Annotated in this window: 51 protein-coding genes (2 of these 51 cut by a window edge); 27 read left to right on the forward strand and 24 right to left on the reverse strand. The window is 48.5% G+C overall.

Translation table 11 applies throughout. The features are described from left to right. From E2I14_RS02910 to prpR, 5 genes are all read right to left on the reverse strand, one after another. A protein-coding gene (locus E2I14_RS02910) for an ABC transporter transmembrane domain-containing protein (protein ID WP_133325227.1) crosses the window boundary here: on the reverse strand, positions 1–1,563 show its 5' portion. 198 nt of this gene lie to the left of the window's left edge; only the first 1,563 of its 1,761 coding nucleotides appear in the window; its start codon is at positions 1,561–1,563; its stop codon lies off the left edge, out of view. A 192-nt stretch (positions 1,564–1,755) separates the two neighbouring features. Next, complete coding sequence (locus E2I14_RS02915; RefSeq protein WP_133325229.1) at positions 1,756–2,712, reverse strand: sensor domain-containing diguanylate cyclase; 957 nt, start codon at positions 2,710–2,712, stop codon at positions 1,756–1,758. After that, positions 2,709–3,320, reverse strand: a complete 612-nt coding sequence (locus E2I14_RS02920; RefSeq protein ID WP_133325231.1) for a chemotaxis protein CheC — start codon at positions 3,318–3,320, stop codon at positions 2,709–2,711. The genes E2I14_RS02915 and E2I14_RS02920 overlap by 4 nt, the downstream gene beginning before the upstream one ends. Beyond that, complete coding sequence (locus E2I14_RS02925) at positions 3,313–3,702, reverse strand: response regulator transcription factor (RefSeq protein WP_133325233.1); 390 nt, start codon at positions 3,700–3,702, stop codon at positions 3,313–3,315. The genes E2I14_RS02920 and E2I14_RS02925 overlap by 8 nt, the downstream gene beginning before the upstream one ends. Positions 3,703–3,927: 225 nt before the next feature. Next, positions 3,928–5,550, reverse strand: a complete 1,623-nt coding sequence (gene prpR / locus E2I14_RS02930) for a propionate catabolism operon regulatory protein PrpR (RefSeq protein WP_133325235.1) — start codon at positions 5,548–5,550, stop codon at positions 3,928–3,930. Between the two features lie 26 nt (positions 5,551–5,576). Between prpR and E2I14_RS02935 the strand changes: the two genes are divergently transcribed. Beyond that, positions 5,577–5,786 (forward strand): hypothetical protein, encoded by a 210-nt coding sequence (locus E2I14_RS02935; RefSeq protein ID WP_133325237.1) that lies wholly within the window; start codon positions 5,577–5,579, stop codon positions 5,784–5,786. On the opposite strand, the gene E2I14_RS02940 is transcribed toward E2I14_RS02935, so the two are convergent. From E2I14_RS02940 to E2I14_RS02955, 4 genes are all read right to left on the reverse strand, one after another. Continuing rightward, positions 5,779–7,053, reverse strand: a complete 1,275-nt coding sequence (locus tag E2I14_RS02940) for an alkaline phosphatase family protein (protein WP_133325239.1) — start codon at positions 7,051–7,053, stop codon at positions 5,779–5,781. The genes E2I14_RS02935 and E2I14_RS02940 overlap by 8 nt on opposite strands. A gap of 113 nt (positions 7,054–7,166) precedes the next feature. Next, entirely contained in the window at positions 7,167–8,861 is a 1,695-nt protein-coding gene (locus tag E2I14_RS02945) for a bifunctional protein-serine/threonine kinase/phosphatase (RefSeq protein ID WP_133325241.1), read from the reverse strand. A 302-nt stretch (positions 8,862–9,163) separates the two neighbouring features. Continuing rightward, the gene (locus E2I14_RS02950; protein WP_227544565.1) at positions 9,164–9,724 is read right to left on the reverse strand and encodes a GNAT family N-acetyltransferase; all 561 of its coding nucleotides are present in this window, start codon (positions 9,722–9,724) and stop codon (positions 9,164–9,166) included. A gap of 43 nt (positions 9,725–9,767) precedes the next feature. Continuing rightward, positions 9,768–10,565 (reverse strand): DODA-type extradiol aromatic ring-opening family dioxygenase, encoded by a 798-nt coding sequence (locus E2I14_RS02955; protein WP_133325243.1) that lies wholly within the window; start codon positions 10,563–10,565, stop codon positions 9,768–9,770. 98 nt (positions 10,566–10,663) lie between these two features. Between E2I14_RS02955 and E2I14_RS02960 the strand changes: the two genes are divergently transcribed. After that, positions 10,664–12,337 (forward strand): sulfatase-like hydrolase/transferase, encoded by a 1,674-nt coding sequence (locus E2I14_RS02960; RefSeq protein ID WP_165967731.1) that lies wholly within the window; start codon positions 10,664–10,666, stop codon positions 12,335–12,337. A gap of 11 nt (positions 12,338–12,348) precedes the next feature. Here the strand turns inward: E2I14_RS02960 and E2I14_RS02965 are convergent, their stop codons facing one another. Then, on the reverse strand, positions 12,349–13,872 hold the full coding sequence (locus E2I14_RS02965; protein WP_133325247.1) for a tetratricopeptide repeat protein: 1,524 nt from the start codon (positions 13,870–13,872) through the stop codon (positions 12,349–12,351). 142 nt (positions 13,873–14,014) lie between these two features. On the opposite strand from E2I14_RS02965, the gene clpB reads away from it, so the two are divergent. Both clpB and E2I14_RS02975 read left to right on the forward strand, forming a co-directional pair. Beyond that, complete coding sequence (clpB, locus tag E2I14_RS02970; RefSeq protein WP_133325249.1) at positions 14,015–16,597, forward strand: ATP-dependent chaperone ClpB; 2,583 nt, start codon at positions 14,015–14,017, stop codon at positions 16,595–16,597. A gap of 212 nt (positions 16,598–16,809) precedes the next feature. Further along, positions 16,810–17,943, forward strand: coding sequence for an NAD(P)H-dependent flavin oxidoreductase (locus E2I14_RS02975; RefSeq protein ID WP_133325744.1), 1,134 nt, complete (start codon positions 16,810–16,812; stop codon positions 17,941–17,943). Positions 17,944–18,045: 102 nt separating this feature from the next. On the opposite strand, the gene smpB is transcribed toward E2I14_RS02975, so the two are convergent. Further along, positions 18,046–18,495: an SsrA-binding protein SmpB gene (gene smpB, locus E2I14_RS02980; protein WP_133325251.1), complete on the reverse strand. Its 450-nt coding sequence runs from the start codon at positions 18,493–18,495 to the stop codon at positions 18,046–18,048. Between the two features lie 158 nt (positions 18,496–18,653). On the opposite strand from smpB, the gene E2I14_RS02985 reads away from it, so the two are divergent. Further along, entirely contained in the window at positions 18,654–19,088 is a 435-nt protein-coding gene (locus tag E2I14_RS02985) for a type II toxin-antitoxin system RatA family toxin (RefSeq protein WP_133325253.1), read from the forward strand. Further along, a complete protein-coding gene (locus E2I14_RS02990) occupies positions 19,078–19,383 on the forward strand; it encodes an RnfH family protein (protein ID WP_133325255.1) in 306 nt (101 codons plus the stop codon). Before E2I14_RS02985 ends, E2I14_RS02990 begins: the two co-directional genes overlap by 11 nt. Here E2I14_RS02990 and E2I14_RS02995 read toward each other — a convergent pair. Next, positions 19,380–19,826, reverse strand: a complete 447-nt coding sequence (locus tag E2I14_RS02995; protein WP_165967732.1) for a DUF4124 domain-containing protein — start codon at positions 19,824–19,826, stop codon at positions 19,380–19,382. The genes E2I14_RS02990 and E2I14_RS02995 overlap by 4 nt on opposite strands. A gap of 319 nt (positions 19,827–20,145) precedes the next feature. Between E2I14_RS02995 and guaB the strand changes: the two genes are divergently transcribed. The 4 genes from guaB to E2I14_RS03015 all read left to right on the forward strand — a co-directional run bounded on the left by guaB (position 20,146) and on the right by E2I14_RS03015 (position 25,807). After that, a complete protein-coding gene (gene guaB, locus E2I14_RS03000; protein WP_133325259.1) occupies positions 20,146–21,606 on the forward strand; it encodes an IMP dehydrogenase in 1,461 nt (486 codons plus the stop codon). A gap of 55 nt (positions 21,607–21,661) precedes the next feature. Continuing rightward, a complete protein-coding gene (locus tag E2I14_RS03005) occupies positions 21,662–22,687 on the forward strand; it encodes a sensor domain-containing diguanylate cyclase (protein ID WP_133325261.1) in 1,026 nt (341 codons plus the stop codon). Positions 22,688–22,771: 84 nt separating this feature from the next. Further along, positions 22,772–24,352: a glutamine-hydrolyzing GMP synthase gene (gene guaA / locus E2I14_RS03010; RefSeq protein WP_133325263.1), complete on the forward strand. Its 1,581-nt coding sequence runs from the start codon at positions 22,772–22,774 to the stop codon at positions 24,350–24,352. Positions 24,353–24,514: 162 nt separating this feature from the next. Further along, positions 24,515–25,807, forward strand: a complete 1,293-nt coding sequence (locus E2I14_RS03015; protein ID WP_133325265.1) for a tyrosine-type recombinase/integrase — start codon at positions 24,515–24,517, stop codon at positions 25,805–25,807. Positions 25,808–25,904: 97 nt separating this feature from the next. Here E2I14_RS03015 and E2I14_RS03020 read toward each other — a convergent pair whose 3' ends face one another. Continuing rightward, the gene (locus E2I14_RS03020; RefSeq protein WP_133325267.1) at positions 25,905–26,342 is read right to left on the reverse strand and encodes a DUF6641 family protein; all 438 of its coding nucleotides are present in this window, start codon (positions 26,340–26,342) and stop codon (positions 25,905–25,907) included. A 79-nt stretch (positions 26,343–26,421) separates the two neighbouring features. Continuing rightward, the gene (locus tag E2I14_RS03025; protein ID WP_165967733.1) at positions 26,422–26,718 is read right to left on the reverse strand and encodes a DUF6626 family protein; all 297 of its coding nucleotides are present in this window, start codon (positions 26,716–26,718) and stop codon (positions 26,422–26,424) included. Positions 26,719–26,821: 103 nt separating this feature from the next. Here E2I14_RS03025 and E2I14_RS03030 point away from each other — a divergent pair, with 103 nt between their 5' ends. Together E2I14_RS03030 and E2I14_RS03035 are read left to right on the forward strand one after the other, a co-directional pair. After that, positions 26,822–27,502 carry a hypothetical protein gene (locus E2I14_RS03030; protein ID WP_133325269.1) on the forward strand — a complete coding sequence of 227 codons (681 nt, stop codon included), beginning with the start codon at positions 26,822–26,824 and terminating at the stop codon, positions 27,500–27,502. A gap of 274 nt (positions 27,503–27,776) precedes the next feature. Next, positions 27,777–28,679 carry a hypothetical protein gene (locus tag E2I14_RS03035; RefSeq protein WP_133325270.1) on the forward strand — a complete coding sequence of 301 codons (903 nt, stop codon included), beginning with the start codon at positions 27,777–27,779 and terminating at the stop codon, positions 28,677–28,679. An 11-nt stretch (positions 28,680–28,690) separates the two neighbouring features. Here E2I14_RS03035 and E2I14_RS03040 read toward each other — a convergent pair whose 3' ends face one another. The 3 genes from E2I14_RS03040 to E2I14_RS03050 are packed head-to-tail and all read right to left on the reverse strand — an operon-like array spanning position 28,691 to position 34,624. Then, a complete protein-coding gene (locus tag E2I14_RS03040) occupies positions 28,691–31,771 on the reverse strand; it encodes a type I restriction endonuclease subunit R (RefSeq protein WP_133325745.1) in 3,081 nt (1,026 codons plus the stop codon). A 2-nt stretch (positions 31,772–31,773) separates the two neighbouring features. Continuing rightward, a complete protein-coding gene (locus E2I14_RS03045; RefSeq protein ID WP_133325271.1) occupies positions 31,774–33,084 on the reverse strand; it encodes a restriction endonuclease subunit S in 1,311 nt (436 codons plus the stop codon). Continuing rightward, positions 33,074–34,624: a class I SAM-dependent DNA methyltransferase gene (locus E2I14_RS03050; RefSeq protein ID WP_133325272.1), complete on the reverse strand. Its 1,551-nt coding sequence runs from the start codon at positions 34,622–34,624 to the stop codon at positions 33,074–33,076. Before E2I14_RS03050 ends, E2I14_RS03045 begins: the two co-directional genes overlap by 11 nt. A gap of 295 nt (positions 34,625–34,919) precedes the next feature. Here E2I14_RS03050 and E2I14_RS03055 point away from each other — a divergent pair, with 295 nt between their 5' ends. Continuing rightward, a complete protein-coding gene (locus E2I14_RS03055) occupies positions 34,920–35,267 on the forward strand; it encodes a hypothetical protein (protein ID WP_133325273.1) in 348 nt (115 codons plus the stop codon). A gap of 7 nt (positions 35,268–35,274) precedes the next feature. On the opposite strand, the gene E2I14_RS03060 is transcribed toward E2I14_RS03055, so the two are convergent. Beyond that, positions 35,275–35,844, reverse strand: a complete 570-nt coding sequence (locus E2I14_RS03060) for a recombinase family protein (RefSeq protein ID WP_133325274.1) — start codon at positions 35,842–35,844, stop codon at positions 35,275–35,277. Between the two features lie 307 nt (positions 35,845–36,151). Here E2I14_RS03060 and E2I14_RS03065 point away from each other — a divergent pair, with 307 nt between their 5' ends. Further along, on the forward strand, positions 36,152–37,510 hold the full coding sequence (locus E2I14_RS03065) for a serine/threonine-protein kinase (RefSeq protein WP_133325275.1): 1,359 nt from the start codon (positions 36,152–36,154) through the stop codon (positions 37,508–37,510). Beyond that, positions 37,503–38,216: a PP2C family protein-serine/threonine phosphatase gene (locus E2I14_RS03070; protein ID WP_165967734.1), complete on the forward strand. Its 714-nt coding sequence runs from the start codon at positions 37,503–37,505 to the stop codon at positions 38,214–38,216. The genes E2I14_RS03065 and E2I14_RS03070 overlap by 8 nt, the downstream gene beginning before the upstream one ends. Before the next feature lie 3 nt (positions 38,217–38,219). Here the strand turns inward: E2I14_RS03070 and E2I14_RS03075 are convergent, their stop codons facing one another. The 5 genes from E2I14_RS03075 to E2I14_RS03095 form a co-directional block, all read right to left on the reverse strand. Beyond that, entirely contained in the window at positions 38,220–38,429 is a 210-nt protein-coding gene (locus tag E2I14_RS03075; RefSeq protein ID WP_133325277.1) for a hypothetical protein, read from the reverse strand. Positions 38,430–38,863: 434 nt separating this feature from the next. Beyond that, positions 38,864–39,814: an aldo/keto reductase gene (locus tag E2I14_RS03080; protein ID WP_133325279.1), complete on the reverse strand. Its 951-nt coding sequence runs from the start codon at positions 39,812–39,814 to the stop codon at positions 38,864–38,866. 32 nt (positions 39,815–39,846) lie between these two features. Beyond that, on the reverse strand, positions 39,847–40,863 hold the full coding sequence (locus E2I14_RS03085) for an alpha/beta hydrolase (RefSeq protein WP_206105565.1): 1,017 nt from the start codon (positions 40,861–40,863) through the stop codon (positions 39,847–39,849). A gap of 167 nt (positions 40,864–41,030) precedes the next feature. Continuing rightward, entirely contained in the window at positions 41,031–41,324 is a 294-nt protein-coding gene (locus tag E2I14_RS03090) for a superoxide dismutase (RefSeq protein ID WP_133325281.1), read from the reverse strand. 56 nt (positions 41,325–41,380) lie between these two features. Beyond that, positions 41,381–41,929 (reverse strand): NAD(P)H-dependent oxidoreductase, encoded by a 549-nt coding sequence (locus E2I14_RS03095; protein ID WP_133325283.1) that lies wholly within the window; start codon positions 41,927–41,929, stop codon positions 41,381–41,383. A gap of 172 nt (positions 41,930–42,101) precedes the next feature. On the opposite strand from E2I14_RS03095, the gene E2I14_RS03100 reads away from it, so the two are divergent. The 7 genes from E2I14_RS03100 (at position 42,102) to E2I14_RS03130 (ending at position 49,504) form a co-directional block, all read left to right on the forward strand. Beyond that, positions 42,102–43,055 carry a LysR family transcriptional regulator gene (locus E2I14_RS03100; protein WP_133325285.1) on the forward strand — a complete coding sequence of 318 codons (954 nt, stop codon included), beginning with the start codon at positions 42,102–42,104 and terminating at the stop codon, positions 43,053–43,055. A gap of 317 nt (positions 43,056–43,372) precedes the next feature. Further along, the gene (locus E2I14_RS03105) at positions 43,373–44,524 is read left to right on the forward strand and encodes a radical SAM protein (protein WP_133325287.1); all 1,152 of its coding nucleotides are present in this window, start codon (positions 43,373–43,375) and stop codon (positions 44,522–44,524) included. 575 nt (positions 44,525–45,099) lie between these two features. Then, a complete protein-coding gene (gene queE / locus E2I14_RS03110; protein ID WP_133325289.1) occupies positions 45,100–45,735 on the forward strand; it encodes a 7-carboxy-7-deazaguanine synthase in 636 nt (211 codons plus the stop codon). A 117-nt stretch (positions 45,736–45,852) separates the two neighbouring features. Then, positions 45,853–46,311, forward strand: a complete 459-nt coding sequence (gene queD / locus E2I14_RS03115; protein WP_133325291.1) for a 6-carboxytetrahydropterin synthase QueD — start codon at positions 45,853–45,855, stop codon at positions 46,309–46,311. Continuing rightward, a complete protein-coding gene (gene tadA / locus E2I14_RS03120; RefSeq protein ID WP_133325293.1) occupies positions 46,292–46,807 on the forward strand; it encodes a tRNA adenosine(34) deaminase TadA in 516 nt (171 codons plus the stop codon). Before queD ends, tadA begins: the two co-directional genes overlap by 20 nt. Next, positions 46,738–47,772, forward strand: coding sequence for a muramoyltetrapeptide carboxypeptidase (gene ldcA, locus E2I14_RS03125; RefSeq protein ID WP_227544566.1), 1,035 nt, complete (start codon positions 46,738–46,740; stop codon positions 47,770–47,772). The genes tadA and ldcA overlap by 70 nt, the downstream gene beginning before the upstream one ends. A 133-nt stretch (positions 47,773–47,905) precedes the next feature. Beyond that, a complete protein-coding gene (locus tag E2I14_RS03130) occupies positions 47,906–49,504 on the forward strand; it encodes an ABC-F family ATPase (protein WP_133325297.1) in 1,599 nt (532 codons plus the stop codon). A gap of 94 nt (positions 49,505–49,598) precedes the next feature. On the opposite strand, the gene E2I14_RS03135 is transcribed toward E2I14_RS03130, so the two are convergent. Further along, positions 49,599–50,345, reverse strand: coding sequence for an SAM-dependent methyltransferase (locus E2I14_RS03135; RefSeq protein ID WP_133325299.1), 747 nt, complete (start codon positions 50,343–50,345; stop codon positions 49,599–49,601). A gap of 268 nt (positions 50,346–50,613) precedes the next feature. Here E2I14_RS03135 and E2I14_RS03140 point away from each other — a divergent pair, with 268 nt between their 5' ends. The 5 genes from E2I14_RS03140 to E2I14_RS03160 form a co-directional block, all read left to right on the forward strand. After that, positions 50,614–52,002 (forward strand): aldehyde dehydrogenase family protein, encoded by a 1,389-nt coding sequence (locus E2I14_RS03140; protein ID WP_133325301.1) that lies wholly within the window; start codon positions 50,614–50,616, stop codon positions 52,000–52,002. Positions 52,003–52,059: 57 nt separating this feature from the next. Next, entirely contained in the window at positions 52,060–53,643 is a 1,584-nt protein-coding gene (locus E2I14_RS03145; protein WP_165967735.1) for a methyl-accepting chemotaxis protein, read from the forward strand. 464 nt (positions 53,644–54,107) lie between these two features. Continuing rightward, complete coding sequence (locus tag E2I14_RS03150) at positions 54,108–55,850, forward strand: ABC transporter permease (protein WP_133325305.1); 1,743 nt, start codon at positions 54,108–54,110, stop codon at positions 55,848–55,850. Between the two features lie 12 nt (positions 55,851–55,862). Continuing rightward, positions 55,863–57,155 (forward strand): ABC transporter ATP-binding protein, encoded by a 1,293-nt coding sequence (locus tag E2I14_RS03155; protein WP_133325307.1) that lies wholly within the window; start codon positions 55,863–55,865, stop codon positions 57,153–57,155. 16 nt (positions 57,156–57,171) lie between these two features. Next, positions 57,172–57,671: the 5' portion of a glycoside hydrolase family 18 protein gene (locus tag E2I14_RS03160; RefSeq protein ID WP_133325309.1), read on the forward strand. The gene runs 832 nt beyond the window's last position; only the first 500 of its 1,332 coding nucleotides appear in the window; it begins with the start codon at positions 57,172–57,174; its stop codon lies beyond the right edge, outside the window.

Below are 57,671 nucleotides of genomic sequence, written 5' to 3' on the forward strand. Positions count from 1 at the left end.
CAAGCGCTCGGACTCTGCATCCAGGGCGCTGGTCGCTTCATCTAGCAGCAGTAAGGCAGGATTTTTCAACAGGGCGCGGGCGATCGAGATGCGCTGACGTTGTCCGCCGGATAGACGCACACCGCGCTCGCCTAAAAAGGATTGATAGCCTTCGGGTAGTTTCTCGATGAACTCATGTGCGGCAGCCATTTTAGCTGCTTGAATCACTTCTTCATCGGTGGCATTTTTTCTTCCATAGCGAATATTTTCCATCGCATTAGCGGAAAAAATAACCGTATCTTGCGGAACAATCCCAATCGTGTCGCGCAGGGTGTGCAGTGTTAGGTCACGAATATTGACACCGTCTAATAAAATTTGTCCTTGTTGTGGGTCGTAAAAACGCAAGAGCAATTGGAATAGGGTAGTTTTGCCAGCGCCGGATGAACCGACCACCGCTACGGTTTCTCCCGCTGCGACCTTAGTCGTTAAATGCGATAGCGCCTCGGTATCTGGTCGGGAAGGGTAGTGAAAGGTAACATCGTTCAAGGACAAGGTCGCGCCGTTACCGGAACGCGGTGGCAACGATTTTGGTGTAACGGGCTCAGCGATACTGCTTTTGGCCGCCAATAATTCCATCAAGCGCTCGGTCGCGCCAGCCGCGCGTTGCACGTCGCCCATGACTTCGGATAACGCGCCAATCGCGCCAGCAACGACGGTGGCGTACAAAATAAATTGGCTCAATTCTCCGCCCGTCATGCGCTGATCCATCACGGCGTGCGCGCCTAACCAGAGCACAAAAACAATAGCGCCAAATACCAATAAAATCGCGATCACAGTTAATAAGGAACGAGCGCGAACGCGACGCATGGCGGTGCTAAATGCGTTTTCTACCGACAATTTAAAGCGCGCTGCTTCGTGCTGTTCTTGGGTGTAGGCTTGCACGATAGGCATGGCGTTTAAAATCTCGCCAGCCAGTGCTGATGCGTCGGCAATTCGATCTTGTGAATCCCGCGATAAGCTGCGCACGCGGCGTCCGAATAACACGATAGGAACGACCACTAATATCAAGGCCAAAATGATGATGGACGATAATTTGGGGCTCGTAATAAAGAGCATCACCAAGCCGCCAAAAAATAACAAGGTATTGCGCAGCGCCATCGAGATACTGGTGCCGACCAGAGTTTGAATTAAGGTGGTGTCAGTCGTTAAGCGCGACAGCACTTCACCGGTTTGCGTCGTCTCAAAAAATTCTGGACTTTGTTCGATTACATGTTCATACACCGCACTGCGAATGTCGGCGGTGACGCGCTCACCGAGTAATGAGACTGTATAAAACCGTGCTGCCGTTGCCACCGCCAATACGCAAGCCACTGCAAACAAACCAATAAAAGCGGCATCCACATGCGCGATGCTGCCTTGCCCGCTAAAGCCCATATCGATCATTTGGCGAAACGCATACGGAATCGCTAAGGTCGCGCCAGCCGCGACCAATAGGGCGATACCGGCAAAGTAAAACTGTTTTAGATAGGGGCGTAAGAAAGGCAATAACCCTTTTAAAGTCGTAATGCTGCTAGGTGAATTCATGGAGGATTTTCGATGGAAGTTCGGATTGGGAGTTTAAAAAACGCAGGCGACTAGTAGTGCAAGGGAATCAATATCGCGCACCGCATCGCAAAGGACGCAATAACATGCATAAAAACCTTACAGATTGTAAGGTAGATTGCATGAAATTGCTTGGCGTTAATGTATTTGGCGCGTTGGGAGCGCACTCAGAATTTACAACGGCAAGAATTGCACCTGATTGCGGCCTTTTTGCTTGGCGGCATATAAGGCTAGATCGGTGTTTTTTAAGAACGTCGTGGCATCAACAACCATGCCCGGCAAGAAGCTTGACACACCGATGCTGACCGTCATGTGCTTTGCGATGAGCGAGTTGAGATGCGGGATTTTGAGATCTTCCACGGCGCTGCGGATGTTTTCGGCCAGCATTTGCGCAGCGGCTGGGGTGGAATTGGGCAGCAATACAATAAATTCTTCACCACCATAACGCGCCACCATATCGGAGCTTCTTTTCATGGTCGTTCTGATGCAAGTCGCTACTGCAATAATGGCGGCGTCGCCTGCGGGGTGGCCGTAGTGATCGTTGTAGTTTTTAAAAAAGTCGATATCCAGCATGAGCAAGGACAAAGTGGTTTTTTGCCGCATCGCTTGGTTCATCTCGATTTTGTAATGCGAGTCGAAAAAGCGACGGTTATAAATCCCCGTCAATGGATCGGTGGTGGCGTCTTTTTTGTGGGTTTCCGAATGGTCGCGCAACATTTTCTCGCGCTTGATCGACGCGCTGGAGTCGGTGACTTGAATCAAGCAATTCCAGTTGCCTTGGTTGTCTTTAATAGGATTGAGGATGACCGATTGCGATAATTTCTCATCGCTTTTTTGCGGGCTATACAGCGGTAATGGATATTTATGCAGGGCGTTAGAGAGCACCACCGGCAATTTGGTGTTGATGCAGCGCTTAATGGCGGCCACAAAAGGAGCGGGCAGTTTTTCGGGGAAAACCAATTCCAACGGCTGATTAATGGCCGACAAATAATTGATACCGCTATGCTTACTAATCCATTCATTCCACAGCAAAATCTCGCCATTGCTGTCCACTAATATCAAACCAATATTGAGTGCGTTAAATAGCTGTGACCAATCAATTTCTGTCGGTGTCACGGTGGATATATTCATATGTTCTGCAAAAAGCTATCGATCTTGGTACGCAAACTGCTGAGTGAACCTGAGCTAAATAAGAAAATGAGGCGGCCATTGACTTGGCGGCGTTCAATTTCAAGGTTGATGTGTAAAATCAAAATGTATACCTGGTCTTCCAAATCGACGATGTTTTGAATGACTTCATCGGCGCTATAAACGGTATAGGTTGGGAGCGAGCTTTCAAGCTGGATAACCAACATATCGGCCATCGCGGATAGGCAAGCATTGAGAATGATATTGCCCAATTCGCACATCGCTTCTTGCTCAAATTCGGCGAGCTCTTCGACACTCATTTGCGAGCCCATCATGTCGCGCATGATTTCGAGCGCGCTTTCTTCGGAAAATAATAACGACGCTTCTGCGCTAAACGTGCCGCTGAATTGCTGCTTGACGATGCCGAAGTGGGATTGTTCGAGTTGCAGCGCCTGGACGTTGAGTTCTTCGCTTCTGCGGATTTCGACCGAAGGGACAGAGAGTTTGACTTCTTCACCAACGATTTCACTCAGTGAAGCCGCGGCGCGACCCGCTCCAATATTAAAAACTTCGGAGAGTGCATCGAGATGAAGGTCGGTCAGATTAAACACGGCCTGCCTTGAAAAAAGAGATCGCAATGTTGACCGATTTTTCGGTAACTGGCTTCGCCACAAATTGTGCGCCTAAGTCGGCAGCGCGAGTGCGCAGGACTTCTTGGATATTGGCCGAGAAAATCGCGATGCGCAAATGCGGATGTTTGACCAAGATCTGCTCGGCGGCATCGGTGCCTAAAATACCGGGCATGTTGATGTCCATTGTGCAATAGTCAAAATGCTTTTGATCGACCACGGTTAAGGCTTCGTTACCGGAGGATGCTTCGGTAATGACCCAGTTGGGATGTTTATCTAACACAAAGGCACGAATCATCATGCGCGAGACGCGGCTGTCATCAACAATTAACAAGGAACAGACATCACTGGTTTCAGTCGACATAAAACACCTAAAAATATACTAATGAATAACGAAAGTGACCACGAGCAAATCGTTATGAGCTCCTACCCAGTATTGTTTATTTTTTCCGGTTTTTCTAGGTCTATTTGACATTATTTCTCTGTTAAGGCGCGTGCCGAAAGCCTTAACTAGCTTGGCCTAGCTTGGAATCGCTTGCGTGAACCTAAATAAATGCCTTTGTAATAAGGAAATGCGCGACAGCGTTGTTTACAGCTCTTTCATTTTGCGCCACAGCGTGGTGCGGCTAATGCCAAAGTACTGCGCTGTTTTAGCCTTATTTCCCTTAAATCGCCGCAAAATCGGGGCGATTTGTTCAGCGGTGATCAAGTAAGAATCTTCTGGCTCGTCTTGATTGGATGGCGCGTCTGATTGCATTGCTTGGCCCGCTTCTGAAGCTGGTGCTGCAAGCGACTGCAATTCCGGCATGGCTTGCAACAAGAGTTTGGGCGTTAAGGCTTGCAGTGGCTCGGCCAACAAAAATAAGGCCAAACGCTCGCAAATATTACGTAACTCACGCACATTGCCAGGCCAAGAATAATGTTCTAACAAGGATTGGCAGCCTACAATTTCAGCATGCAGGTTGGCGTGCGGTTTCACACCTAGGTTAGCGAGCGCATTTTTTAAGCACCATTCGGTTAAGGCCAAAATGTCGGAACGACGCTCGCGCAAGGACGGCAGCTTTAACTGCAGCACTGCTAGGCGGTAATACAAGTCGCGTCGGAATTGGCCAGTTTCAATCCGCTGCAACAGGTCGGTGTGGGTCGCGCTGATAATGCGGATATCGACTGGAATCGGTCGGGTCGCTCCGACGCGCACGACTTGCCGTTCTTCTAGGACGCGCAACAAGCGTGTTTGTAATGCAAAAGGCATTTCACCAATTTCATCCAAAAACAAGGTGCCGCGCTGGGCTGTCTCAATTAAACCTGCGTGACCGCCGCGTCTGGCTCCAGTGAAAGCGCTGTCTTGGTAGCCGAATAATTCAGCTTCTAATAACGATTCGGCAATCGCTCCACAATTGACTGCTACAAAAGGCGCGCGCGCTCGGTTACTGGCTTGGTGTGTGGCTTGCGCGGCTAACTCTTTGCCGCTGCCGGTTTCGCCCTGAATCAAGACGCTGGCGTTGGAGCGGGCGAACAAGGTGATATTGCTACGTGCTTGTTGCATCACTTCCGAATCGCCCTTGAGCGCATCAATGCCGTGCTTGGCGCGTAAGGTGTCGCGGCTGGCCAGGCTTGGCCCAGCTTCGCTGCGCGAGAATTTGGCAATTTCCAGCGCATCGCTAAAGGCTTGTCGTATCGAATTGGAAGAATACAAAAAGATGCCAGCTAAGCCAGCTTCATCGGCTAAATCAGAAATCAAACCAGCACCAACGATTGCTTTAATGCCACGCGCTTTAAGTTCGCTGATCTGGGCGCGTGCGTCCTCTTCGGTGGTGTAAGTGCGTTGCACGATATCAAAGCCAAAGGTGGATTTAAATTCGGTCAATTCGGGCATGGTTTGTTGATACGTTACGATCCCAATCGCGGAACTGATTTTGCGGGCGCGCGCCAAGGCCTGCATCACATCGAAGCCGCTGGCTTTGGCAATAATGACCGGAACCGGAAGGCGGCTTTTGAGGTAGGCCGCGTTGGAACCAGCGGCAATAATGGCGTCGCACCTCTCGGTTTGCATCCGCTCTCGCAGCACTTTGACCGCATCTTCGAAACCCAAGTGAATCGGCTCGATGTGCGCGTCGTCGGCATATTCGAGCATGATGTCGCGGAATAAATCAAACAACCGCGAGATGGACACCGTCCAGATGATGGGCTTGTCGTTGGAATGAGGAGTCATGCTTAATCGGTATGAAGGAGGACGATGTGACTACCACGTTACAGGGACGTGGTAATCAACGAAATAGCGTTTCAAGCTGTTTCACTGCTGCGAATTATGCGACAGGATTGAAACGTCCGCCAGCTTTTCAACAAAATCCAGCTTTAGATCAAAAGCCAAAGCTGGATGGGCAGGATTACACACAAAAAAGTGAATCAATTGCTATTGGTTTTGAGCTTCCTCGTGGACTTATTTGAGCGCAGGTCGAATCGAGTCGAGATTGCCATCGGACGGCAGGGCAGGCACGTTGATGAGCCACATTAATAAGGAATACACATCGACGTTATCAAAAGCCGGTAGTTGGACATGCTCTTTAAATGACGGGCCAGAGGCGATAAAAATCGCTTGCATGGCTGCGCTTTGATTGTCGTAGCCGTGGGCGCCACCGGAAGTAGTTTTGACGTTGGCTTGATCAGCAAGAATCACCCAGCCGACTTCTGGCATGCACACAATGCTTGGGACGCGCGCATTTTGACCGAAATGCAATCGGGCAGGAATAGTCGCCTTAGCCCAGCACTGCATGTGTTGATGCGGCTTGAGCAAAGCGTCGTTGATGATCTGTTCTTGACCCGTTTGCGGCTCAATTCCAGCATACGCACCCGCCGTAATCAAACGATAGCTATTGCGTGGCGCAAGTTGATCGAGAACGATAGTGCGACTGGAATCAATGGCGGCCATGCCATGATCGGACACAATCACGATATTGGCGTTGATTTGACGTTGATTTAGGCCGCTCAATAACAGCCCAATCACTTGGTCAACATGCGCTGCGGCTTGGGTTGTTAACTCAGAATCTGGGCCATTCATATGCCCCGAATGATCGACTTCATCAAAGTACAAGGTGATAAAACGTGGGCGCGTTGCGAGCGGTTTGTCCATCCATTCCAACACCGTTGCCACACGCTGTTCGGCGCTGATTTTGCCATTGAATACGCGCCACTCGGATGGTCGCACGCCGTGAATATCCGCCTCGGAACCAGGCCAAAACATGGTCGCGCTAGGCACACCATTTTTTTGCGCTGTGACCCAAACAGGTTCAGCTTGATCCCACCAACGCCGGTCAATAACAGCCTCGCGATTGCCCAAACTAAAGCGTTGGTTGGGAATAGTTGCATCTTCCATCGTATTGCCGACGACGCCGTGATGATCGGGCGTGAGTCCGGTGACTAAGGTGTAGTGATTGGGAAAAGTGATCGAAGGAAAAGCAGGACGCATGGCGTCGGCGACTGCGCCTTGCTTAGCGAGTGCGTTTAAATTTGGCGTGACACCACGGGTTAGATAATCGGGCTTGAAGCCGTCGATGGAAATTAAGATCACCGGCGCGGCGTCAGGCTTGGTCTGGATAGCGCTGTTAGATGGCGCCGCAATAACCTTATCGGCTTGATTGGGATGCGCGCACGCCGTTGCTAGGATGGCGAATAAAAGTACACTTGAATAACTTACACTGCGTTTTAGCCAAGACATCGCTTCACCCCATCCAAAGAAAAAAGTTAGGGGTGAATTTTAATAACTAAATATGACGGGCGTATAAATTTTATTAACGTGATCGCTCAACGATGTCATCTTGTGTACAGCGCTTAGCTCACCACAACCCAATACAGTAAGAACAAATTCAATACGAACGATGCAAGCGCGACGCTGCGCCATAACAACACCGGATCGCGCTTGATTAATGGAATAGGGCGCGCTTTATCCAAGGGTCGACTGGCGCCGCGTTCTAGCGCCAGTAAGAATTCATCGGTGGTTTCAAAGCGGTCAAGGGGGTCTTTTGCGACCGCCTTGAGCAAAATGGTTTCCAGCCACATCGGCAATTCGGGGCGATAACGACTTGGATTGACCGGTTCACCAAAGCGCGGGCGGTGAAACGGTTCGATTTCGCCGTAAGGATAGTGGCGCGTTAGCAAGTAATACAAACTAATCCCAATGGCGTAAATATCGGTGCGAACACTGGCCGCGCCGTTCTCAAATTGTTCCGGAGCTAAATACGAAGGCGTACCGGCCAGTGTATTAATGGTAGGGTTATACCAGCCAGACTGGGCTGTGCCTAAATCCAATAAACGGATTTCGCTGTCATCGCCTAAGTGAATATTGGACGGTTTAATATCGCGATGGATGATGCTGCGGCGATGCAAGGCGCCGACCGCCCGCACCAGCTTACAACCGTAACTAACGATCTCGGGCACCGAGAAATAGCGTCCGTTGTCGATTTTTTGTTGCAGCGATGCGCCAGGATGATAGCTGGTTAAAAAGTATAAATAATTGTGCGGCGTGTGCTGCACCACTTGCGGGAAGAAGCGCGCCACAACGCGCTTTGCCAACCATGCTTCATGCGCGAAGGCGCTGCGTTCGTGATGATCGCGACCCCGGTCGGGATGCAATGTTTTTAGTACCAACTGGCGATTTTGTTGGTCATCAAAAACTCGGTACAAGATGGTGGTAGCCGAAGTGTGCATGACCTCTTGCACGAGCAAACCATCAATTTTTTGCCCAACGGTGAGAATGTTAGGCACCGTTAAGTTAATCATCTCTGTTAAGGTATCGCGCAAATCTCCTTCGGGCAGTGCAATGACTTTAATAATGATGGCGCTAATATTGTCTTGCGAGCCGCTTGATAGGGCGTATTGGCACAGCAAATCGGCGGCATCGTCGGGCAAATCGCCTTCGGGCAGATTGCCTAAAAAGTAGTTGATGGTGGAATCGTTTAACGCACTCCACAAGCCATCGCTGACCAGCAAGAAAATATCGCCTTGGTGTAATTCACCCATGCCATGATCAATTGCGATCCGCGTGTCTAGCCCAATGGCGCGAGTCAACACATGCTGCATTTCCGGTCTATCCCAGACATGATCTTGGGTGAGGCACTGAATTTTTTTATCACGGAATAAGTAGGCCCGGCTGTCACCCACGTGCGCGGTGTAATACATGCGTCCGCGCATGACCAAGCTAGTCAAGGTCGTGGCCATGCCGGTCATTTCACCGTGTGTACTGCCCTGATGTTGCACCCAGCTATTAATGGCGACGATGACTTTTTCCAGAGCAGAGGTGATTTCCCACGTGTCGGGCGTGGCGTAATAATCGGATAAAAGTCCGCGCACGCTGTATTCTGCAGCATCCCGTCCCGCTTGGTTGCCAGAGACTCCGTCGGCAATCGCGGCAATCATGCCCTTGCTGGATAGTTCTGGCTCCAAGGGAGTGACCATGCCAACAAAATCCTCGTTCTTAGCGCGATGACCCGCAATCGACGCGTGTTTGATTGAAATGGTTAGTGGCATAGTTATCCGATTCGATTCTTACGCTGCGTTTGTGCCCTAAATGTGTAATCTGGTCTTGGCTTGGCCGACCTTATCGAATGTCGATTCAGGCAACCGTCTGGCACACGCTATCAGCAGCAAGGGCTGTGCCAGCTAAGGCATGATTGTTCGTGGTGCAGAACTAGGTGAATTGCTAACGTTGACTGTCTATTTGAGTGCATCAAACTGGTTTATTTGGGGCATTGCACAATTTGAGTGCGTTTTAGGTGTGGGCCGAATAAGATTAGAGAAAAGCAAGCTCGCGGATGCATGGTTATTGCGATTTAGCGGATTTTCTTCGACATATTAATTTCAGAAAACTCGTGCCCGTCGAGTTGGAAGACATCAGATTTTTCCTCGGTGATGACGAAATTGCTGGATTGATAAAGTCTAATTGCCGGCAAATTACCCGATAAGACTTGCAAATCAATCCAGTTAATTGACGTGGTTTTTAGCAACCAACTTTCAGCGTGCGCCAGCAAAACTTTTCCTAGCCCGATATGGCGCAAGTCGCGCTGCACGCCCATGCCCAGCAGGCACCGTTTGGCTGATGTAGGTTCGGAATGAGCGCGTAAATCGATGTGACCGATGATTTGCCCAGCATCTCCATGACAGAGCCACATTTTGCGCCAGCCAGCTTGGTTGTAAGGCGTGCTTAATCCGCGATAAAACGTAGCAGCCTTTTGTTCAGTCACGACAGAATTCGCGCGCGCCAGCGGCATGAAATACGGTAAGTCGCCTTTACCGTTGTCACTCAATTGGTCGTTTAAATAAGCAATAAATTGGTTGAAATCAGTGATATTGAAATCGCTGATGTTGGCGGCGTGTTTATCGTTGGGATGCACGTGACAGGTTTTCTATGCGTTGTTGACCAGATGGTTGCGGAAGTTACCCAAAGCGGAAACTAGAAACAGTCAACCCACCCATAAACGTTTTCTCATGATAAACGCAGCTCGCTGCGTCGTCTTCCGCTGCGCCAAGCGCCACCATTAGCGGCAGCAGATGTTCTTCTCGCGGGTGCGCTGCATGTGCCGCTGGCGCCGCACTCCAATTAGCGATTTGGGCTGTCCGCGCGGCAGTATCGGCTTGTATTAATGAACTGTGTAACCATGCATCAAATTGTGCCGAAGCGGCATAGCCAGCCGGCCCAAACTGACGCAAATTGTGAAAGCTTAATCCGCTGCCAATAATCACAACACCTTGCTCCCGCAATGGCGCTAATGCGCGGCCCAAGGCAATATGTTCAGTCGGATCAAGGCCGACTTTCAAAGATAATTGCACGATAGGGACATCGGCCTTTGGATAGACCGGATAAATCGCCGAGTACATGCCATGATCGAACCCACGCTGCGCATCCATTCCAGCAGCGATGCCTGCATCCTGAAGTAGCTGTTGAACCTGCTGCGCCAATTCGGGCGAACCCGGCGCAGGGTAGCTAATGCGATAGGTGTAGTCAGGAAAGCCGCCATAGTCGTAAATCATTCCCGGCGCTGAACTCGACATCAGCGTAAATTCAGGCTCTTCCCAATGCGCAGAAATGACCAAAAGCGCTTGAGGCGTGACGCCAAGTTGACGCGGAATGTCTTGCAGCGAAGCTTCCAATTTTGCATAGGCATTGCCATATTCCTGCTTCATAAATGGCCAAGGACCACCGCCGTGGGAGATGAAATAGGTCGGGAGTTTCATAGTTGAGGCTTCCATCGAGGAGTTAAAATTCTTGTGAAGTGATTGTTTAATGTTTGCATTGCTTTAGAATGCCCAAAACATTTTTTGCAACAGCGCTTATGTCCGAATCGAATTCAAGAAGAATAAACCAATTTCATTTATCGAGTGAAACCTTCGCCCGAATCTTATTTTGGGGTGCTTGGTTTTTGCCAACTGTTTTAGCGCTTATGCGATCAGGTGGAAATGGTCGTGCCTGGGAATCCTTGCTGTGGTCGGCTTGCATTTGTGCTTTGCTGGCGATTTTGCCAAGGCGGCTGTTTCGTGTGGCCCAATATTGTTCACTGCTGCTGACGCCTGCGCTGCTTTGGTGGATCGCTTACGCGGCATTAAACGGCATCGGCCCCGGTTGGCAAGCTGCGTTGGCTGCGACCGCCACATCGGTAAATGAAACCAAAGATGCGCTTAAATTAGCAATTGATGCGCCGTACTTTGTATTTTTTTCTTTGGTTTGCGTAGCATCCCTAGTCGTTAGCTTTTATCTTTACACGACAACGTTGGCGATGGCAGCCACATCTGCTAAAACCAGCGAAGGTTTGAAATTGATCTTTGCACTGGCGCTACTGCCGTTTGCTTATTCGTATATTGTTAGCTCGCTGGGCGCGCATCTTCCGATTATTTTCCTCTCTTCGGATTCGAGTTTTTCAACTATTGGCTCGGCGACGAGGTTGGTTTGGGAAGGGGTAGACCAAGTTCTGTATGGCGATATTTTGTACGCCGGTCATTCACGTTTGCCGGCAAAAGTTAGCGTGCACGTGAAAGCGCCTCGATTGGCAATGTTCGTTGTGGGCGAAAGTGTTCGCGCCGGTGGAATTGGAATTGAAAAAATTGAGCGTGGTCCCTGGACCAAAGCCTTGAATGAGCGAGTTAATAATCATCTTGGCGTTTGGCTACCAACCACTTGCGCTGGGTCAAATGGAACAGCGGTTTCGGTTCCAATGCTAATCACGGAAACTGAACCCAGCAATTACAAGCAATCCGCTACGGCGCCTTCCGTGCTTGCCATGCTTAAAGCCGCTGGTTATAAAACCGCATGGATTAGCAATCAAGATACTAATGTTTTTAGTGAGTCTGGCCATGACTACTATTGGACGATTTCGCGCTCTGCTGGCGTTAGCGATAGCTACGATGAAGAAATGCTGCCAATTGCTAGTGCATTTATCTCTCCCTTGCGCGCGCAACAGAACGCAATGACAACGCCTTATGCAATGGTCTTGCACATGCACGGAAGCCATTTTAGTTACCAAGAGCGTTATCCAGTGGCTGAATTCGCCAAAGAACCAGAGAACCTTTCATCGGACGATTTAACGGAATTACGTTATGAGCGTAGCGAAGAATACAGCGCAAAGGTAATTGTTAAATTAGCCGCCTTATTGGATTCGGTTGACTATCCAGCTTTTTTGGTTTTTAGCGGTGATCATGGAGAAAATCTGCCCAGTGATCATAATGGCGTTTTAACTCATCTCGGACCACGCGCGACGATCCGGGATGGGACGACGACTAGTTTTGTTTTGTGGAATCGCGCTATGCAACTGAGCGCGGCACCAGACACACTCTTGCGTAATGTCATCAATCAAAACATGATTGCCCACGTCGATATCGCAAAAATATTCTTAACGCTGTCCGGATTTTCAAATGACGCTGTGACCCCTGCTAAGCAAGTCACAATTTTGGCGCCGGTTGAAGTTGGTGCGCCGGCTTTTACCGTGAATGACTGTTCATTATTAAAGCCGTGAAATTTGGAGCGCTATTGTTTGCTTAACACCACTATGAGTGCTGAAATCTCGGTTTTGTTTTCTTGCCTCACCGCAGACGATTTAATCGCTATCACATCAAAATTGTACAGCGCCGATAAGCGCAAAATGTAGTCCTCAGAATGCGCATAGCGGCAACTAGTTTGTAGTTGAAAATCACGCCCAGTCGCGCTAGAAATAAGTTCTTCCACCGAAAAACAAAATAGACCGCCACCGTTCAATGCAGCCCGAGCTGCTTTGAATAGTCTGGTTAGATCACCTAAGTAGACAAACACATCCGCAGCAACAATGACGTCAATGTTGTTCGCCGTTTCCATGTACTCGACAATTTCTGAGCAAGTCAATTCGTCGTATAGATCAAGTTTCGCAGCTTGTTTGATCATGTTGGGGGATAAATCAATTCCGACTAGCTTGCTCGAATAAGGACGTAAAAATGGAGCGCAAAGGCCAGTCCCGCAACCCAAATCGAGCATGATAAGTTGATTGGACTGGCGATGTTGAATAATAAGCTGTCCCAATATTTGCGGAGTTTGATAGTTTAGAACGCCCACTAAATGTTCATCAAAATGATCGGCATATTGATCAAACAATTCCTTAACGTAGTTAGCCGGAGGCGCCATCGGCGTCGCTCCGATCCCCATAGTCGCTAGAACAAAATCAATGTGTTGTTGATCCGCGCCATGCATACTGGCTCTGTTGTACGCTTCGACAGCGTCGCTGCTGCGTTCCAATCGGCGCAGCGTATTTGCTCGATATAAATGAAGTTTGGCTTCGCTTTCCTTTGATGTGAGTGCACGGTCAAAACTCAACAAAGCCTCATCTAGTCGCCCCAATTTATTGAAAATTATGCCTTTATTTGTGTGAGCCTCATGATAGTTACTGCGATGCTCAAGAGCGCAGTCATAACTAGCAATGGCCGCGTTGAATTGCTGTAAGAGCTGCAGACTTAGACCCTGGGCAAAATAGGCATCGGGATAGTCAGGACGCACAAGCAAAGCCTGCTCTAAGCTTTGCAATGCCTCTTCGTGTTGGTCGATGGATTGGTAAGCGACAGCGCAGTTGTAGATCGCCTCGGAGTAATTGGGTTGATGCAGTAATGCAGTTCGGTAGCTAGTGATTGCTTGTTGAATGCGGCCTAAATGTTTAAGTGAATTACCGCGATTATTGTGCGCTATCGCATAGTTTGGCTTTAGCTCGATGGCGATTTCGAGATTATTCAGCCCATGTTGATAGGCGCCGATGTCGTTTAAGGCTGAACCGAGATTACAAAACGCGCTGGCGTGTTCAATGGTAAAAACAGTCGTCACTGTCTGCAACGCCTGCTGAATTAATCGGATCGCCTCGCGCGGATTGCCACGTTGCTGCTCAATTACGCCAGAAAAATGCAGCGCATCAAAATGAGTTGGTTCAACCATCAGAATTTGTTGATACAACTGGCTGGCGGCATCAAGTTGGCCTTGCTGGTGGAATTCGATTGCCTGTTTTAATTGTTCACTATTTGTTGTTTTATTATTCATTTGGACTAGTTTGATTAAGATTGATCCTGATCAAACTTCTTAAATTGTTTCGTAATCAATATGAAAAAGCCCGCTTGTAATTTAAAAGAGATGCCTAATCTATGGGCGCATCTGAGTACAAAATACTGTTTAGGAGATTTTCATGCGTTTTGATAAATTAACTACAAAATTACAAGCCGCACTCGCTAACGCGCAAAGCTTAGCGGTGCGCAAAGACAACGCCTATATTGAGCCGGTGCATATTTTGCTGGCTTTATTGGACGACGATGATATGTCGGCTAATTCCTTATTGCAACGTGCTGGTGTCAACGTCGCGGCGCTAACCGCTTCTTTAAACACCGCGGTCGGCAAACTGGCGAAAGTCACCGGCAATGGCGGCGAAGTGACCTTAAGTCGCGAATCGTCATCTCTGTTTAACCTGGCAGAAAAAGAATCCGAAAAGCGCGGCGATCAATTCTTGGCCTCTGAAATTGTTTTACTCGCTTTCTGCGACGATAAATCCGAAGCCGGTCAATTAGCGCGTCAGTACGGCCTGAATAAAACCGCGATGCAAGCTGCAATTGATGCGGTGCGCGGTGGCGCGTCGGTGGATGCCCCCGAGGCCGAGGAACAACGCGAAGCGTTAAAAAAATACACGGTCGATTTAACCGCGTTAGCGCGCAAAGGCAAGCTCGATCCGGTTATTGGGCGCGACGATGAAATCCGCCGTACCATCCAAATTTTGCAACGTCGCAGTAAAAATAATCCAGTTTTGATTGGCGAGCCCGGCGTGGGTAAAACCGCGATTGTCGAAGGCTTGGCTCAGCGAATCGTCAATGGCGAAGTGCCCGATAGCTTGAAGTCCAAACGCGTTTTATCCTTGGACATGGCGTCATTATTGGCCGGTGCTAAATACCGTGGCGAGTTTGAAGAACGTCTTAAATCGGTATTAAAAGAAATCGCCTTGGACGAAGGTCAAACCATCGTTTTTATCGATGAGTTGCACACCATGGTCGGTGCTGGCAAAGCCGAAGGCTCAATCGATGCGGGCAATATGTTGAAACCCGCTTTAGCCCGCGGTGAGTTGCATTGCGTCGGTGCGACGACGTTGGACGAATACCGCAAATACGTTGAGAAGGATGCGGCTTTAGAGCGCCGTTTCCAAAAAGTGCTGGTCGATGAACCAAGCGTTGAAGCCACGATTGCGATTCTGCGTGGCTTGCAAGAAAAATACGAAGTCCACCATGGTGTCGATATCACTGATCCCGCGATTGTGGCCGCGGCGGAACTATCGCACCGCTACATCACTGACCGGTTCTTACCCGATAAAGCGATTGATTTGATTGATGAGGCGGCTTCTAAGATCAAGATCGAAATCGATTCCCGTCCTGAAGTCATGGATAAACTCGATCGTCGCACGATTCAATTAAAAATTGAACGCGAAGCGATTAAAAAAGAAAAGGACGAAAGCTCCAAAAAGCGTTTGGAATTAATCGAGCAAGAAATCGTCAAGTTGGAACGCGAATACGCGGATTTAGAAGAAATATGGAAAGCCGAAAAAGCCTCTGTCCAAGGTAGCACGCAGATCAAAGAAGAGATCGAAAAAGTGCGCCTAGAAATGGAAGAAGCGCGCCGCAAAGGCGACTGGCAAGCGATGTCCGAATTGCAATATGGACGTTTGCCCGAGCTGGAAGCGAAAGCCAAATTGATCGACAAAGGCGAAGCAAAAAACGGCAAAACACCTAAGCTACGTTTATTGCGCACCCAAGTCGGCGCGGAAGAAATCGCCGAAGTCGTCTCACGCGCAACCGGTATTCCGGTGTCACGCATGATGACCGGCGAACGCGAGAAGTTAATGCATATGGAGCAGCGTTTGCATCAACGTGTGGTTGGTCAAGATGAAGCCGTTGTTGCGGTGTCCGACGCAATTCGTCGCTCCCGCGCTGGGCTGGCTGATACCAGCCGACCATATGGTTCTTTCTTGTTTTTAGGTCCAACCGGTGTTGGTAAAACCGAGCTGTGCAAAGCCTTAGCGAACTTCTTATTTGATAGCGAAGACGCCTTAATTCGTATCGATATGAGCGAATTCATGGAGAAACATTCGGTAGCGCGCTTGATCGGCGCGCCGCCGGGTTATGTGGGCTACGAAGAGGGCGGCTATTTAACCGAGGCAGTGCGCCGCAAACCGTATTCGGTGATTTTGCTCGATGAAGTTGAAAAGGCGCATCACGATGTGTTTAACGTCTTGCTGCAAGTTTTGGATGATGGTCGCATGACGGATGGTCAAGGCCGCACAGTTGACTTTAAAAATACGGTCATCGTAATGACTTCCAACCTCGGTTCGCACCGAATTCAAGCAATGGAAGACAGCGAACCAGCGCTGGTCAAAATGGCGGTCATGGGCGAAGTGCGTGAACATTTCCGACCTGAATTCATTAATCGGATTGATGAAATCGTGGTATTCCATGCATTAGATGCAAAAAATATCGGTTCGATTGCGAAAATCCAATTGGGTATTTTGCAAGGGCGCTTGGCGAAAATGGAAATTGGTTTGGATGTCAGCATCGAGGCATTATCCAAGATTGCCGAAGCCGGTTTCGATCCAGTGTATGGCGCACGTCCATTAAAACGGGCGATCCAGCAGCTCATCGAAAATCCCTTATCGAAGCTTATTTTGGAGGGTAAATATCTTCCAAAACAAGTCGTGCATATTACGGTGGACGATGGGCAGTTAGTCTTTAAATAAATTGCCCGTTTAGGTTTTAAAAACCAATATTGGGTCGAGTGTAGCGGCGCGGACAAGTTAATCTTGTTCGCGCCGTGATTATTTTAAGCCGCTAAATGGCAATGCCACCTAATCTGTTTGTGCTAGATCAAGCTTGATTCGTGATTGCTTTGGTAAAGTCCTCTAATCGATTTTTCCGTCAGAGAGCTACCTTGCTAACTTCTAAATTTCCAATGTTGTCTATCAAAGGCAAGTCTTTGCTGCCTATCGTGCAAGGTGGTATGGGCGTCGGCGTCTCTGCGCATCGCCTAGCCGGAACAGTCGCTGGCTTGGGTGCGATGGGAACGATATCGAGCGTAGATTTGCGCCGCCATCATTCTGACTTGATGGAATTCACTGCAAAGTCGCGTGACAAAGATCAAATTAACCGCGTCAATTTAATTGCGCTCGACCGCGAGATTAAAGCCGCTCAGCGCCTAGCTAACGGCACTGGCATGATCGCTGTCAACGTGATGAAAGCGGTATCCGAATATGCCGCCTATGTGCGCCAAGCGTGCGCCAGTGGGATTGACGCGGTTGTGGTCGGTGCTGGCTTGCCGCTCGATTTGCCGGAATTGACATCGGATTTTCCTAAAGTGGCGTTAATTCCCATTTTGTCGGATGCGCGTGGCATTGCCTTGGTGCTGAAAAAATGGATGCGTAAAAATCGTCTGCCAGACGCCATCGTCATTGAAAATCCGCGCTACGCCGCTGGGCACTTGGGTGCGGCCAAGCCGGAAGATGTGAATTTGCCGCAGTTTGCTTTTCCTTCGGTGCTAGAAAATACGCTGCAATTATTTAAAGACTTGGGTATTGAATCTGAGCGTATCCCCTTAATTACCGCAGGCGGAATTCACCAACATGAACAAGTGGATCAATTGGTTAAATTAGGCGCTTCCGCGATTCAATTGGGCACACCGTTTGCGGTGACCGAAGAGGGCGACGCGCATCCCGATTTTAAAAAGGTATTAGTGCAAGCCAAGCCGGAAGATATTGTGACTTTTATGAGCGTTGCCGGATTACCAGCGCGTGGTGTAAAAACGCCGTGGTTGGAAAACTATTTGAGCAAAGAATCTAAGATGCAGAGCAAAGCGCATGTTCAAGAATGCACCGTAGGATTTGATTGTTTGCAGCAATGCGGACTGCGCGACGGTAACGCGAAAGCAGGGCAGTTTTGTATCGATACCCGCTTGGGCTTTGCGCTGCAAGGCGATGTGAAGCGCGGCTTATTTTTTAGAGGTTCAGAGCCGCTGCCGATGGGGAGCGAAATTCGTTCGGCTAAAGAGTTGATTAACTACATGTTAAACGGCAGTCGCGAAAGTCAGTAATTCGACTAAAGTCGCAATAAAGCGATCACGAATAAAAAATGCTGCATCAAGATGAATTGATGCAGCATTTTTTTATTGGTGTTGAGTTGTTGCTTGCAATTGTTAGCGCCGATGGATTTTCATGATCTGCTGCTGTTCACGCTGCCAATCGCGATTCTTTTCGGTTTCGCGTTTGTCGTATTGTTTTTTACCTTTGGCTAAACCAATTTGTAATTTGATCCGACCACCTTTGAAGTGCATATTGACCGGCACCAAGGTATAACCAGCGCGCTCAACTTTACCGACTAATTTATTAATTTCTGATTTATTTAATAATAATTTTCGTGTGCGCAGTGCTTCGGGGCTAATGTGGGTAGAGGCGGTTGGCAATGCGCCGATATGCGCGCCGAACAGAAAAATCTCCCCATTTTTGACGATCACATATGCTTCTTTTAGTTGAACGCGGCCAGCGCGAATTGCTTTGACTTCCCAGCCCTGCAAGACGACACCGGCTTCAAATTGTTCTTCGATAAAATAATCGTGAAAGGCTTTTTTATTATCAGCAATGCTCATAAGGACTTTTATTATTTGGTAAATAGTTTAACTTTGCTTAGTTCGGTTCAGCCCAAGAACTGGTTTGCTTGGCGGCGAAAGGTAGGTAATAAGCAAGTAAGTCGGGTAAAATTTCGAATTACGGGAAATTTTACCCATATAAAAATGGTTTATAAAAAATGGCGGTAGTTCAAAAATCAGTCTTGGTTGGCTTTAGTGCCGAACAAATGTTTGCTTTGGTCGATGCGGTGGAAGATTATCCGCAATTCTTACCTTGGTGCGGCGGAGTTAAGGTGCAACAACGCACTGAGCAAAGTTTGGTGGCAACGATAGACATCAATTTTCATGGCGTGCGTCAAAGTTTTACGACTGAAAACTCCAACAACGCACCGACTTTAATGAAAATGAAGCTCATTTCTGGGCCATTTAAACATCTGGATGGCACGTGGACTTTTAAACCGCTGCGGGAAAACGCCTGCAAAATCGAATTTGATCTGCATTACGAATTTTCCAGCAAGATTTTAGATCATTTGATCGGGCCTGTGTTTAGTAAAATCGCCAACAGCTTCGTCGATGCCTTTTGTGCCCATGCTGAAACCGTGTATGGAAAATGATTCATTGATAACGGTTCAGGTCTGCTATATCGACGTTGAACACCAGTTTTTAAAGTCCGTCTCCATTGCGTCTGGATCCAACATTTCCAAGGCGATTGCCCTAAGCGGCTTTGCGGAAGCTTTCCCCGCCATCGAGCTTGCCAAGCTTAAAGTGGGGATCTATTCAAAAATTAAAAGCCTAAGCACCGTGGTTAGGCCGGGTGACCGAATTGAGATTTATCGCCCATTGCAGGTCGATCCTATGTTAGCTAGACGGCGCCGCGCAGGCACGCGCCCAGCTAAAGCTAATCCTTAATTGCAATCCGCCATCCGTTGATTGGTGGTCGCTTGCTCTTGCGAGCGTTGCTCGTCGGTTAAGTAGGCCTTTTCCCCCGCGGTGTTGAATTGGGCAATCCGTTGTCCTGAGTCTAGGCTCATTTTGTATTCCTTTAAGCGCTTGCAGTTATCCGCTTTTGCCGCCTGTATATTGGCCGCTTCCGCATCTTTCTTGGCTTTTGCCGCGAGTTCATCGCGCCGTTTTTTGGACGCTAAGTCTTTTTCGGCCAGTGTGAGCTCGTGTTTTGGTTCTGACGATCCAGTTGAGTCGGCGTCGTCCACTGAGCTTGGAGCATCGAAGCTGCGACCGGCGTATTTTAGGATTTTGTTTTTGGCGACCGATGCGGGTGGTGGTTGGTCTGAAAATTGTTTATTGCCTTTTTCATCAACCCATACATACTGAGCTAGGACAGCAGTGCTCATTGACAACAAGATGGCCAGGATTGCGAAGGATTTGCAGGAAAACGTCTTCATGATGTTCACTTTTTCAATGGTAAAAGAGACTTAAGTAATTTGTTGCTTTGGTGCTAGATTTCGACATGCTTTAAGTCATCTGTCAATAAGGTTTTCGTTTGGCAACTATCTGTATCAAATTTGTACATCCGTAGTTGGCTTGATTTTGTTGCTTGAAATGCATTGTTTAGAGTGATTTCTTTCTCAAAAATAACAAAAAATCTTCCCGGCAATAAGACGATTTGCCAAGTTTTCTGTATAATTCGGTTTTGCGCCTATAGGAAATACTATGCGTCTCCTCCAAAAAGCACTCACATTTGACGATGTGCTCTTAGTTCCAGCTTATTCTGACATTCTCCCAAAAGAGACTTCCCTCGCGACCCGTTTAACGCGCAACATCACGTTGAACATCCCACTGTTGTCCGCCGCCATGGACACCGTTACCGAAGCGCGTTTGGCTATTGCCATGGCGCAAGAGGGCGGAATTGGGATTATTCACAAGAATTTAACGCCGAAAGATCAAGCGAGCGAAGTTGCTAAAGTAAAACGTTTTGAATCCGGTGTGTTGCGTGATCCGATCACGATTCCACCTAGCATGAAAATTCGCGACGTTATTGCATTATCGCAACAACACGGCATCAGCGGCTTCCCGGTTGTTGAAGGCAATATCGTGGTCGGTATTATCACCAACCGTGATTTGCGTTTTGAACGCGAATTAGATGCTCAAGTACGCGACAAAATGACCCCGCGTGAGAAGTTGGTGTATGTCGACGAAACCGCTGACGTTGTTGAAGCCAAACGTTTGATGAACAAACACCGCTTAGAGCGCGTGTTGGTGGTGAATGATCGCTTCGAGTTACGCGGTTTAATCACTGTTAAAGATATTCAAAAATCGACCGAACATCCTTTAGCGTCTAAGGACAGCGAAGGTAAATTGCGCGTAGGCGCAGCGGTTGGCGTGGGCCCTGACAATGACGAACGGATTGATCTGTTGGTCAAAGCCGGCGTGGATGTGATCGTCGTCGATACCGCGCACGGCCATTCTAAAGGCGTGTTGGACCGTATTCGTTGGATCAAAACCCATTACCCGCAAGTCGATGTAATCGGCGGCAATATCGCAACCGCAGCAGCCGCTTTGGCAATGGTTGAACATGGCGCGGATGGCGTGAAAGTCGGTATCGGCCCCGGTTCGATTTGCACGACACGGATTGTGGCTGGTGTTGGTGTACCGCAGATTTCGGCTATTTCTAATGTCGCAAATGCCTTAAAAGGCACTGGCGTTCCATGTATCGCTGACGGCGGCGTGCGTTTCTCCGGTGACGTGTCGAAAGCGTTGGCGGCGGGTGCTTCGACGGTCATGATGGGTAGCATGTTTGCAGGTACCGAAGAAGCGCCGGGTGAAGTGATTTTGTTCCAAGGACGCAGCTATAAATCGTATCGCGGCATGGGCAGTTTAGGCGCGATGGCGGCAGGTTCGGCTGATCGCTATTTCCAAGAAGCTGATGCCAGCACTGAGAAGATGGTGCCGGAAGGAATCGAAGGCCGCGTGGCCTATAAAGGCAGCGTCTTAGCGATTCTGTTCCAGTTGGTTGGCGGTGTGAAGCAATCGATGGGTTACTGCGGTTGCGCCACAATTGAAGATTTGCATAACAAAGCTGAATTTGTGGAAATTACTTCAGCCGGTATGCGCGAATCGCATGTACACGATGTGCAGATCACCAAAGAAGCACCGAACTATCGCGCTGAGTAATTTTAAATTTTTCCAAAACTAGTTATCTAACCGGCAGTAAATCTACGGAGAGTATATGAAACCAACAGGTGGCACCTCGTCTGTGAGTCCAGTACCAAACTCGGGCGTGTCTGGTTTTTCGATTACACCGCAAGAGGAACGGATACTTCGAATAGAGCGAATTGCGATTCGCCTATTTGGGGTGGCAAATTGCATAGTTAGTTTTGGTCAAGTCTCAGCACGATTCGGTAAAGGTGAGCGTTCGATGGCGGCGCTAGAAGCGGCGTTTTGTGATTCCATTCCTTTTCCCAATGATCCAGTGATAGTCAACGATGCCCGTAATGATCCCAGAACCGTTGCTAATCCTTGGGTAATCGGGCCACCGTACATTCGGTTTTATGCAGTGCAGCCAATTTTTGATAACAAAAAAGTGGTCGGTGCGATTTATCTGATCGACTATGTGGCGCGCCAGTATCAAGAAGAAGACACCTTTTTGTTGAACGATTTAGCCGGTTTGGTTGAGCAAGAATTGATGTTTGATTCGCTGCAAGCCGCTAATGACGATATGACGCGCCAAAATCGCTCATTGCGTCGTGAAAGCATGATTGACCCAGTTTTTGGCACGTGGAATCGCAGCGCGATTTTGCGATCACTGGAAATCGAAGTCGATCGCTGCAAAAAAGCCGGTAAGCCGTTGTCATTAGCGATGATTAGTGTCGATAACTACAACGATCTGAAAAACGATTTCGGCCTGCACTCATCGGAATCGATCCTCATTAAAATGGTTAGCCGCATGCGTTCCTGTATTCGTCCTTTCGATGCACTTGGGCGTTACGGTGTCGAAGAGTTTTTAGTTGTTTTACCCGGCGCATCGCATGTGGTGATTCAGGCGATCACCGAGCGCATTCGCAGCACGGTGATGGCGCATCCTGAAACCCTGAACGATAAATCGGTTGCTGTTACCGTGTCCGCAGGAACAGTATCGACCGATGTGGTATTCACCGATCCAGATGGATTGCTCAATCGGGTGCATCAAGCGTTACATGCAGCGCAAAAAATGGGCAAAAATTGCGTCGTCCATTCGGCACCTGATACGCCTTAATACGTTGTTTTACCGAAATTGGGTGCGCAGTGTTTTGCGCCCCCTTTTTTATTTCTCTTTCTAATTACTTGCAAGTTGGCTTTCATGCATTCAAAAATTCTGATTATTGATTTTGGTTCACAAGTAACCCAGCTAATCGCCCGTCGCGTGCGCGATTCCGGCGTGTTTTCTGAGGTGTATCCCTACGACGTCAGCGACGAATTTATTCGTAACTATGGCGCGTCAGGCGTGATCTTGTCAGGTGGCCCAAACAGCGTGATCGACGATGAAACGCCGCGCGCTCCGCAAGCAGTGTTTGAGTTAGGCGTGCCAGTGCTGGGCATCTGCTACGGCATGCAAACCATGGCGGCGCAACTCGGTGGGCAAGTAGAAAACGGTAAAGTGCGTGAGTTTGGTTACGCCGAAGTACGCGCCCGCGGCCATACAAAACTATTGCAAGACATCGTTGATTTCACGACCACCGAAGGTCACGGCATGCTCAAGGTCTGGATGAGCCACGGCGATAAAGTCAACGTGATGCCAGCCGGTTTCAAATTAATGGCGTCCACCGACAATTGCCCGATCGCGGGTATGGCTGATGAAGAGCGTCAATTTTACGCGGTGCAATTCCATCCAGAAGTGACGCACACAGTGCAGGGTGCCGCGCTAATTGGTCGTTTTGTGCACGAAATTTGCGGCTGTAAATCGGATTGGAATATGCCCGACTACATCAACGAAGCAGTTGCTGCGATTCGCGCGCAAGTGGGTAGCGATGATGTGATTTTGGGCTTGTCTGGCGGTGTCGATAGCAGCGTCGCAGCGGCATTAATTCATCGTGCGATTGGTGACCAATTGACGTGCGTCTTCGTTGATCACGGCTTGTTGCGCTTGGACGAAGGCAAAATGGTCATGGAGATGTTTGCCGAAAATCTAGGCGTCAAAGTCATCCACGTTGACGCAACGGCGCAGTTTATGGGGCATTTGGCTGGCGTTACCGATCCAGAACAAAAACGTAAGATCATTGGTCGTGAATTCGTCGAAGTTTTCCAAGTAGAATCGGCCAAAATTAAAAATGCTAAGTGGTTAGCGCAAGGCACGATCTACCCTGACGTGATCGAAAGCGCTGGCAAAGGCAAAAAAGGACACACAATTAAGAGCCACCACAACGTCGGCGGCTTGCCTGAAACCTTGCATTTGAAATTGCTTGAGCCGCTGCGCGAATTGTTCAAAGACGAAGTCCGCAAATTGGGCGTGGCATTAGGTTTGCCAGAATCTATGGTGTACCGCCATCCGTTCCCAGGCCCAGGATTGGGTGTGCGAATTTTGGGCGAAGTCAAAAAAGAATTCGCCGATTTATTGCGTCGCGCCGATGCGATTTTTATCGAGGAATTACGCAATACCAAAGTCGAAGGAACAGACCAAAATTGGTATCAAGCGACCAGCCAAGCTTTCGCAGTATTTTTACCAGTGAAGTCAGTTGGTGTAATGGGCGATGGCCGCACCTATGAATACGTCGTTGCTTTGCGCGCCGTGCAAACGCAGGATTTCATGACCGCCCATTGGGCCCATTTACCGCATGAATTGCTGGGCAAAGTATCAAACCGCATCATCAACGAAGTGCGCGGTATTAATCGCGTGGTGTACGACATTTCAGGAAAACCACCGGCAACGATTGAGTGGGAGTGAGATTATTTCGTTAAGTCTTTGATTTATAACGTTATTTAACTTACACAAAAGTTTCACGCAGCCAGCTAAGTCATTGATTTAGCTGGCTGCTCCGTTTATAGTTACACGCAATGCTGCACAAAACTGCGGCTATTCAAATTCGTAGTAACCAACGGGCCACAAATGTCGCTAAAGAAAAAAACATTCGCAGACGAAGAAATACCGATATTCGACAGTGCTGTCATCTACAAGCGTGGCGAATATTGGCAAATGCGGATGTGGCTTGAGAAGGAAGGGAAATACGCAAGGTTCAGCCTTCGGACACGCAGTCAATCGACTGCTGAAGACAAAGCTAAAGGATATTTTCATCGGCTCATGGCCGACCAGTTAGCTGGTAAAAAGTATTTTTCAAATACCACGAAATGTGGCGTGGAAGAATACCTTAAGCAACGATACAAGGATGTTGAAGCTGGCTTGATCGTGAAAGGGCGGTACGGCACTATCAAAACGCACCTCGATCACTGGCTCAACTTTATTGGCCGTGACACCAAATTGAAAGAACTTGACCGGACTGATTGCGAAAATTACTTTTACGAACGCACCAAGACAAAAAAGAGAATAAGCGTAAGTCAAACAACCATTGCAAATGAACAAAGCACGATCAACGCGATGATGTTATGGCTGTTCAAACGCCAAGAAACCTTAATCGAGGCTTTTGATTTCAAAAAATTGCCACGAATCGATAAGGGCGACGACACAAAGCGTCGTGCCATGTTCACTGATGAAGAGCTTGCCAGAATTAAAGCCATTCTGGAAGAAAAAATAAAGACATATAAGCGTAAGAAAAAATTAGAGCAAAGTGACCTAACTGAAATTTTAGTTGCGTATTATTTTCTGATTTCCATTGCAACAGGATTGCGTAGAAGTGAGCAGTTGCAGCTTTGCTGGAACGATATTGATACCGTAAGTAAAGGTGTTGCGGGGGAAGGAGAAATCGAAGCAATTGGAATGATAAAATTTACAATTCGTGCTGAAACATCAAAAGTAAGGAAGACACGCAAATTCTTGATTCAGGAGTGGGAATATACCTTTGGATTAGATTATTTAACTCATAACCTTTATAAAAAAGCCGTTGAGGAAAAGCGTGCTCCCGTAGATTACGGAAAATGGCTGCTTTTTAGTCTCGATGGTGTAACGCCATTGACGCCAAGAACAATTGGTCTGCACTTTGACAAACTGCTAAAAGCTGCTGACATTAAAGATACCGACACCCGCGACTTGGTGCCATACAGCTTTAGGCATAATTTTATTACTAAGATGGTGAATGCCGGATTTAATCCGACGCAAGTAGGTGAGGTTTGCGGAACGAGCACCACACAGATCGAGCAAACCTATTACCATACGACGGAGCGAAAGATGATTGAAAATGCTTTACCGAATTACTACTTCAAAGATGATTTGCTCGTGCCAAAATAATTCTTTGCCATTTGTAATTGGTAAGTGTTTTTTTCAGAACAAGTTCGCTCAGCAAAAAGCCCGCAGTGTTGCGGGCTTTTTGCTGAAGAAAACATTGCTACGCCTTGGCAGGCTTGTCAAACCCCTTCAACAGCAAATCCACTTCTCCGGCAGTAACCGCGGCAATGACCGTTTCAATGGTCGGCACCAGTCGAGCCGCTTTGCCAACTTCGATGGCTGATTTGCCGGGTGCAAATTCAATCGGCACATTTCCGTAGCGGACTTCCAGCACCATATTTCCGTCGCTGCCGCTGAACCAAGCCTTGACTCGTTTCTGCACAGTTTCGGTGGTTTTTTCGCCAGTTTCCGCATTGATTTTGACCCGTTGACGGTCAGGGGCGACATAGGGCTTGCCATCAATAAAACACTGTGCAATTTCACGCTGTTCCTGCAAGCGTATCAGCAGCTTCTCGCGGCGAACGATAATCGGGTCAGTGCTTGCCTTGGCTGGCTTGGCAGTAATTTTCAGGCTACCCAAAATTGTGGTCTTCGACATTTCTTACTCCTAAGTGGTTGTTTAGTTCACTTAGTTTATTGTCGGAATCCAGTCTGGACGACCTATATCTGCCATGGTTTCATCGGCTTCTGGCAGCACATTCCTGCATGACATTAGCAGCAACCGCTTGCTGCAATTCAGATAGTCGCATTGCGGCATCTTGAATAAATTCGCTGTCGCTATTTGCAAGCACCTGTGCTCGTGATTGCAGCGTGTAGCTCAGCATTGCCCATGCTTCAATACTTGGATTTTCATTTCGTGAGTTGAGCATACTCAGATAGCTGGGATGCTTGCCCAAGTAGTTGCTACTGAAATCATGCCCGGAACGGCACAGACAATTTTCTTTCAGTTCTTTATATACATCGTTTATCTGCATGTTGATTCCTCCACATGTATTTATCTCTGTCGGCATTTCGTAAAAGTCAGCAATTTTCCAGTTCACGCATAAATACATTGGGCTGCTTAAGCAACTGATGCAAATGGACGCAGCAGAAACCAAAATTTCAAGCGAGCCTCTCGGAACGAGGACGCCAAGAATTCGAAGCAGCAGCCCGAGACAAATTTACGGTGAGAATATGAAAGCAATAAAACAAGTAGAAAATTTGCTGCACCAAAAGCCACGAACCGAAGCTGAATCAAAGTCAGGTCTGAAATATCTTTACGAACTCAGTGAAAAGGAAAAGCAAACTCGCAGATTACACACCAGCTTTGCTAATTGGATCAGCAATGCATCAGCAGGATTCAACTATGCAGTGACTTTGACTTACCCAGAATCATTTGAAGTGAAATATCGCAAACGTGCTGAGCAAATGGCCGGTCGATTTCGCGACAGCTATAACCGTAAGTTCGGCTACGGTTCAAACGAAGAGAGAAAGCAAGCTTTTGATTTAACCAAAGCGGCTCCCATGGTGGTTATCAATGACGGAGATGGAAAGAATATCCGATTTCACCATCACCTTGCACTTGTAAAGCCGGCAGGCATGGCGGATGCAGATTTCCAAGTCAATGTTGATAAATGTTGGCAGGACTGCCTACGCGGTGCAAAAGGTATTACAGATGTGCAGCCAATGGCAACAGACGGATGGAATGCCTATCTTGCACGAAAACTTGAAGTGGGAAATCAGGAGGCATTCGACGTTTTCAGTTCTAACATCTACTGATAAAACGCGGGTAGATTGAGGCTCTGCCGTGGCAGTAGGTGGGCAAGACGAAAGTCTTGTCCTTCGGTGTGACTACTTCGCAAACAATGATTCACAAACAATGCAACATCGGTCAGCGTTATGCAATCACCCACAGACACAGACACAGACACAGACACAGACATACAGAAACAGACATACAGAAACAGACACAGGCACTGGCACTGGCACTGGCACTGGCAACGTAATGTTGCAACCATGATGCCTTCTTAAAGGCAATGGTTACCGAAAAGCAATGCTGCAATTTTCAATCCGATACAGCACCAATGTAATTTTTGCAATGCAACGAAAACAGCGAACAAAACGCCCTTGCAGCGTGGAAATTGCAACCCAGCTACCCAAGCCAGCCCAGCCCGGCAACGACAACAGCTTGACACCCTACAGTGCGTTTGCTGCGTGGCAACGCAATGCACACAAGCATCAAAAGTTCGTGCACAATGATTTGCACGAACTTTTACGCATTGCGTGTCAAATGCCCGATTACTCAAAAAGCTTGAAGCGGCTTGCCAAACTAAAGGAAATCGACCAAAAGCCTGTCGCCAGTCAGGCTGTGCCGAATCATGCAGTAAAGGTTAGTAGACATGCACGATTGACCTTGCTCCTGTCACGCATTGATGCAGGTAATGATGTTGCTCGCAGGGAACTAAAGAACGCACTAACTGCGGATGAGTGGGGACAATTCGACGAATTTGGTAGTTACATTCGCTCCGGCCATCTTGGTGAGCGGCCAGAAGAACTCAAAAAATATGTCGAATTGCTCCGTAAGGCAGATTTTTTTCACTCGCGGGCGGACAGCACTCCGGTAAATTCCAGCAGTAAGCGGGACGCCAACAATAGAACCGGGCGTGACCGGCTGCGATTTAAGGCAGAAGCAACCTACGAAAAGGCACTGGAATATCTGAGTGAAATACTCGATTCAACTGCTAATCGCAATGGATTGATTGAAATGTGGCTCGATAGGCCGGTTGACATGACGCCAGGTCATGAACCAAGCCTTGATCCAATTAGCATGCCACGACTGAAAGGTAGCACTTCTGTCTATTGTCAGAGCCAAGCTGAGTTGACCATCTTTGACCAACTTCGAGACGCAAAGCGGTCAGCGTTGGTCAACGCCATTGAAAGTCTTGTGCAATCTTAAGCAAGCAATCACTAAACCCACTCAGCACTCAAACTTTCCGCCTGCTGCAACACGGTCTGAATCGCTTCTTCTTGCTGGTCAGGCGGATACTTATATTTCCGCAAAATCCGCTTCACCATCAACCGCAACTTGGCACGGACACTTTCACGCTGTGACCAATCGACGCTGACATTCTGGCGGAGATTTTCCGTCAGTTCGTGTGCGATCAGCTTCAGCGTTTCATCGCTTAATTCCCGAACGGCGGATTCATTGTTGGCAAGGGCGTCATAAAACCGGATTTCATCATCAGTCAGTCCAAGCGACTCATTGCGGTTTGCGGCTTCCTTGAACTTTTTCGCCATCTGAATCAGTTCTTCGATGACCTGTGCCGTTTCAATTGACCTGTTCTGATAGCGTTTAATGACATCAGCCAGCAAGTCAGAAAACTTCTTGTTCTGCACAACATTGCCGCCAAACTTGCTTTTGATTTCCCCTTCAAGCAAGCGTTCCAGTAGTTCAACAGCCAAATTGCGTTCAGGCAGGTTACGCACTTCTGCCAAAAAATCATCATCGAGCAAGCCGATGTTCGGTTTGTCCAAGCCAACCGCATCGAAAATATCCACGACCTGATCTGACACGACAGCAGAGCCGATGATTTGCCGGATTGCTAATTCGCGTTCTTCGTCGGTCTTCTTCTTGGTGCTAATTTCACGCTTGGTCAGCAGCACTTTGACGGCTTGGAAGAATGCAACTTCTTCACGCACTGCCTTAGCTTCGTCCAGTGTGCAGCAGAGTGAAAATGCCTTGCTCATTGCCAGAGCATGGTCAGCCCATCGCTTTTTACCGTCCTTGTCAGCCAGCACAAAGTTAGCGGCACTAGCGAGCAGCTTGTGACCGCCTGTTAGGAAGTTGCTGTAATCAAAGCCGTGCAGCATGGCACGCAGCACTTCCAGCTTTTCTTCAAGAACGGAATACGCTTCGTGTGCATCGACAGTAGGGCGACCACGGCCATTGCTGGCGGTGTATTCCTTCAATGCCTGTTTAAGATCGTTGGCAATGCCGATGTAATCGACGACCAGACCGCCTTGCTTGTCCTTAAATACCCTATTCACCCGTGCAATAGCTTGCATCAGGTTGTGTCCCTTCATGGGCTTATCGACATACAACGTGTGCACACAGGGAGCATCAAAGCCGGTCAGCCACATGTCACGCACGATGACCAGTCGTAGCGGGTCAACTGGATTCTTGAATCGCTTTTCCAACTCCTTCTTGACCTGCGTGGAATAGATATGTGGCCGCAGCAATGGCTTGTCGCTGGCAGAGCCAGTCATCACGATCTTGATTGCACCCTTGGCCGGATCGTCGTCGTGCCAGTCTGGGCGTAGCTTGGTAATTTCGTTATACAAATGGACGCAGATGTCGCGGCTCATTGCCACAACCATTGCTTTTCCGCTCTGTGCTTTGGCTCGTTCTTCAAAGTGTGCGACCAGATCAGCGGCCACTTGGCGTATGCGTGGTTCAGCACCAACGACTTTTTCCAGTGCTGCCCATTTGCTTTTTAGCTTTGACTGTTCGTCGCCATCTTCATCTTCTGCAAGCTCATCGACTTCCGCATCCAGTTCGTCAAGCTGTGCCTCTTTCAGCCCAAGCTTGGCAAGGCGTGATTCGTAGAAGATAGCAACGGTTGCACCATCATCCTTGGCTTGCTGCATGTCGTAGACATGGATGTAGTCGCCAAATACTGCACGGGTATCGCGGTCTTCGCCGGAAACGGGTGTGCCGGTGAAAGCTACAAATGTCGCATTGGGCAGTGCATCACGCAGATGCTGGGCGTAGCCGACCTGATAGCCTTTGTCGTCGCCCTTGAACTTTGCTTCAAAGCCATATTGGGTGCGATGTGCTTCATCGGCAATCACGACAATATTGCTGCGGTCAGAAAGCACGGGGAAGCTATCTTCATCTTCACCCGGCATGAATTTTTGAATCGTAGCGAACACGATGCCGCCAGATGGTCGGTTGCCCAACTTAGCTCGCAAATCACCACGGGTTTCAGCCTGCACGGGTTGCTCACGCAGCAGGTCTTGAGCCAGTGAGAACACGCCGAACAACTGGCCGTCCAGATCATTGCGGTCTGTGATGACAACGATGGTTGGGTTTTCCATCGCGGATTCACGCATGACCCGTGCTGCGAAGCAGGTCATGGTGATGCTCTTGCCGCTGCCTTGCGTATGCCAAACGACGCCGCCTTTATGATTGCCGCCCGGTCTTGAAGCGGTCACGACTTGTTCAATAGCGGCACGGACAGCATAGAACTGGTGATAGCCCGCAATTTTCTTAATCAGGCCACCGTCATCTTCAAACAGCACGAAGAACCGCAGGTAATCCAGCAGGTATGCCGGAGCAAGCACACCACGAATCAGCGTTTCCAATTCGTTAAACTGTCCGAGCGGGTCAATAGTGACGCCATCAATCGTTCGCCACTGCATAAAGCGTTCAGCGTCACTCGACAGCGAGCCCAGCCGTGCTTCGCTGCCATCCGAAATGACCAGCACTTCGTTGTAATTGAAGACATCGGGGATCTGCTCTTTGTAGGTCTGTATCTGGTCGAATGCTTTCCAGATATCGGCGTTTTCATCTGCTGGGTTCTTCAGCTCCAGCAACACCAGCGGCAATCCGTTGACGAACAAAATGATGTCTGGGCGACGAGTGTGCTTGGGGCCTTTGAGCGTGTATTGATTGACTGCCAGCCATTCGTTGGCAGCGACATCTATAAAATCAACGAGCCGCACAAAGTCGCCGCGTGTTTCGCCATCTTTCTGATATTGCACTGGCACGCCGTTGACCAGCAGACCGTGAAAGTGCCGATTGGCCGATAGTAAGGCGGGAATACCTAAATCCATTACCTGCTTGACTGCGTCTTCACGGGCGACAACCGGAACAGCAGGATTCAATCGGTTGATTGCATTACGCAGACGCTCAACCAGCAGCGGTTGCAGGTAGTTGCTGCGTTCTGGCGTTTCGCCATCCGGTGCAATTGCATAGCCGTTGACATATTGGTAGCCAACTTCTTGCAGCCATTCTAAGGCTTCGTTTTCTAATTGTTCTTCGGTCATACTCATGCTGCGGCCTCTTCAACAGCATCTTCAGCTTCGGTTATGCGTAGTTGACCGGAAATTAGACGAGGAAGTAGGGCGTCACGAAGGTCTGCAAGTGAATTTGCTTGGCGAGCATTTTCAACGATCCTATCAAACAATACACTTGCCACTTCTTCAAAAGCGGTAAGGATTTCAGTGTTCGGCAATAAGATCGGGATTGGTCTAAATGCCTTCTTGCTTATTTCCATAAAGGTTGAGCCATTTGCTCTGGCCTTTATAACTTCCATGTTCGTTTGGCACCAGAGCAGCATATAGAGCGGCGACAATTTGCCGGTCGGAGGGAATGCTATATAACCCTGATTGATCGCCAATGGAACTTGGGCAATTGCGAGGTAGCCAATTGGTGCACGAGAGGAAAGTAAGAGTGTTCCTGCTGGTAGCAAACCAGAACCAATTTTTGCCAGCCCTTTGTTGGAAAGTTTTCGTTCCGTATTCAGCAATACAGGCGAATTGATGCCGGAAAGATCTTTTGGTGTGGTCCAGCAATGCTCAGCGGGTTCCCAAAAGCTTTCATCTTTTGTATCTGGTGTTGCTCCGCCGACGCAATCAACAACTTCGCCGACAGGCTTAACCGACCAGCCCTTCGGCACCAACCCCAATTCAGATTCTTCAAAGCTATCAGGAAACAATGCCGCCGTTGCTTCATCCATGCCTTCCGGCATTTGACCTTGCTGCTTGGCACGCACCGGATCGAAACCTACGAACCATGACTTGAACAGTGCTTGGGCAATAGCTTCTAGCGTGGCGTTGGTTTCCCGGAGTAGGGCAATGCGGTCGTCGAGTGCTTTAAGAGTTGATGCTGCTCCAATCTGGTCAGCAAGCGGAGGCAATGCGACATTTACCTTCCGCAACTCGCTTTGCTTAATGCCCAGAACAGTTGTGCCGGTTGCACGTGAACGAAGCTGATCTTGCATCTCCTCAGTTTGCAGCAGATAGAGGAGGTAGGTGTTATCGAGCAAGCCAGTCTTACCGCGAAGTGTGACAACACGCTGTGCTAATGCCACCTTCTCAGTGCCCAATTGTGCAACTTCACCAAGTGGTGCCTCAACGGTCAGGACAACATCGCCCGCTTTTGGCAATCCACGACGCATCCAAGAGTCATAGTTATCGACTGCAATAAATTCGGTTGGCGTTTCAATTCGACCGCCTTTTATGATCTTTGCTGTTATCAACGGGATACCAGATTCCGTCTTTACTGGCGTTTTACCGCGATAGTCGATTAGAGCATCAAGGCAATCTTCTAACGGGAGCACAGGAGCGTTAAAATTCATAGCCGAGTCCTCCCAGTTTCTTGCGAATCAGTGCATCCAGTTCGGCTCCCTTTGCCATTTGCTCGCCAAGCTTTTCAGTGAGCTTCTGCATCTTTTCAGCAAAGGCTTCGTCATCGTCTTCGACTTCTTCAGCACCTACATATCGCCCTGGGGTGAGCACATGGCCGTGCTCTGCAATTTCTGCTAGCGGCACACTGCGGCAATAACCTGCCACATCTGCGTAAGTTTCCGAACCTTCGCCACGCCATGATGCAACAGTGGCCGCAATACGGCCGATAACTTCATCGGTGAATTCACACTGCACACGACTAATCATGCTGCCAAGCTTGCGAGCGTCAATAAACAACACTTCACTCTTACGGAATGTCTTTTGCTTGGCAAGGAACCATAAGCAAGCCGGAATTTGCGTGTTGAAGAACAACTGACCGGGGAGTGCGATCATTACTTCGACCACATCAGCGTCAACCATTGCTCTGCGAATATCGCCTTCGCTGTTTTGGCTGGAACTCATGCTGCCGTTTGCCAGCACGATACCAGCACGGCCAGTCGGCTTGAGGTGATACAGCATGTGCTGCAACCACGCATAGTTGGCATTGCCTTGCGGCGGCGTGCCATACACCCAGCGTGGATCACCTTCTAAGCTGCCATGCCACCAGTCGCTGATATTGAACGGCGGATTTGCCAGCACAAAATCGGCTCGCAAATCGGGATGCTGGTTGCGGGTAAAAGTATCTTCGGGTTCGCGGCCAAGGTTGTAGTCGATACCACGAATCGCCAGATTCATTGCCGCTAACCGCCATGTAGTGGGGTTCGCTTCCTGACCATAAATGCTGACATCGCCAAGTTTGCCACCGTGGGCTTCAATGAAACGCTCAGACTGCACGAACATACCGCCAGAACCGCAGCAGGGGTCATACACCTTGCCATGGTGCGGAGCCAGCACAGCAACCAGCGTTTTAACTATGCTGGCAGGCGTGTAGAACTGTCCGCCACGCTTGCCTTCTGCACTGGCGAACATGCCAAGGAAGTATTCATAAACTTGGCCGAGCACATCACGGGCGGCACTGGCATCCACGCCAAAACCGATCTGCGATACCAAATCGACCAACTCGCCAAGCTTGCCATCCGGTAGCTGGGCACGGGCATAGCGTTTATCCAGAATACCCTTGAGCTTGGGATTCTCAACTTCGATGACTGACAGTGCGTCATCAATGCGTTTGCCAATGTCGGACTGCTTGGCATTGGCACGAATGCTTTCCCATCGTGCCGTTTCTGGCACCCAGAACACATTGACTTCGCGGTAATAGTCGCGGTCTTCCAGTTCTTCTGCCAACAATGCAGCGTCAGCATCATGCAAGAAGTAGTCATCGTTTTTGTCAGCAAACCGGCGAATCAACTCTTCGCGGCGTGACTGGAATGTATCGGATATGTATTTGACGAAGATTAGGCCGAGCACCAAATGTTTGTATTCAGCAGCGTCCATGTTCGCCCTGAGTTTGTCTGCTGTTGCCCAGAGCGTTTTCTTGATGTCTTCAATCATTGGCTTCCCTGTAAAACCGTCTTTTTATTTGCGAAATGCATTTCATAACATTGTCGCTTATAAACAACGATAACGGCAGTTAAAACGCAGCAACATCATCGGTTTTGTTGGTTTTCATGCAGTTCCGTGCATGTCCAATCATCTCGTCCACCGCGTAGCCACCTGAGAGCTACCAGCGAGGCCAGCAAGCCAGATGCTACATGCGTGTGCTGTGGTGCCAACAAGGGACGGTTTTTGCCGCAGTGTCGCTGGGCGTAGCATCGACTGCATCTATCGGAACAAGGGAGAGTAGGTCATGCACCAACGGCGACCATGGCACTATGTCGTAGCAACCGAAGCGATGCTGGCCGCAGTTGGCGTCAAATCTGCTACGGCTGTTCAATACGATGCAACAAGAGGCGTGCTTGAGCTGCTGGACGATGACGCAGGCTGCACAGAATGGGTCGTGCGAACCAAGGAACCCAACTTCGCATGGACTGATAGGCTCGAAGCCAAGTTCGGCATAACTGCTATCTACATGGACGACTGGATGATCGACGACTTCGATGCCGATTTCGTGAAGATCAACTACCGTGGTCAGCGGCTGCTCTTCACAAGACCAATGCAGCGTGCCTTCGAACGGCTGATGATGCCGTTCTTGTAGCGTCACTTCAAGCGACGGTGTTGCAGTAGCGGTGGACTGTGGCTCGATCAATACCAAACTGCCGAGCCAATTCGCTGCGGTTTTCGTTGGCGTTATATCGCTGCCGCAATTCTGCTTGCTGTTCAGCGGAAAGCTTTGGTTTGCGGCCTTGATACTTCCCTTCAGCTCGTGCCCGTGTAATACCTTCGATTTGCCGTTCCTTGCGGATACCGTGCTCAAACTCAGCGAAAGCGGCAAACATGGTCAGTGCCAGCTTTCCGGCTGGCGTGTCAGTGTCAAAGCCTTGTTTCAAGATGACCAAGCGTATCCCACGCTCGGACAGCAGTGCAATTTGCGTCAGCACATCAACAGTGCTGCGGCCAAGCCTGTCTAATGCATAGACAACAAGCGTGTCTCCTTCCCGTACATACGCCAAACATGCTGACCAGCCCGTGCGGTGGTTTGCGTTGGTTGTGCCGCTGACTGCTTCGTCGGCAAATTCCTTGTCAACTTGCCAGCCGCCAGCGATGATTGCCTGACGCTGGTTCTGCACAGTTTGCTCGCTTGTCGAGACACGCAGATAGGAAATGATGCTCATTGTTGCAAGGCCTCCCGCCGATTCGTTGCATTAAAGTCGTTGGACTATTGTGCAACAGATGTATCTATTTCGCGACAAAATATGCAACGGTTTCGCTGGGGTTTGCTACTGTGGCATACGGGTAAACCCTATTGCCACAGGGTGTTAATCCTGATACCCGCGAAGTCAGGTACTATGTAGGGTTATCGTCATTGCCTAGATGTGTGGCAGTGATGGTAGGGGGAGGTTTGGGCATGCTCAACCAAAAGGGTGGCTGCTTGAGTAGCCCATTACCAGCAAATTTTAACTTATAAAAGACTCAAAATTAATGGCTACATACAAAGTCCAAAATACGCTAGGCCGGGGGGCATTCGGTAGGGTTGATCGAGCAACCGATGAGGCAGGGGTGGACTTTGCACTGAAATTTTTTGATCCTAGTGCGGTAGTCCTTACTGCAATCGCACAAGGGCATGTATCGTCTGATGAACTTAAGCGTCGTTTTTTTAGTGAAGCAACCTATCAAGCTCGCATTAACCATCCGAATGTAGTCAAGGTCTTTGGTAGCAACCTGTCGGCGACACCACCATTTTTTATAATGGAACTTGCTGAAGCATCGCTGGCGAATGACATGGATAGCGATCACACCTTAAGCGGAAGTCCTCAGCAAGCTTTGTTCGACATACTAGCCGGATTGGAAGGCATTCATGGTCAAGGTATATATCACCGAGACTTAAAGCCGCAAAATATTCTTCGAATTAGAAATGATGACGGGTCATATCGATACGCCCTTTCTGATTTCGGCCTAATAAAAGTCACGACAAGTGACGCAACTACTCTTACTGCGACCGGTGCCCAAGGCGGCACCGAGCGTTATGCTGCACCAGAATTAATTTCAAATTTTAAGAGAGCAACAGCACGCTCAGATATTTTCTCATTTGGGGTCATTTTATTTGATATTTTTGCTGGCCCGATTAACAGAATTCCTTACACAGAAGTACATTTTCCGGGTGCAGTGGGACTTGTTGCATCGAAGTGTACAAAGACATTGGCAGCTCGCCGTTATGGCTCAATTGCTGAAGTTCGAGCTGCTTTGTACGAAGCGTTAAGAGGTGAGACACCGCAGTTTGGCTCGCATCGCGAGGAGCAAATTGTCGAATTGCTGCGTTCAGAGAGTACCTTAACCGCCCAAGATTGGGATCATGTATTTCTCTTGCTTGAAGAGTTGTCGCCAACATCTCGATCGTTTGATCTATTACTTCGAGTTTTTTCTAAGCAACATTTCGAAGCTCTTGCAACAGAAGCCCCTGATTTGTTAATGGCATTTGCTGGCTACTATACGGACTATGTTGACGAAGGGCAGGGGAAATTCGATTTCGATTATTGTGATGTGATTGCCGATAAGCTGACATGGCTCTTTGAGCTTGGTGATATTGCAGTAAAGGCTCGTATCCTGTTGACTATGCTTCGATTGGGAACTTCCCATAATCGCTGGTTTGTCGAAAGACGATTCATGCAACTTGCTGGCACCACATTGGATGCCGCTGTTGCCGAACGAATGATTTTAGATGTCGAAATTGCAGGCATTGATTTGAATGCGAATATAGATCATCTAGAGCGGTCTATAGGCGTGTCTCGCGGCCAGCTCTCTCCAGCCTTGCAAAGATTGTGGGTGTCTGAAAGTGAGTGAATTTCAGATTGCATCATTTTCGATTGCTTCAAGCGAAAAGCAGAACTTCGACGCTATTGCAAACGCGATACTCCCTCGTAATCGACTGCTGCTTGTGATAGCCGATGGCGTTGGCTCATCCCTTCATGGTGGGGAGGCAGCAAGGCTCGCTGTTGCAACATGTGTAGAGATGGCCTCATCAGCGGAAATTTCTGATGTTTTTGTCGAGGCGAATAATCGGATAAATGCGGCAGCAAATTCAGACTATAAACAATGGAGCACGACTTTAACAACCTGCATCCTTGATAGTGACAAGGCTTATGTTGGTCATGTTGGGGACACGCGAATTTATCATTTGCGAGGTGCTGGTATTCAGACTCGCACGAAAGACCAAACAGAAGCCGAAAAGTTGATCGATGAAGGCGTGCTTTCTCGTGAGCGTGCCCGTCGCTATCCGAGAAAAAATGTGCTTCTGTCTGCCTTGAACGGATCGGGCGACTATGAGTTGCAGCAATCGTCATTCGAAGTAATGCGTGGCGACAGGATTCTTCTTCTTTCGGATGGCTTGTATAGGCAGGTTGGCAAGCACGAAATTGTTCAGTTGTCATCCGATAATAACGATGTATCCGCTTTTATTGATGCATTAAAAGCGATGCTTTTTGATCGAGGAATCATTGATGATTCCTCTGTAATATGTGCTGAGTTAAACATGAAAGATGGGCAATAGTTGTTAGTGACCAGCCTTCAAATAGTGGCCTTGAAGTATGGTTTGAAAGTAAGTTAATGGTAGCGAAATCATTTCTTTATCCCATTCATCATGTGTGTAGCTAGAAAGGCTACACATATGGTCTTGCGTTGAAATATGCACAGCAAAAATTTCAGGGAAAACAGTACGGCGGCCAATGAGAATATTATCAATAAGTCTAGCTTCATTATTCATATTGGCGTCACATGAAGGTATTTTCAAAGCATTATCCGGATTAATGATGGCACTTTAGCGACTGAACACTTCAAAGTCGGATAAAATAGCGGGTTGAATTTTGCCGCACAGTGCGTAAGTTTCTTTCCTTGTGGCATTGATTTTATTGAAGAAATTCGTGGTTTATTCCAAAGCAATAAATCCACGCACTTACACAAAAGTTACACACTAAATGCAAGCTATTGATTTTAATGGATAAATTATGTATGTATTTATTGAGTGGGAATGATTTCATGTGCTAATCACATGACTTCGCCGAGTTTAAAACGATGCCATTGATGATCTCTCGATTATCAATGGCTTTTTTATTGGAAGGATGCCGTGGTGCTCATGCAATTGTAGCCAGCGCTTCAACTAGAAGCATGATCTTTGCTGGTTTAACTTCAAGCGCTAGATTAGCTATGCATGGGCTTCTCCCAAGCTCCTTTGGTATTGACACCAGCTTGATCCGCCAATGCTTCAAGCGCACGAGTTTCATCAAACGATAATTTAAGCGCTATGGCTGCTGCCGCATCCTCGACATGCTTGAGTTTGGTCACGCCAATAATAGGTAGCGTACCTTTGGCGATGGCCCACGCAATAGCGATTTGTGCTACTGAGGCGTTTTTAGTTGCTCCGATTTCTCGCATTCTATCGGTCAACTTTTGAAGCTGCGGTAAAGCTTCGTTGTAGGTCGCGGCTCGGCCACTGCCTTCCGGGAGCGGGTGATTGGCATCGTATTTGCCCGATAGCGCACCTTGTTCAAGCACTAAATAGGCAAAGAACGTGATGTTATTTTGCTTGCAGTAGTCCAGAATGCCGGCATGCTCGGAGGAGCGATACAACAGACTGTAATGGTTTTGTATTGCCGAGATTTCAAACCCAGCTTGCTTTAGCGTGTTGTTGACTAGTTGGATTTCTGCTAAATTGTGATTGGATACTCCCACGCGCTTGATCGTGCCACTTTGCAGCAGCGGCACAAGGTAGTGCGTCCATTCGTTGATCTGGGTCGGGTTATGAATCCAGTACAGGTCGATGATTTCGGTACCTAGTCGTTTGCAACTTTGTTCCAATAAATCGGCAACTGGATTATCGGCGTTCTTGCTGGCCAATTGAGGCGTGAATTTAGTGGACAATATTAATTCATCGCGTCGGCTTGATTTGATGAATTCGCCCAAAATTGTCTCGGACGCTCCCATGCCATAGACCGCGGCAGTGTCCCACAGGACTAATCCTTTTTTTGTGGCTAGGTCGAAAATTGGACGCAGGATGCCTGCATCGAGGTAGTTGCCAAATACTTGATCGCCACCAGCAAAGCCGGTGCCCCATGACCATGTTCCGAGTGCGATTTTGGGTAAGGTTTTCATGATTGCTCCTTCGATATTTCGCTTGCCACTGTTCATATCAGATGTGTTTTGAAAAATTTTTCGATGTGATCGAATGGAATTTTTTCTACTTGATCGTATAGGTCAACGTGGTCTGCCTCTGGCACGATGAATAATTCTTTGGATTGTCCAGCCAAGCGATAAATATCTTCCGAATAGTAGCGCGAATGGGCATTTTCTCCAGCAATTAACAGAATTGGTCGCGGTGCAATCATCGCGATTTGGGACATCATGGGAAACGCGAAAAAGGACATCGACGTTGTGGCAGTCCAGGCTGTAGTGGAGTTGATCGAACGTGGGTGAAAACCGCGCGTCGTCTTGTAGTACATGAAGAATGCAGCCATTACTGGATTGGCGTTGATGGGCAAGGGATCGGGAAGTAGTTTGTCGCTTTTGATTAATTGACCCTGCTCATCGAACGGGATTTCGTGCAGGCCTGTCGCAAAGTTGCCTTGTGCCGCATCGTTCCAGCGTTGCTGACTTAGGTAGTCAATGATCTGATGTCGTTGATCTAATGTGTAACTGTCGTGATAGCCGCGGCTGATGCTGCGCGACATGTCGTACATCGATGCGGTGGCGACGGCTTTGATGCGGGAATCGCTGGTCGCTGCTGTTAGCGCCATACCCGAGAGGCCGCAGATCGCCATTGCGCCTATTCGGTTGCGGTCTACGTGGGGCAATAAGCCGATGTAATCCACCGCTGCGCTGAAGTCTTCTGTATGGATATCGGGCGAGGCGACATTGCGCACATCGCCCCCACTTTCTCCAGTGAAGGATGAGTCGAATGCCAAAGTAATGAATCCGCGTTCAGCCAGAGTTTGCGCGTATAGTCCAGACGATTGCTCTTTTACCGCGCCAAATGGCCCGCCTAGCACTAACGCTGCCGATGATTGGTGCTCTTGTTGCAGCGACTTTGGTTGATACAAATCACCCACCAAGGTAATACCGTAGCGATTTTTAAACTGCACTTTGCTGTGGGTTACGTTGTCGTTTTTTGGGAATACTTTGTCCCAAGTTTGCGCGTCTTTCATAGCGTTTCCTTTGATTGGTGGTGTGTGCGGTGCCGCATGGACATCAGCAAGCTCTATAACGCTCGCTATGCCGGTAGCAAATGTGGCGTGTAAAAAAGTTCGGCGGTCCATAGTTTTCTTCCGTCGCTTTTCGTCGAATCAAATTAGGCATTGAATCGGACTAGCACTTAAGGTGTTGCGAATAACATTTCCCAATTCAGCATGGGGCCCAATGGAATGATTTCCCAGCCAATTAAATCGACTTTGGCTAACGGAAATTCCATTAATTTGGCCCGTGCCGCATCGACCGAATCGGCTTCGGCAATGATGGCAACGCCGACGCGATCTTGGCGGAAATATATGTCGCGGATGAAGCCAGATTTATACAGCTCCCATCCGTGACGTACTTCGTTGTGTAAGTGCGGGCTGTACTGCTCCAACGTGGCGTTTGGATTGGGTATGTCGAGGCAAAGCAATTTCATGGTGATTAGTCCTTGTCGTTAAAAAAATACTCGAAAAATGATGCGTCGAAGGCGGATTAACTGCCTGTGTTTTGTACTGTCGGAGCACTCAGTAAAGTGTGCAAGGCTGCTTTAAAGCCGGCCAATTTTTCGGCACCAGCGCCCATCGCCTCGAAAAAGGCAACTGGTTTGGCATACGTCATACCGACGTAAAGGGCACTGGCCTTCATCGGCGTTAGGACTTCATCGATATTGCTATGAATTAACCCATCGGCGGAATAGGTGTGGGCAGTAGCACCGGTTGAGACCACCACTTGCATTTGCTTACCTTGCAAAGCGTTGCCGTCGCGGCCAAAGGCCCAACCGTAGCCCCATACTTGGTTGAGGTAGGCTTTGAGCATTGGTGTCAGGTTGAACCAATGAATAGGGAATAAATACACCACGCGCCCTACGCCGTCATGTGCACGCTGCTCGGCGGCGACGTTGAAAGCTTGAGTATCATGGCCATACAGGGTTTCCAAATTGCGCACTTGGACATTAGGTAGTGACTTGGCAGTCTCTTGCAACGCCTTAATAACAAGGGATTGTTCAGGGTAAGGGTGGGAGACAATGACAAGGGTTTTCATGTTGTTTCCTTTTCGGTGACGAGTTTAAGCGGCTTGGATAAATCCATGTAAGCCTGCGATGAAATGATTATGGGCTGCTTCATTGTTGAAGAAAATGAGCTATCGGGTTTAAAATCTCACAACTTTAAGTTGTTAATCATGTTCTTGTCGTTAAGCCAAAGGAGCTTGTTAAATGGACTCTTCGCAGCGTGTGCGCGCCATACTTTCGTTTGTTCAGGCCGCCGATGCGGGCAGTTTTGCAGCCGGGGCCCGCGCGTTAGGAATTTCGTCCGCAGCCGTCGGGAAAAATATCGCGGGACTAGAGAAATCGCTGGGTGTTCGTCTAATGAACCGCACCACACGTAGTTTGAAATTGACTGACGAGGGCGAAGCTTTTTTGCGTCAAGCGCGGGTCGCTCTAGAGGCGCTTGATTTGGCGGTAGATGCGGTAATTTCGCAGCGCGCAGCACCAACTGGCTCGGTGCGCATTTCCACCAGCGCAGGCTTCGGCAGAGAGCAGCTCGCTCCTTTGTTACCGAACTTATTGATTAAGTATCCTGGATTGGCGGTGGAAGTGGATTTCGATGACCGCGTAATTGACCTAATCCATGATGGTTATGACATCGCCTTACGCGGCGGACGCGTTGCCGACTCGTCACTGATATCGCGCACAGTCTGTCAATTCCGCCTGGTGTTGGTCGCATCTCCATCGTATTTACAGACTTTTGGTATTCCTCGCAAACCAGATGAATTGATGAAGCACCGGTTGTTGACCCGACGTTTTCTAGGTGGCAGGATATCGCCTTGGAATTTCTTGGCCGATGACGCAAGCCTTACAACGCTCAATACAGATTCCGCCGTCATGACTATGTCATCACCGGAAACTCTGACCCAAATGGCGGTCGCTGGTGCAGGGATTGCGGAGGTGGGCGTGCATCACGCTTGGAAATACTTGCGTACCGGCGAATTGAAGCTGCTTTTATTGAGTTCCCATCACCCCGGCAGCTTTGAAATGACGCTTCAATATCCACATCGTGCTTTGGTAGCGCCGCGTGTGCGGGTGACGATTGATTATCTGCTGGAAGCCTTTGCCAACATGCACGAACTGCACGTGCCACTATCTGAGTTGAGTCCTTATCAGGCGTAATCGAGCCCGTATTTATCACTTCGTCTGCCTTGGTTAATAAAAAAGCGGCAACTTTACCCCTCTATTCAGGCGCTGGTCGTAATCGATTGCTTTTTATAATGAAAATTGCGCTATTGGGCACAGGGTTCGGTTGCCATGTTGCGCCGTCTTGAATTAGCCGGGCTTGCGCGCCTCAGCTCGCCGTTAATTCGTGTGAATTTGATTGGGTTTTACTGGATGTTGAATGGATGCATCACTTGTTTGACTTGAATTAAGTCAAATCATGTCTACGCTTAAGATTTTTCCGTGGCATTAACAGGCAATCACCGAGGAAATATATGTCGATACTTGGAAAGCTGAACTTGGCAGAGACGCTGATGCGCAACGGCTGGGTATCGCATTCAATTAATGTTCTTAACGAATTGGATGTTACGCAGTTATCTGAGCTTGAAATAGAACGTCGCTTATCTATTTTTAAATTTTCCGAAACTGCCTCGGCCAATCTCTCTACGACGGATTACCCGATTTCCATCTTTGGTGATCGAATACTAAGTTCCTTACATTTTCGAGAGTTGCCAGATCGCGAGCTGAAAAAGCAAGCATTTAAACAAGGCGTTGATTACATTGATATAGAAACCTCGTCGCAATGCAATCGCAAATGTCACTACTGCACTAACTCAACGCTAGACCGCATTAGCGACAATAAATTTTTGGATGTTTCTGTCCTAGAAAATATCCTCAAAGAGTTAGCCGAAATCGATTACGACAAAGAACTGCATTTTGTGGGTTATAACGAGCCGCTAATGCACCGCGAATCGATTGTGAATGTCGTTCGGATCGCATCGAAAATTCTACCGAATGCAAAAATAGTGATATTCACCAATGGCGACTATTTAGATTACGACTACTTAAATGAATTAATCGATGCTGGCGTTGATAGGCTAAACATTTCCGTGCACTTGGCTCCTGGTGCCGCGTATAACAGCGAAGAAATCATCGATAGAATTTTTAAACTATCCACCAAGCTGCGGGTGACGCCAGTGCTCAAGCAGTTTGTGAAGAAGCGCGAAATCTATTTTTCGCTACTCGGCTCAGCGATCGAATTGGAGATATTTCAACGCGATTATTCCAATGTGGGACACGATAGAGGTGGGCTGTTAGATGTGCAAATTAAGAAAACCAGAACAGCCGCCTGTACCAGTCCACTGAAACAATTCATTGTGGGATACACCGGCACGATTTTGCCTTGTTGTGCCTTAGTCGGCGACGATCCGCGCCATAACACATGTATCGTTGGCGATGCGTTCAAAGAAAGCATTTTCGATATTTATGCGGGGAAAAAATATATTGAATGGCGCAAAGGCTTGGCTAATTTAAAACCAAAAGAGGGCGCCTGCAAATACTGTAATGCTGAATGCGACACGCCCGATAATACCGATCCTAATCGTTACCAAATCATTGATTTTGCCTTATCTAAAATGGGTGCATAAATTGGTTTTCAATCAGAAATCGGCTGAGTTAACGCTCGGCGTTTGTGGCTGATTTGATGGCCTTCCCATTAAAACTAGGTAAATTTTAGTTATTTGTTCATCCTCGCGATTCTTGATTGAACCTCGCCCCTCGTTTCCGTCTCGTCCTGCGCTCATTGCGCAATAAAACTCGTGTTGAGCTATTGGGTAGCAAGCACAGCTTGCCTTAGATACTCGCCATTTTTGTTATTTTTTTCAAAATTGTATTTAACAAAAAATCGACACCAAATGAAACTAGCGCCAAAACTTGGCTAGCGATTTGCGCTGCGTTTCCATGAGTTGTGAGCGATTTCGACCTGATAACTGGGCAACTAGGTGCCGTTTAGCGACGAAAAAGCGCAAAGTCGGATAAAATATTGGGTTATGCGTTACCGATAAAAAGGAGTGTTTTTCCTTTTGGTACTGATTGTAAAAATATTTTTTAATGGTGCGGATTCGTTGTGGTTGACTACGCAGATTGGAATTAGAAGCTTCGTTGGCAGAAAGCATGTTTGTTTTCTGCCAAAATTTTAACTACTCATTATGCGAGTTGTGCAGTGACTTACAGCGTTAAAGAAATTTTTTATACCTTGCAGGGCGAAGGCAATCATGCTGGGCGTCCTGCCGTGTTTTGTCGTTTTGCTGGGTGCAATTTGTGGTCGGGCAGGGAAGCGGATCGGGCGACGGCGGTTTGCCAGTTTTGTGACACCGATTTTGTTGGCACAGATGGCGAACTGGGCGGAAAGTTTAAACAAGCGCACGAACTCGCCGCCACCATTAATGGCTTGTGGCCAAGCTCGTATCTCGATTCCAAGTACGTCGTGTTTACGGGCGGCGAACCATTGATGCAGTTGGATGCGGCGTTGATCGATGCGATGCATGCGGTGGGATTTGAAATCGCCATTGAGACCAACGGCACCATCGCCGTTCCAGAGGGCGTTGATTGGGTCTGTGTAAGCCCCAAAATGGGCGCCGAATTGGTTGTCCTCCAAGGCGATGAATTAAAAGTCGTTATTCCTCAACTTGGTCAGCCATTAGATCAGTATGCCGAACTCGACTTTACACATTTTTTTGTACAGGCCATGGATGGGCCTTTGCAGGCGGAAAACATTCGTAAGGCGATCGCGTATTGTAAAAATAATCCGCGCTGGAAGTTAAGTATTCAAACCCACAAGCTTTTACAAATTCCCTAAAACAGCGCAGCAAGCCAATTGACTTGCGCAAATTGAAAGCAACAATTCGCGGTTCTTTCTGCGGCGAATTGACCGAATTAATTAGTCGTACCCAGTTACTTATTAAGGCAACACAACATGCTTACCATTACCCGCAAAATGGAATTCGATTCAGGTCATCGGATTCCCGACCACAACAGCCAATGCCGCAATTTACATGGGCATCGCTATACCTTGCTCATTACTTTGGTGGGGGAAGTGGTAAAGCAAGACGGCGTGTCGGATAACGGCATGATTATGGATTTTTCCGACATTAAAGCCCTAGCCAACGAACATTTGGTTAATGTTTGGGATCATGCTTTTATCGTGTACGAAAAAGACGCGGTGGTAAAAGACTTTTTGAAATCGTTGCCCGGCCACAAAACAGTCGTCATTGATCGTGTGCCGACGGTAGAAAATTTAGCCCAAATCGCCTTCGATATTCTTAAAGGTGTGTACCACAATCGTTACGGTCGCAGCTTAGCCTTGCAAAAAGTCACCTTGTACGAAACACCCAACTGCTGGGCAGAAATCAACGATGCCAGCATCCACGATTAATACGGCTTTCGCGTCGCAAGCAGAATCGGATGCGCACTTTATGCGGCTAGCGTTAGCGCAGGCCGATTTGGCGGCGCAACGCGGGGAAATCCCCGTTGGCGCGGTGTTAGTCAAAGATGGGCAAGTGATTGCCACCGGTTTTAATCATCCAATCGGTTTGCACGACCCAAGCGCACACGCGGAGATGCAAGCGCTGCGTGCGGCGGGCCTTGAGTTAAACAATTACCGCTTGCCGGGCTGTGAATTATTTGTGACTTTGGAGCCATGTGCGATGTGTGCCGGCGCGATGTTGCATGCGCGCTTGGCGCGGGTAGTGTTTGGCGCGACTGATCCCAAAACGGGTGTCGCAGGTTCGGTCTTAAATTTATTTGAACAGACCCAACTCAATCACCATACCGAATTAACGAGCGGCGTTTTGGCGCAAGAATGCAGTTCGATGTTGAGTCAGTTTTTTGCCCAGCGTCGTTTGCAAAAGAAATCAGAAGCATCGAAATAGCAATTGTCATTCAAGCAGCAATCATTCCTCAACACTTCAACCAAATTAACCGCACCATGCCAACCATTGCCATCGTCGCACCGAGTGGATACGCCCCAGAGCCAGCTAACGTTGCCCGCGCTATCGAACGTTTGCAAGCACGCGGTTGGGCAGTTAAGAATTTCGTCAACCACGCGCACAAGTTTCAACGTTTTGCCGCCGATGATGCCTCGCGTTTGGCGCAGTTGTATCAAGCGGCTGACGATTCGGAGGTGGACGTAATTTTGGCCATGCGCGGCGGGTACGGCATTTCTCGCATTCTGGCTGACATTGATTTTGAGCGTTTGGCGGCTAGCGGCAAGTTGTTTGTTGGCTTTAGCGATTTCACACCCATCCATTTAGGATTGTTGGCAAAAACGGCAACGATTAGCTTTGCTGGCCCGATGGTTTGCGAAGATTTGGGCACGGAAGAATGCCATGAAGCCTCGTTTCAAGGTTTAAAAGAGTGTTTAATCCCCGCGCCTAACAGCCTGCCTTACACGCTCAACATTCCAAGCTTGGGAAATCCAGCAGTCAACGTCAGCGGCACATTTTGGGGCGGAAACTTAGCGATGGTCGCGCATTTGGTTGGCAGCGAATTTATACCGCTAATCGAAGGCGGTATCTTGTTCTTGGAAGATGTGAACGAGATGCCCAATCGAGTTGAACGCATGCTGCTGCAACTGCATCATGCCGGAATCTTGAAGCGCCAAAAAGCCATCGTCTTAGGCCAATTTACCAATTACCGCTTGAGCGATTACGAAAACGGCTACGACTTTAATGCCATGCTCGATTTCATCCGTAGCAAAATTTCAATTCCCATTATTACTGGCTTGCCTTTCGGTCATGTAGCCAATAAAGTGACGCTGCCAGTCGGGGCGCAGGTGAGTTTGGTTAGCGATGCCGAGCAATTTACATTGCAATTTGGTTCCTATCCACATTTGTAAAATTAGTATTAATTCACCGTATTTTTTATTTTTCCTAACCCGATTCGGGTGCGTAGTTGGTTGATTTGATTAGAAAAACGCATCGTTAGAATGGTATAATCGCGGGTTAAATTTTTATCGCAAAAGGTATTACGTGCTCTCTACCGCAAACATCACTATGCAGTTTGGCGCTAAGCCACTGTTTGAAAACATCTCCGTTAAATTTGGCGACGGCAACCGTTATGGTTTGATTGGCGCAAATGGCTGCGGTAAATCCACCTTTATGAAAATCTTGGGCGGCGACTTGGAGCCAAGTTCGGGCAACGTCATGTTAGACGTGGGCGAACGCCTCGGTAAATTAGGTCAAAATCAATTTGGCTACGAAGAAATGCGCGTGCTCGATGTGGTGATGATGGGGCACGTTGAAATGTGGGCGGCAATGACAGAACGCGATGCGATTTACGCTAATCCAGAAGCCACCGATGACGACTACATGCGCGCTGCCGATTTGGAAGCGAAGTTTGCCGAATACGATGGTTACACCGCCGAATCACGCGCCAGTGAATTATTGATGGGCGCGGGGATTGATATTCCTCAGCACCAAGGCCCAATGAGCGAGATCGCACCTGGTTGGAAATTGCGGGTGTTATTGGCGCAGGCGCTGTTCTCTAATCCGGATATTTTGTTGCTCGATGAGCCAACCAATAACTTGGATATCAACACCATTCGTTGGTTGGAAGACGTATTGAATCAGCGTAATTCGACCATGATTATCATTTCGCATGATCGCCATTTCTTGAACCAAGTGTGTACGCACATGGCCGATATGGATTACGGCACGCTCAAAATTTATCCGGGCAATTACGACGAATACATGTTGGCATCGTCCCAAGCCCGTGCTCAACAATTGGCTAACAATGCTAAGGCCAAGGATAAAGTCGCTGAATTGCAAGACTTTGTGCGTCGTTTCTCGGCCAATAAATCCAAAGCGCGTCAAGCAACTTCGCGGGCCAAGCAGATCGATAAAATCAAGATCGAAGACATCAAACCGTCTAGCCGCCAAAACCCGTACATCCGTTTTGAAGGCGAGAAAAAACTCCATCGTTTGGCCGTGGAAGTGCAGGGCATCACCAAAGCCTACGATTACACCTTGTTTAAAAACGTCAATTTCAACGTGGAAGCCGGTGAGCGCATCGCCATCATTGGTGCTAACGGCGTCGGTAAAACCACTCTGTTGCGTTGCATCGTCGGAGCGCCAAGCTTGCAAGCGGATTCTGGTCATGTGAAATGGGCAGAAAACGCCAATCCCGGTTACATGCCACAAGATCCAACCGAAGAATTCGCCAACGGAAAAGTGTTGACCGATTGGATGGGCGACTGGACGCAAGAAGGGGACGACGATCAAGCGGTACGTTCGATTTTGGGCCGCTTATTGTTTAGCGGAGACGAAGTGAAGAAATCCGTGAAAGTCTTATCCGGTGGTGAAAAAGGCCGGATGATGTACGGTAAATTAATGCTCGGTCGGCACAACGTTTTATTGCTCGATGAACCGACCAACCACATGGATATGGAATCGATTGAATCGCTCAATATCGCGTTGGAAAAATATGCCGGCACATTGATTTTTGTATCGCACGATCGTGAATTTGTATCGAGCTTGGCGACACGGATTTTGGAAATCAAGCCGAACGAAATCGTCGATTTCCAAGGTACGTATGAAGAATATCTGAAGAGCCAGGGAATTGAAGCGTAATTAAATTTACTGAGTTCTGATGTAAAGGCGTCCTGACGGGCGCCTTTTTTATTGCCTAAAATTGTGTCGTGATGCGCGGTCGGGCTGAAGTGCGTCAAGCCAAAAACAAAAACACGGTCGGCTTTTTATTAAAGTCTGGCATCTTTCCTTTGGCCAGCAAACCCTTCCAATGCGACACCGGCCAAGTCTGAATCGATTCCGTTTCCAAGGTTAAATCTGTCGCTACACACACCATCGTGGACGGATGGCAGCTCGCGCACATGGCTTCCAATAAGGCCGCGTTTCGGTAGGGCGTTTCAATAAATAATTGCGTTTGTTTGTCTTTGCGCGAACGTTGTTCTAACTCTTGCAAGCGCTTAGTGCGTTGTCCCGCATCGGTGGGCAAATAGCCGTTAAAGGCAAAACTCTGTCCGTTTAGTCCGCTTGCCATCACCGATAGTAATAACGAGGAAGGCCCCACCAATGGGCGCACGACGATGCCATGTTGATGCGCTAAGCGAACCAAGTTTGCGCCCGGATCGGCTACCGCTGGCACGCCCGCTTCGGAGATCAAGCCAACATCGTGGCCCTGTAATAATGGATCGAGCAACGCAGGCAAATCGCTTTCCTTCGTATTGATATTTAATTCGCTGATGCTGATTTCTTGTAGCGGTTTGGCTAGGGCGAAGTTGGCGTTGACCAGTTTTAAATAGGCGCGCGTCGTTTTGGCGTTTTCGGCAACAAAGTAGCCGAGTTGGGCGGTGGTTTTTTGCACTGCAACAGGAATTACGTCGAACAGCGGTTGGTTTGGATGGGCGGTCCCGAGAGTGTTCGGGAGCAAATACAGTGCGCCAGTTTGCATGATGGTGGTCGGCTTGAAAGAAAGCGAAATTATAGTCGTGTTTTATTCTAGAAATTAGCGTAATTGCGGTGGCTAATTGTTGCGGGCGGTGAATTTCTTGTCGAATGTACACAGTTATTTTGTGTGAATTGCCTTTGAACCGCTATCTTTACTAAAAAATTAACAAAAATATATTTGCCTATCAGCATCTAGTCTCCTAAAGTGAATTAGCAGGAAATGTGTCTTATGTTTCGGTTGCTTATTTGTTTAACTTCCCACTGGATGGATCATGCTTAAAGATATCAGCACGATTAGCCCGATTGACGGTACGGTTTTCGTACAACGGCATTGCGCTAGCCCCGCCGAAGTCCAATCGGTATTATCCAAAGCCACTTTTGCACAGCGGCGCTGGCAGCAATTGTCGATTGCCGAGCGCTCTGAACATATTCGGCGCGGTGTGGAGACCTTGATGGAATCCAAAGGCGGCATTGCCGAAGAAATTACCCGCCAAATGGGGCGACCAATCCGCTTTACTCCCGGCGAGCTAAATCTGTTTGAAGAACGCGCCCACCACTTAATCTCGATTGCCGAAAGTGCGCTGGCCGATGTCTTGCCGACGCAAGTCAGCGGAGTACAAAGGCTAATGCGGCGCGAGCCTCATGGCGTGGTGTTCATTATCGCTCCCTGGAATTTCCCGCTGCTCACTTGTGTTAATACCTTAATCACCGCTTTGTTGGCAGGCAATACCGTGATTTTGCGCCATTCCTCGCAAGTTCCCTTGGTTTCAGAACGCTTGGTTCAAGCGTTCCACGATGCAGGAGTGCCCGAAGGCGTTCTGCAATATCTGCACACCACGCATGCCGATACGCGCCTAGTGATGATGGCGCCTGAGGTTAATTACCTGTGTTTTATCGGCAGTAGCAGCAGCGGTTTAATGGTTGAGCAAATTGAATTAGGACGCTGCATTGGCGTTGGGTTGGAGCTTAGTGGCGTTGATCCCGCCTATGTGCGGGCCGATGCTGATCTGGCTAAATCGGTCGATGCGGTGTTGGAAGGCGCGTTTTTTAATTCGGGACAATCGTGTTCGGGCGTGCAGCGGGTTTATGTGCACGAATCCTGTTATCAAAACTTTTTAAATCGCGCCGCTGTGGTAGCGCAAAAATATGTACTGGGTAATCCGCTCGATAAGGCCACTACATTAGGCCCATTGGTGCGCCTAGCCGCCGCTACCACCGCGCGGGAAATCGTGGGGCAGTCGATGAGTATGGGCGCCAAAACGCTACTCGATAACACCAACAATCACTTAGATCAAAGTACTACCTGCTACATGGCACCGCAAATTCTGTATGACGCTGATCACAGCATGGCGATCATGAAGGAAGACAGCTTCGGTCCGGTGGTTGGCGTTATGCCGGTGAAAAGCGATGCCGAAGCGATTGAGTTGATGAACGACAGCGATTACGGCTTAAGTGCTTCGGTGTTCACACAAGACATTAAAGCGGCGATGGCGATTGGTGCACAAGTGCAGACCGGCACTTGGCTGATGAATCGCTGCGATTATCACGACCCGACTTTGGCCTGGAGCGGAGTAAAACAAAGCGGTCGGGGTGTCTCATCGAGTCATCTAGGCTTTGCCCAACTTACCCGAGTCAAGTCGTATCACATGCGGATTTGGTAGGTGAAAAGGATGAATTAGTATCGGCGAACTAGAATCTTTTAACTGAGGATGGCCAATATGAAAAATTTGAAAATAGGTGTTCGTTTAGCGATCGGTTTTGGATCTGTGCTATTGCTGTTAATCACAGTATCACTCACCAGCATCTTTAATTTGCGTGAAGTTGCCGCTAGAACTGACGAGATTGTCAATGATCGCTATGTCAAAATCGACTTAGTCACCAAAATTAAAGATAACGTTAATTTGCAAGCGCGAAATCTGCGTAACGCGATGTTGACCGATTCTGCAGAGCAGAAACAGAAATTTTTGGCCTTAGACCTACAAGCGCAAGATGCTATCAATGCCGATTTTGATCAATTGAAAAAAATGATCAACACCCCAAAAGGTGAGGAACTATATTCGGTAATGTTGAGCACTCGCATGACTTATCGGGACTTCCTTGCGCAACTTCGTCCACTCATCAGCAACGGCGACAAACAAGCGGCCAGCGCACTGCTATTTAACTCTGTTATTCCTCAGCAGAATAAATACTTCGATGCGATCAATGCCATGGACGCTTTCCAGGCAAGTTTAATGAAAAAAAACGGAACTGATTCGCTCGATACCGTGCGCTCAGGAACCTGGGCGGTGATTGTGCTTTCATTGTTCGCCACAGCATTAAGTGCTGTCATTGGTATCTACATCACTCGTTCAATCCGCATCCCAATCCAAAACGCGGTGCGGGTAGCAGAAACGGTCGCGTCCGGTGACCTAACAGCCAACATTACTGTTGATAGCACCGATGAAACCGGTCAGCTTATGCAAGCGCTCAAAAATATGAATAATAGCCTTGAGCAAATCGTGCAGCAAATTCGTACCGGTGCCGATACCATTGCCACTGCGTCACACCAAATCGCCTCGGGCAATCTTGATCTGTCGGCGCGCACAGAGGAGCAAGCAGGTTCTTTGGAAGAAACCGCTTCATCGATGGAGCAAATTACCAGCACAGTTAAACAGAATGCCGATAATGCGCGCCAAGCCAATAAGCTGGCGACGTCCGCTTCGAGCATCGCCACCAACGGCGGCGAAGTGGTCGCCAGAGTGGTTGAGACGATGGGCTCGATCAATACCTCCGCCAAAAAAATTGTCGATATCATTGGCGTCATTGACGGCATTGCATTCCAAACTAATATTTTGGCGTTAAATGCGGCAGTGGAAGCGGCTAGGGCGGGCGAGCAAGGTCGCGGATTTGCGGTGGTGGCGAGTGAAGTACGCAATTTGGCCCAACGTTCGTCCGGGGCGGCTAAAGAGATCAAAGAATTGATTGGCGCTTCCGTTGAGCAAGTCGATGCTGGTGCTCAATTGGTCAACCAAGCCGGAACGACCATGGACGACGTAGTCGCCAGCGTGCGCCGAGTGGCAGACGTGATTACTGAAATTACCATGGCCAGCCAAGAGCAGAATTCCGGCATCGAGCAAATCAATCAAGCCATTACCCAGATGGATAATGTGACACAACAAAATGCCGCGTTGGTCGAGCAAGCGGCAGCGGCTGCGGCGTCCATGCAAGAGCAGGTTGAGCGTTTAGTCGATGTTGTGAGCGGATTCAAGCTCAGTGATATGGGCAGGCCAACCAATGCGCTGATGCTTTCAGCAGCAAACTAACTCAGTACCCGCTTATCTAACTGGGCGCGATACTTTTTCGCGCCATCTTCGCTTGTATTCTAATCATTGCTAATCCTCCTCTTGACTGCAAGGCTGGGCTGGGCTTAGTTCGGTTTCTCTTTGTGCCTAATCGACTCTGCGTTGGGGTTAATTTAGCATTGTTTTGCTATTGGTCATTTTGATGTCATATGGAAAACCTAAGATGCAATGTTAGATTTTTAATTGGTTTTAACTTGGCGTCGTCCATCCATGATCGGTTGGTTTTTGTAAAAAACTAGCTAGCGTTTGGTAAATTGGTTTGCTGGGTAGATTTACGATGCAGCCAAGAGTTGAAATCGTTGTGTTTTAAAAAATAGTAAGCCGCAAATTGATAAAAAAGTGGATAATTGTGCAGCTTGAAAGCATTATTTTCCATTGGGCAATATGCCTCAAAAGACCGATTTCTAAAAAAAGTATCTCATTCGATGGAACATTCCCCATTCAAAGGCCAAGCCTGGCAACGTAATAATTCCGCATCGCACCAACCCAACCGCTGGGATTGGATGGCCTTGCCTATTATTTTGGGTTGTATATTTTTTCTAGCGTTTGGCGCGTCGCAAATGACCTCGCCTTATCAAGTCGGGATGCCCTTAGATATCTCGCTTGATCCTTGGTATTTACCGTATTACTTGCTGCGCACGACCTTGCGCATGATGACGGCTTTATTGTTGTCGTTGATTTTCAGTTTTGTATTTGCTGCCTTAGCGGCGCGTTATCGTTTGGCTGAAAAATTAATGGTGCCAGCGCTGGACATTTTGCAGTCGATTCCGGTGTTGGGATTTTTGACGATTACCGTCACCGGATTTATTGCTTTATTTCCGGGTAGTTTATTGGGTGTGGAATGCGCCGCGATCTTTGCGATTTTTACCTCGCAAGCGTGGAATATGGCCTTTAGTATGTATCAATCGATGCGCACGGTTCCGTCTGATTTGCGCGAAGCAGCGCGGATTTTCCACCTCTCGGCGTGGCAGCGTTTTTGGCGTTTAGAGCTGCCGTTTGCGATGCCAGCGTTGTTGTGGAACATGATGATGTCGATGTCGGGCGGCTGGTTCTTTGTGGTTGCGTGCGAGACCATCACCGTCAACAACCACAATATTCAATTACCCGGAATTGGTTCCTATATCGCCTATGCGATCAATCAAGAAAAGTACTCCGCCATGGGTTGGGCGATTGCTGCGATGTTGATTGGAATTTTGCTCTACGACCAACTCTTGTTCCGCCCGCTGATTGCGTGGGCCAATAAATTCAAGTACGAACAAACGGGCGACCAAGGCGGCCAAGAATCGTGGTTCCTGACCTTATTGCGCCGCACTAACGCCGTGCAGGGTTTAACTGAACGTCTGTTGAATTTCTTCGAGCGCGGCTTGGCACTCTTTAAAAAGAACTACGATGGCACATCCATCATGGCGCGTCCTGAGCGGATTAATCCGACCTTCGAACGCGTGAGCGACGCTATTATCGCCGCCTTAGTCATGTTGGCGATCTGGAAAATCACTACCTATATTCATAGCGCAGTCGGTTGGGGTGAAGTGCTGCGAGTCTTCTGGTACGGCATTTTGACGTTGACCCGCGTGGTGATCATGATTAGTTTGGCGTCCTTGGTTTGGGTGCCGATTGGGGTGTGGATTGGACTTAATCCGAAATATGCCGAGCGCATGCAACCGGTGGCGCAGTTTATGGCGGCTTTCCCAGCTAACTTTATGTTCCCGTTAGTCGTTATCGTGCTGGTCAAATTTCACCTCAACCCCGACATTTGGCTCACGCCCTTAATGGTGTTCGGTACGCAGTGGTACATCTTATTTAACGTGATTGCCGGTGCCAGTATTATTCCAACTGAGTTGGGCTATGCGGCGGACAACTTTGGTTTAAAAGGATGGATGCGTTGGAAGCGGTTCTTGTTGCCAGCCGTTTTCCCAAGCTTTGTCACCGGCGCGATTACCGCATCGGGCGGCTCGTGGAATGCCAGTATTGTTTCTGAATACGTTACTTGGGGACCGAATACGCTGACTGCGACTGGATTAGGCAGCTATATCGCGCAAGTCACCGCAACGGGTGACTTCCCGCGCGTGGCGTTGGGAATTGCGGTGATGTGCGTGTTCGTGACGGCCTGCAACCGCTATATCTGGCGCAAGTTGTATCGCATTGCTGAAGAAAAAATGAGTTTCTAAAAGGTCAAATAAATGAATCAACCATTAATTAATTTAACTGGCGTTGGTAAAAATTTCCGAACCGCTGACGGCTCCGATCGCGTGGTGTTAGAAGACGTGGACTTCACGTTGCAAGATGGTGAAATCGTCGCCTTGCTGGGCAAATCCGGCTCGGGTAAATCGACTTTGTTGCGGATTATGGCCGGACTCCTGCCAGCCGAAAAAGGCCAAGTGACTTATCGCGGCCAGCAATTGTTTGGTCCGGCACGCGGGATTGCAATGGTGTTTCAATCGTTTGCCCTGTTTCCTTGGTTGACCGTGCAACAAAACGTTGAGTTGGGTTTAGAAGCGCAAGGCATACCCAAAGAAGTTCGCGCTGAGCAAGCCGAACAAGCGATTGAAATGATCGGTTTAGCTGGTTTTGAAGGCGCGTTACCGCGCGAATTATCCGGCGGTATGAAGCAACGTGTCGGTATTGCGCGCGCCTTGGTGATGAAGCCCGAAGTGTTGCTAATGGACGAAGCGTTCTCCGCCTTGGACGTATTGACTGCGGAAACTTTGCGTAACGATATGTTGGAGTTGTGGGAAGGCAAAAAGACCCCGATGAAGGGGATCTTGATCGTGTCGCACAATATCGAAGAAGCCGTGATGATGGCTGATCGTATTTTGATTTTCTCTAGCGATCCTGGTCGTGTACGGGCTGAAATCAAAGTGTCGTTGCCACGTGAACGCTCCGAAGATTCACCCGAAGTGCGCGCCTTGATCGACGAGGTGTATACCTTGATGACAGCGCGTCCAACGGCGGCCGAATCCGATGGCAAAGGCGACGCACAGCAACAAGCTTACCGCTTACCGGAAGCCGATATTAGCCAGATGGAAGGCTTATTGGAAATGCTGGCTGACGAACCATTTAATGGTCGCGCCGACTTGCCGAAACTGGCCGAAGAAGCTGGCTTGTCGGATGATGATTTATTCCCCGTGTATGAAGCCTTGCGCCTGATGGGCTTGGTGCATATCGAACACGGTGATATTCATTTAACCGCGGTGGGCCAACGTTATTGCCAAGCCGATCAAGCGTTCCGCAAGCATTTGTTCGGGCAACAATTATTGCAAAACGTACCGCTGGCAGCGCGTATTCACCACAGCTTGAAGATGGAAAAATCAGGCGAAATTCGCAAAGAACCCTTCCTCAATTTACTGGAAGAATTCTTGTCGGCCGAAGAAGCGCAGCAAATGCTGGAAGTGGCGGTGGAGTGGGGCCGTTATGGTGAAATGTATGAATACAATTACCATACCGGTATGTTGAAGTTACCTGACGCGGAATAATTTTTAATCGAGACCCATGAAAAAAATCGTCTTTGCATTCGCCTTATCGCTGCTCCCTATTTATGTTTTTGCGCAATCGAATTTAGAAATAATCGGCTATTTCCCCGGCTGGAAAGTGGTCGGCGCACAACCCGCAACGATTAGCTCAGCGAGCATTAATGCAAAGAATTTGACCGCCATTAATTACGCCTTTTTGGATATTTGCTGGGACGGACAACACGGCAATCCCGGTGTTACCGAGCCGCCTGATGTGGCCGATTGCTTGGATAGCAGCGGTACTAAAATTACTCCACCCAATGGTTCTATCGTTTTAGGTAATCCACTGTGGGATACGACCTTGAACGGCCAAGGACATGACAATCTGGGTAAATTGGTCGCGTTAAAAAACGATAATCCCAAGTTAAAATTATTCGCCTCGGTTGGTGGTTGGAACTGGTCAAATCGTTTTTCTGTCACCGCCGCAACGCAAGCAACGCGCGATAATTTCGCCAAGTCCGCGTTGGCATTTTTGCGTAC

It is taken from the genome of Sapientia aquatica (assembly GCF_004358105.1).
GTDB classification, from domain to species: Bacteria; Pseudomonadota; Gammaproteobacteria; order Burkholderiales; family Burkholderiaceae_D; genus Solimicrobium; species Solimicrobium aquaticum.

Excerpts from the sequence above, each read along its gene's own strand:
- E2I14_RS02915 (WP_133325229.1), bottom strand. The coding sequence starts at position 2,712 with ATGAATATATCCACCGTGACACCGACAGAAATTGATTGGTCACAGCTA.
- E2I14_RS02925 (WP_133325233.1), bottom strand. The coding sequence starts at position 3,702 with ATGTCGACTGAAACCAGTGATGTCTGTTCCTTGTTAATTGTTGATGAC.
- prpR (WP_133325235.1), bottom strand. The coding sequence starts at position 5,550 with ATGACTCCTCATTCCAACGACAAGCCCATCATCTGGACGGTGTCCATC.
- E2I14_RS02940 (WP_133325239.1), bottom strand. The coding sequence starts at position 7,053 with ATGTCTTGGCTAAAACGCAGTGTAAGTTATTCAAGTGTACTTTTATTC.
- E2I14_RS02945 (WP_133325241.1), bottom strand. The coding sequence starts at position 8,861 with ATGCCACTAACCATTTCAATCAAACACGCGTCGATTGCGGGTCATCGC.
- E2I14_RS02955 (WP_133325243.1), bottom strand. The coding sequence starts at position 10,565 with ATGAAACTCCCGACCTATTTCATCTCCCACGGCGGTGGTCCTTGGCCA.
- E2I14_RS02960 (WP_165967731.1), top strand. The coding sequence starts at position 10,664 with ATGTCCGAATCGAATTCAAGAAGAATAAACCAATTTCATTTATCGAGT.
- E2I14_RS02965 (WP_133325247.1), bottom strand. The coding sequence starts at position 13,872 with ATGAATAATAAAACAACAAATAGTGAACAATTAAAACAGGCAATCGAA.
- clpB (WP_133325249.1), top strand. The coding sequence starts at position 14,015 with ATGCGTTTTGATAAATTAACTACAAAATTACAAGCCGCACTCGCTAAC.
- E2I14_RS02975 (WP_133325744.1), top strand. The coding sequence starts at position 16,810 with ATGTTGTCTATCAAAGGCAAGTCTTTGCTGCCTATCGTGCAAGGTGGT.
- smpB (WP_133325251.1), bottom strand. The coding sequence starts at position 18,495 with ATGAGCATTGCTGATAATAAAAAAGCCTTTCACGATTATTTTATCGAA.
- E2I14_RS02985 (WP_133325253.1), top strand. The coding sequence starts at position 18,654 with ATGGCGGTAGTTCAAAAATCAGTCTTGGTTGGCTTTAGTGCCGAACAA.
- E2I14_RS02990 (WP_133325255.1), top strand. The coding sequence starts at position 19,078 with ATGGAAAATGATTCATTGATAACGGTTCAGGTCTGCTATATCGACGTT.
- E2I14_RS02995 (WP_165967732.1), bottom strand. The coding sequence starts at position 19,826 with ATGAGCACTGCTGTCCTAGCTCAGTATGTATGGGTTGATGAAAAAGGC.
- guaB (WP_133325259.1), top strand. The coding sequence starts at position 20,146 with ATGCGTCTCCTCCAAAAAGCACTCACATTTGACGATGTGCTCTTAGTT.
- E2I14_RS03005 (WP_133325261.1), top strand. The coding sequence starts at position 21,662 with ATGAAACCAACAGGTGGCACCTCGTCTGTGAGTCCAGTACCAAACTCG.
- guaA (WP_133325263.1), top strand. The coding sequence starts at position 22,772 with ATGCATTCAAAAATTCTGATTATTGATTTTGGTTCACAAGTAACCCAG.
- E2I14_RS03015 (WP_133325265.1), top strand. The coding sequence starts at position 24,515 with ATGTCGCTAAAGAAAAAAACATTCGCAGACGAAGAAATACCGATATTC.
- E2I14_RS03020 (WP_133325267.1), bottom strand. The coding sequence starts at position 26,342 with ATGTCGAAGACCACAATTTTGGGTAGCCTGAAAATTACTGCCAAGCCA.
- E2I14_RS03025 (WP_165967733.1), bottom strand. The coding sequence starts at position 26,718 with ATGCAGATAAACGATGTATATAAAGAACTGAAAGAAAATTGTCTGTGC.
- E2I14_RS03030 (WP_133325269.1), top strand. The coding sequence starts at position 26,822 with ATGGACGCAGCAGAAACCAAAATTTCAAGCGAGCCTCTCGGAACGAGG.
- E2I14_RS03035 (WP_133325270.1), top strand. The coding sequence starts at position 27,777 with ATGCTGCAATTTTCAATCCGATACAGCACCAATGTAATTTTTGCAATG.
- E2I14_RS03040 (WP_133325745.1), bottom strand. The coding sequence starts at position 31,771 with ATGACCGAAGAACAATTAGAAAACGAAGCCTTAGAATGGCTGCAAGAA.
- E2I14_RS03045 (WP_133325271.1), bottom strand. The coding sequence starts at position 33,084 with ATGAATTTTAACGCTCCTGTGCTCCCGTTAGAAGATTGCCTTGATGCT.
- E2I14_RS03050 (WP_133325272.1), bottom strand. The coding sequence starts at position 34,624 with ATGATTGAAGACATCAAGAAAACGCTCTGGGCAACAGCAGACAAACTC.
- E2I14_RS03055 (WP_133325273.1), top strand. The coding sequence starts at position 34,920 with ATGCACCAACGGCGACCATGGCACTATGTCGTAGCAACCGAAGCGATG.
- E2I14_RS03060 (WP_133325274.1), bottom strand. The coding sequence starts at position 35,844 with ATGAGCATCATTTCCTATCTGCGTGTCTCGACAAGCGAGCAAACTGTG.
- E2I14_RS03065 (WP_133325275.1), top strand. The coding sequence starts at position 36,152 with ATGGCTACATACAAAGTCCAAAATACGCTAGGCCGGGGGGCATTCGGT.
- E2I14_RS03075 (WP_133325277.1), bottom strand. The coding sequence starts at position 38,429 with ATGAATAATGAAGCTAGACTTATTGATAATATTCTCATTGGCCGCCGT.
- E2I14_RS03080 (WP_133325279.1), bottom strand. The coding sequence starts at position 39,814 with ATGAAAACCTTACCCAAAATCGCACTCGGAACATGGTCATGGGGCACC.
- E2I14_RS03085 (WP_206105565.1), bottom strand. The coding sequence starts at position 40,863 with ATGAAAGACGCGCAAACTTGGGACAAAGTATTCCCAAAAAACGACAAC.
- E2I14_RS03090 (WP_133325281.1), bottom strand. The coding sequence starts at position 41,324 with ATGAAATTGCTTTGCCTCGACATACCCAATCCAAACGCCACGTTGGAG.
- E2I14_RS03095 (WP_133325283.1), bottom strand. The coding sequence starts at position 41,929 with ATGAAAACCCTTGTCATTGTCTCCCACCCTTACCCTGAACAATCCCTT.
- E2I14_RS03100 (WP_133325285.1), top strand. The coding sequence starts at position 42,102 with ATGGACTCTTCGCAGCGTGTGCGCGCCATACTTTCGTTTGTTCAGGCC.
- E2I14_RS03105 (WP_133325287.1), top strand. The coding sequence starts at position 43,373 with ATGTCGATACTTGGAAAGCTGAACTTGGCAGAGACGCTGATGCGCAAC.
- queD (WP_133325291.1), top strand. The coding sequence starts at position 45,853 with ATGCTTACCATTACCCGCAAAATGGAATTCGATTCAGGTCATCGGATT.
- tadA (WP_133325293.1), top strand. The coding sequence starts at position 46,292 with ATGCCAGCATCCACGATTAATACGGCTTTCGCGTCGCAAGCAGAATCG.
- ldcA (WP_227544566.1), top strand. The coding sequence starts at position 46,738 with ATGCAGTTCGATGTTGAGTCAGTTTTTTGCCCAGCGTCGTTTGCAAAA.
- E2I14_RS03135 (WP_133325299.1), bottom strand. The coding sequence starts at position 50,345 with ATGCAAACTGGCGCACTGTATTTGCTCCCGAACACTCTCGGGACCGCC.
- E2I14_RS03140 (WP_133325301.1), top strand. The coding sequence starts at position 50,614 with ATGCTTAAAGATATCAGCACGATTAGCCCGATTGACGGTACGGTTTTC.
- E2I14_RS03145 (WP_165967735.1), top strand. The coding sequence starts at position 52,060 with ATGAAAAATTTGAAAATAGGTGTTCGTTTAGCGATCGGTTTTGGATCT.
- E2I14_RS03150 (WP_133325305.1), top strand. The coding sequence starts at position 54,108 with ATGGAACATTCCCCATTCAAAGGCCAAGCCTGGCAACGTAATAATTCC.
- E2I14_RS03155 (WP_133325307.1), top strand. The coding sequence starts at position 55,863 with ATGAATCAACCATTAATTAATTTAACTGGCGTTGGTAAAAATTTCCGA.